Below are 57,671 nucleotides of genomic sequence, written 5' to 3' on the forward strand. Positions count from 1 at the left end.
CGGCGTTGACGATTGCCAAGTCTATTACACTAGGCGGAACCTACATGGAAGTGGGCGACGTGGTTGAATACAGCTACGTGATCACCAACAGTGGCAATGTGGAATTGGCCGGACCGTTCACGGTGGTTGACGACAAGATTGCGGACATCGATCCGGTAGACGGACCGTTGGCAGTTGGCGCAAGCGTGACTGTGACGGCTACTTATACAATCACGGCCGAAGACATCGAAGCAGGCGAAGTGACCAACACGGCGTATGCGACGACCGAATACGGCGACGACACGGTGACCTCGAACGAGGACAGCGCAACGGCAGTACTGCAACTTGATGAGCCATCGATCACGATCACCAATGATGCGGATAGAGCAACCTTCGGCAATGTGGGTGAGGTAATCACTTACAGCTACGTGGTGACCAACAATGGCGACGTGACCTTGACCAATGTGATTGTAATCGATCCATTGACAGGTACAGAAACTAACATTGGAACTTTGGAGCCAGGAGAGAGCAAGACGGTGACCGGAACCTACACAGTGACTTCTGAAGATTTTGTCAGAGGATTCATTGAGAATACAGCAACGGCAACTGGTACTGCACCAGACAACAGTACGGTGACAGCCAGTGACGACGAGCGTGTTGAGGCTGTTGTTTCTGAAATAGTGGCTAATGACGATCGAATCACAGGAATCAAAGGTGCTGATGGTGGAATCGCTGTGGTGAACGTATTTAAAAATGATAGTTTGAACGGTCGTCCGATTAGTCCTGAAGAGGTAATTCTGACCTTGTTAGAAGGCAATGAGTATCTGGTGCTCAATCCAGACGGAAGTGTAGATGTGAAGCCAGGTACCCCTGAAGGAGAGTATGAGCTAGTTTATCAAATCTGTGAAGTCGGCAACCCTGGAAACTGTTCTACAGCTACAGTGATAATTTCAGTGAATCCTCCAACCATAGACGCGGTAGATGATGATTTTGGAACGCATAAGGTTAGTTATAGAGGTCAACTTGGTAATATCTTGGACAATGATCTTCTGAATGGAGAGAAGATGGATGCAAACCTTGTTAATTATCAAATTATTGATGCGGCAGGCTTACAAGGACTGATAATTTACCAAAATGGTGACTTTGAGGTGATTGGTGGGCTAAATGCACCGGGAACCTATATACTACAATACAGAGTATGTGAGATTCTAAATCCTACAAACTGTGATACAGCTTTTGTAATCGTGATAATTGAAGCCGATGAAGTCGATCTTTCAGTTACGAAGACAAGCTTTGGTGTTGAGCTGTTTGAAGGTGACGAATTCGAATACGAGATCGTAGTCAGCAACCTAGGCGATACTGATGCAACCGATGTCAGTGTGGTAGATGATCTTCCTGCAGGTATAACCTACCTCGGATCTTTGATTACACAAAATCCGGATAATTTGACTGTCAATACTTCAGCTTTTAACTCGCAGGTAGTTTGGACCATACCTTCATTCCCTGCTGGCTCATCTATTACCATTCGATTGAGGGTTAGGGCAAATGATGTGGTTGGTGGAGTTGAACAGGTTATTTCTAACCTTGTCACGGTAACTTCAACAGAGGCTGATTCCAATACCGATAATAATTCAGACAGAGACGCGAATGTGGTTAAGCCATTCTTCATACCAAATGTCATCACTCCGAATGGAGATGGTATTAATGATATCTGGAGAATAAAGGGTATTAACAAGTTTGTCAAGAGAAGGATAGTGATATTTAATCGTTGGGGTGATCACCTCTATGAAAAAGACAACTATCAGAATGACTGGTCGGCCAATGGAATCGTCTCCGGAACCTATTACTATATCGTTTGGACAGAAGATAGGTCAGGTAGAACTCATGAGTATAAAGGATGGATTCAAGTAATAAGAGAGGAGAAGCAATGAGAAAATTGATTATAAAAAATTTGGGTATATTGGTTCTGGCAATACTTGGTATTGCCAGCCAAATTCAAGCGCAGCAGTTGCCCCAATACACCCAGTATATCTTTAATGGGCTTCATATTAATCCAGGGTATGCGGGGTACAAAAACGATGGATATTTCCAGAGCACCTACCGTGATCAGTGGGCTGGATTCCCCGGTGCACCTAAAACGTTCACTGTTACTGGTGACTTGAGCGCAAATGAGGGTTCAATGGGATTTGGGTTTTCTTTGCTCAGTGACAGACTCGGTCCGACTCAGACAAATTCGATAACTGCAACCTATGCTTATCGGATACAGACTGGGAGGAAATCGTTTTTGGGACTTGGAGTTACATCTGGAGTTTCAGAGTACTCTTTGGATCCGGACAAATTAAGACCGGAGACTGCTATCGATCCACTTCTTCCCGAAAGCAAGGTCAGACTTTACACGCCAAATTTTAATGCGGGACTCTTTTTCCATACTGATGGATTTTATGCTGGGTTCAGTGCCTATAATATGTTAGGCAAAAAAGCAGTCCTCAGGGAAGATGTAGCTTTAGGCTTTCATGACTTTCACTATTTTGTGACAGCTGGGGGATTGATTTCACTTTCGGAAGATGTGAAGTTTAAGCCAAGTTTCTTACTTAAGCATGTAAAAGGATCACCCCTAAATTATGATCTAAATGCTATGTTTTTGTTCATGGAGACCCTCTGGGTAGGTGCTTCCTATCGATCCAATGTTCAATTATGGAACGAAAATCTACAAAAGGATTTAAGTAGAAGGAATGCGGTTGCTGCTCTGGTTGAAATTTTCATAGCGCCAAGTATAAGAGTAGGATATGCTTACGACCATACTATGAATGCACTCGAGAGTTTTAAACAGTATAATTCTCATGAGCTTTCTGTGGGATATTATTTGTTCAAGAAGAGAAACGTTATGCAGAATCCGAGATGGTTATGAAAAAGTATTGGAAAATAGCTGGTTTTTTCGTTGTGTTCTTCCTTGGGCACCTTTCAGTTGAAGCTCAGAATAAGAGTTTGAGATTCGCAGAGGATAAGTTCAAGTATGAGAGCTATGGATTTGCTATTGATGAATTGGAAAAAGCTTATTCCAAAAAAGAGAAATATTCCACAGCACAATTAATTGCTGAGAGTTATCAAAAAATACAGGACTATGATAAAAGTTTTGAATGGTGGAATATCGTAATCCAGTTTGAAGAATCGACTAAAGAGGATTTCTATCAATATCTAATTTCAGGTATGAAGTCAGGTGAAGGCTATGTGGTAGAAGAGATTTTGGAGGGGAAAAATTATACTAAAAATGATTTTCCTGAAATCGATTTTGAGTTCATGAAACAACTTTATTCCAGACGCTCAAATATTAAGCTCATTCCTTTTGACTCTGTCAATTCAAATGGTTCTGATTATGGAATTGTGAAAGGAATGCAGGGGCAAAAGTTTTTTGCAAGTGACCGTGGAGAGGTGATCCCTTCAGAAAAAAAAGCTATCAGATTGGACGCAAAAAATCAATTTCAGGGTAAGGAGAAATATAATTTTAATGATCGACTGTTTTTTTCTGTCTATCGAAAAGACAGCTTAGGACAAGTCTCTCAACTGTCACGACTTTCTGAAAAAGTATTCCATTTTTCCGATCCTTATTTTGTCAAAGAAAAGAATGTATTATTCTATTCAGTTACTAAAGAGTTAAATAAAGTCAAAAAGGAAAGAGTGATTACGGTTTTTCCCGAATTGTATTTCAGTACACTAGGTGAAAACGGAGAGCTTTTAGATTCTTATGCTTTTCCATTTAATGACTCCCTGCATCATGGAGTTATTTCTCCTTTCGTGGATTTTACTGGCAAAAAACTATACTTTGCTTCCAATATGCAGGGTGGATACGGGGGATATGATCTGTACTATTCTGCCTTCGATGATGATTTCAATTTTGAGGCGCCTGTAAATCTTGGCCCACAGGTTAATACTCCAGGCAATGAAAGAGATCCATTTTTATTTTCCAACAAATTCTACTTCTCTTCGGATGGGCATAAAGGCCTCGGAGGATTTGATATCTTCTCCTCTGAATACAGTGTTGATGTAATAAAAAATGTTCAGAATATGGGAATTCCATTTAATTCCCCTACAGATGATTTCAGTTATAGGCAATTTGATTCGAATCAGATCTTTATCTCATCTGACCGAAAAGGTGGACAAGGGATGGATGATATTTATTCCATTGAGGAACTTTTCAAAAACCTAATGATAGTGGTATCTGATTGTGAAGGAGAGGTTATTACTCAAAGTTTTCTGACAAATATTCTGGATAAAACAAATGGGGGAAATGTACAAAGCCGAAGAGGTACCAATGGAAATGTTTATGCAGAATTAGAGCCAAATAGTGATTTTGATATCACGATCTCGAAGCCTGGCTATTTTTCTCTCACGGATCATTCTGTTACCACTAAAGAAATGGAAGAAGACACTGTAAAGAGAAATTATCAGTTGATTCCAATTCCTTATCAATTGCCAGTATATGTCGACATCATGTACTATGATCTAGATAAGTTTGTCATTAGGCCTGATGCGGTTCCACCTCTTGAAAAGTTGGCAGATCTCATGAAGAGGTATACCTTTTTGGACCTGTTAGTGGCTTCTCATACTGATTCGCGAGCATCAGATGAATACAATATTGTTTTGAGTAACAATCGGGCCAAAGCAGTAATGGATTTCTTGGAAAAAAGAGACATTTCGCCAAGTAGGGTTAGACTTGAATGGTTTGGAGAGCAAGCTCTTACTAATGATTGTGGCGATGGAGTGAATTGTGCGGACCTTGAACATCAATTGAACAGAAGGTCTGAAATGATTCTGGAGGCATTTCCCGACCCAACAAAACAGTATGAAATTCCGGAGGAGCTGAAGGAAATTAACTTCTGTGAACCTGAACTACTTCACGATTGGCTCCAAGATCAGATTAATGAGATTCCTACGATCTATTTTGACTTTGATAAATCGATGCTTAGGTCCGTCCATAAAGAAGAATTAGAAAGGACGGCATTGATGCTGAAGAAGTTGCCTAGACTGAATTTGTCTATTGAAGGACATACTGATCAACGTGGAGATGGCACTTACAATCAACAATTATCCGAACGGAGAGCCGAGGTGGTCAAAACTTATTTGGTGGAAAGAGGAATTGATTCTAATAGACTTGAATCTGCTTGGTTTGGATTTACAAAGCCAGTTCACGACTGTAATTCAGTGACTTGCACACCTGCTATGCACCAATTGAATAGAAGAACTGAACTCAGTGTTGGTTACAGCAAATTTGGTTATACTGGTAGACAAAAGAAGGTGGACACCCTGTAAAACGGTTTAAGTTCGATTTGATATTTATCCAATTAGAAGCTGGATTTAGATCATGACCATTTAATAACAAATCATTATAAACAATTTCTTCTAGGGTTATCTCAGAGTCTATAAATATTTGTATTTTCTTATGTTAAAAATTGTACCCCAAAAAGCACTATTATGATTGATGTAAGCTATCGTTTTGACAGTAATCCCTCTATTTATTATTATATAATTGAGAAAGATTTCAAAAATGTAAGGCTGATATCTGAGAAATTAAATTCTGAAAAATTTATATATCTTGGTGTTTCCCATAACACCAAAGATTTTTCGAAAATACTTAGTGAAATGTTGATTAAACCATCTTTATTATTTATAGGGTTTCAAAATATTACAATGGGAGTACTCGATCAAATCGAATATTTGTCCAAGGCTCAATCTTTTAAAATCATTTTATTTAATGACAATATTTCTGAATACAGTGACTCATACGGCATGAATCATGCTGTTATTGAAGTTTGATTAAATAGTACTACTTTTTGAACAAAAAGTAAGTGAGAGTCATGCAGATGAGGTAAAAGACTAAGCATGATCCAGTGTTCGCGCCCTTATTTGTCATTCGGTTTCCTCTGGTACAAATGAAATTAATAGCAAATAATAGGAATGTCCGAAATTTTGCCAGCATAGGAAATTAGAATGACGAATGGCACGTAAATTAGTTCAATGGCCACAGACGAAAGTCAACATAAAAATTAGACTGAAAAGCATTTTTCATTTAAATAGTGGTAAGAAGTCGGAAAATTAGATAAAATAAAATGACTATTCGCAATGTTGCACGTAAGGGTAAACTGAGGCGATAATTAGTCTGTTGAACAGTTTTTCGCCAAAATATCTACGATTGAGCTTGTAGGTAAACTCGTTTAGGTAATTCTGTAGGTACTTTTCACTGACCATGTGGTAGATCCCCAACAGGTTCTTTTTCAAGTTGCTGATAGCTGTGTGCACCCAGTTTAATGCGCCGTTGGTGGATTCTGAGGTAGATTTTACTTTGATGTGTTGTTCCACCATCTTTTCCAGGTTTACATAAGCTGCGTTTTTATCAGTAAACAGGGCCGATTTGGAATCAATGGACTCTTTTACAAACTCCTCCACCGATTCTCTGGTCACATCGCCCAGCGCTTTCATTTTTAAAAAGCCGCAATGGCTGCTCATTTTTCCTGACAGCGGATCTTCCAGAGGGGTTGATTCTGAGGCAACGGCTACTATCGCCTGTTTCTGACTTCCTTTTCCTCGCTTCAACCGCTCCTGAACCACTTTTTTGGTGGCTTTCTCCACATACGCTTCATCGTATTCCACCATGCCTTTGAGTAGGTACAGATCGTCTCTTTTGCCCATTATCGCTCTGATCTTGTGCATCAAATTGAATGCGGTCTCATATCTTTTCAACCCTAACTGTCTCTGAAATTCAAGGCAGGAAAAGCCCTTTTTGGTGGCAGACATCAACAAAAACGCAGTAAACCAGATGTGTAGAGACAAATTGCTTGCCTCCACCACTGTCCCCGCCTTGAGAGAAGTCCTTCGCCTGCATTTACTGCACTCAAAAAACTTGCTTCCGCTATACCAATACTGTTTAGGAAAACATTTACAGGTTTTGCAGTAAATACCGCTGTTTTCACGGTAGGTTTTCAGGAAGATCTCACAGCTTTCCTCGTCTGGAAAATATGTTATAAATTCAATGATATTCATGGCTTTATGTATTTTTATCCAAGAAACACCACTTCAATAAACTACGAAAACAATTGACATGGGCTGTCAAAGAAAATTTGGCAACGTGCACGATTCCGTAGAGTCATATAAAATAATGCGATAAGTCTACTCGATCAACTTCCTAGTATTACAGCTGGTCAATTTTCAAATCCCCGCCTTAAGCTGTGTTAGAACGGATTACTCATCTGAAATTAATTATTGGAAAAATGAATTCCCTCCATAGTATCAACCTTTGAATATTATGGAAATGCCTGCCAGCTACTTTTCAAAGAGACCCTATTGTAGAATCTTTTTTAGGATATTAACAGAAATATTTAAATTTTCTTATTACTGGACTATCAAATATGCCGGAAGTCTGCAATGTAAAAGTCAAAATAAATCAATAGAGATTTTTAAGATTGATAGTTGTCTGTACAAGTAATAAATAGGAATAAAGATTCCGAAATAAGATAGAAAATTTTCAAAAAGTTAGATCATAAGTTCATCAAACACTTTTTGGTAGGTTTAACAATAAAACTCATTCAAGGCATCTAATTATAATGGCTTTATCTTTGGGAGATGGATATAAGAATTCCTGCTATTTGTGGTGAAATAAATACAGGTAAGTTTTGTATTTAAAGTAATTTAAGTTATCCAACAAATATTTTAATAGCATTTTATTTAATACGAAATACAGTTATTTGTACTTTTAATTTTTGTATATAAATAATGTTATTAATTTTCTTATTAGATAAATATCTCATTTGTTATTAAAAATTAAATATTTCCAATTTTGTGATTTTTTTTATTAAAATACTTTGAAATTTGAAAAATAATTTGATTATTAATGGAACAACTCAACGATTTACAATTGACATAAACATCATTACAAAATACAAAAAACAGTACTGTAAATAATGAGATTCAAAAAATATCACACAAACAACAAAAAATTAAATTCAATATTCGTAATTAAAACTGGGCAAACATGAAAACAAGAATAATTTTCAGTTTATTTCTATTTTTCTTTGTTGGGTTTTTTATTCAAATAAAGGCAGGGGAGATTTTAGAAGAAAAAACCACTAAGGATTCTAATAATGATGAGGAGTTGGCTCTTACTGTCAATATCATTGGTAAATTGAATCTTTGTAGTATCGAAGAGAAAGGATATGTTTTTCTAGATATCAAAGGCGGTAATCCTCCCTATTCAGTTTCGTGGGAAAATCAGGAAGGCGGCCAATTTTTATACGATCTAAATCCTGGATCATATACTGTATTAATAAAAGATAACTCGGGGAACCAGGTGACGGAAAAGTTTATGATTCAACTTCCAATTCCCGTCAAAGTCGACCTAAATGAAGTCAATCATGCAAATGTAGATTCAGGAATCTTGGGGAGCGCTTCTCTAAATATAAAATCATACGGAAATCAAACAGTTAAAATTGAATGGTGTAATGGATTAAAAGATACTTTGAAGGCAAAAAATCTGACTCCAGGAACTTATACTGTGAGGGTATTTGTCGAATTTGGGTGTGACTCTACCATTGCATTTGAGATTAAAAATCAAGAGATCTTTGGATCAGATCCAGTTAATCAGAATTCTTTTGAATCATCTTCTACATTAGCTACCCCAAATTTGAATCAACAAGATAAGAATTCAAACTATAGAAATTATTCAAAAATGGAATTGATGAAAATAGCAGAAGAGATTCAAAGCAATCGTGCATTAGCAGCAAAAAAATGAAATTTGAAATGTTTGATATGTCCTTAAATAGATTGACAGGTTTAAGATTGTAAAATTGGCCGATGGAGGTTTTCTTCCTCGGTTTTTTGATGCATTTGATTTAGGTTTTCATATTCAGACTTAGGTGTGATCTTTCCTTGTTGAAGATTTGTATGGATTCCTGGATCAGATTCAGTAATTCATTTCTATTGGCGCAATTATCTAACACAAATTCCTGTTTGAGGATCCCGTTTACTCGTTCGGCTAATGCATTTTTAACAATCATATCCATCTGTCATAGACGTTTGTATTTGAGCAAAGCGTAATTGAGTTTGATATAATCCTGAACAATATTGAATCCCCCTATCGGAGTGATGAATCAGTGGCAAGTCTGATTTTTTTTTAATGGCCATCTGGAGGAACTTGGCAACATTTTCCGCACTCATGTCATCATTCAGCCCATAGCCCATAATCTTCCTGCTGAAGGCATCAGTAACCAGACTCAGGTAATGCGTCCTTTCTTTGCTCCTTACATAGGGCCTGCTTAATAACTCAAGATTTCTTATTCTCAAAACCAGTCCAGAATTTAATCTGAACTGGTTTTTTGTTTCTAAACTCTTGTAAACCGCATCTAAAACGGCAATCAATGCATAGTTGAATGTTGCCCATGCTGAAAAACTCAGGCACCTCAGTGCTTCCCCGGCTAATTTGACCAGGTTGATTATGGTGAAACATAGAAATTCCTTCAAAATTAAAATTTTGAGAATTGCCTTAAAAAGTCAATTACGATCTGAATTGAAAGCCGATGAAAACTTTTAATTCAACAAAAAGAAAAAGGCGGGGAGCCTAACTCGTAAGTCTCGTACGTCTCGCACACTTCGTACCGTACGAATTGTCCGAGGATTGAATTTCGAAACGATTCAAATGAATTTAAAATTCCAAAGCTGAGAATTGCCTACAACTCGGGAAAATTTGAGGAAAAAAAAATGCCAGAAAACATGTCTATAGGCATTTTTGAGTTTATTGTATTGATCGTTTAGAATGACCTCTTGTCCAATTCAAATATTTTATACCAATAGAAAAATGCTTCTGGATTTGATTTTTTTAATCTGTTTAATCTTGGCCAAAGCGGTTCTCCAATTGACCAATCGTTCATGATTTTTGGATCGTCGTATTTTTCGATTGTTACATTTTTGGATCGTAGAAGGACTGCCATGTAGGCTGCTTTTGAAGCAGCGGTAATTGCTTTGTCGATATATGAAATGTTTCGGAGAAAATGAATCTAGAAACCCGTTGAATTCCTGTTTGTAATTCCTCAAAATTACCTTCTCCTTCAATTCCTCGACTGACTATGCATAAGGCGGTTTGGTAAATATCTTCTAGAACCCCATCTACACTTACTTCACATTCTCGGTACTTAAGTTCAACTGCTGCAAATAGCTCGAAGGTGGTTTTCACCAACGTACAGTCTTCTGCAACATCGATTAGATTTCCCACATCATAGAGCTGCTTTAGTATTTCCATACTCATGCTCGTTTTTCCTTTGAAGTAGGGGATACCCGTGGTATTAGGGGCGAAAGCGGTCAGTTTGTCTCCGAGTATATCCTCTACTGATGGTACTCGCACGATGATTGGATCTCCCTGAGAGAGTATGAATTTTGAATCAATTGGGATTTCTTCAATTTTTTGATACCCTACTTTTTCAAAAAGGATATCAAGTAAGATACTTTCTTCTTCTGCCAGTGTTTGGTGACTAGGCGTGTAAAAAATTTGTAATGAGCTTTTTGGATGTTAGTTCCAGCTTTTCTTTCCTGAAGTTCGAATTTTGTAAATCCTTGATCTTCTATTAAATTTTCAAAAAGTCTTTCGAAATCTTAGGGTTCTTTTTCTACGATAATATCGACATCAATGGAAAGCCGTTTGGATGATTCCAGGATCAACATCAAAGCAGTCCCTCCTTTAAAGACAAAATCTAATTTTTGTGTTGCCAGTCCCTCAAGTAGAAGTAGTGCTCGGATAACTTTCTCTACCAATATCTTATCAGCCTTTCTGTTTGCTGTAGACACCTTGGTTATCCAGTCAATATGTAATGAATCTTTACTTATCATTTTACTATTTATTGGCAATAAATTAAAATTGCTGCCGATATATTGAAATTTCTTTTAAATAGATTTCCAATTCTTGTTTTTTTCTCCTTCTGCTAGCATATCTCAGCATCTTACTTTCACTGATTGCATACTTTTCAAAAGCTTCTTTAAAAATCTGGTCCATTTCTGATCCTTGTTGCGCATCAAATAGAAATGCTTCACAAAAAATGTCAACCAATATTTTCTCCAGTGTTACTGTAGTTATTCCATTAATTTCCTGAGTAGGTGACTCGGTGACAAGCAGCTTCACAATCCAAGGATCTTTCACATCGTTAACATATCTTCTGATCAGTTCTGGAGTTGGATCCAAATATACTGGAATGTTTTTGTCCTTTAGAAAGTAGAATAAACTCTCCATTCCTTCTTTTTCAACTTCTACCAAGTTGTAAAATCTCCCAGGTTGATGTAGCATGAATTCATTAATAACTGAGGTATTCCAGATGCAGATAGAAAGAAACGGAAATTCAGTTTTCAATTTTCGATAAAGGGAAATTTGTTGGTTTGATAGCCCAGGAGAATAGCTTTTTCCAAAGCCGAGCTTGAATTCGCCGCGCGAAACTCTGGTTATAATGCCTTCTTGAACAAGTTTATAAATTCTCCAATTCACCGTTGTTGCTTTGACTTCCTGATCTTTTGAGCAAAAGAAGTCCATTAATTCTGACTTGGAGAATTTTGGTTGATTTTGGAAATGATTCCTTAAGTCTTCAATATGTAGCGTTTCCTTTGAGATATCGTAGAGTTTTGTACAAATGTAGAGAACTATATTTTGGCAACAAATTTAAAATGCTGCCGAAAAGAAGTTAGCTGAAACTTTCATTTTGGATTCCTTTTAAAAGGAATTGAGCAATGACTTCTAAGGATGGTAAGAGTCTTAATTCGTACGGTTCGTATGCCTCGCACACTTCGTACCGTACGAATTGTTCGAGGTTGAAAAGAGATTTAAAACCATTCAAATGAATTCGATTTCAAACCATTTAAAAACCTTCAAATTGGTAGAAAATTCAGTGGTTCATTTGAAAATTTTAACCTGACTGAAAATAGAAAAGTTATCTGATTTCACATCAAAAAGAAAAAAATCATTCAAAATCCGAAAACAAAAAAAGGAGCTTATAAGGCGATTGAAGCCTCATTTGAAGATATTTAAAATGATTCAATTCAAATGTATTTAAAATTGTAAAAGCAAAATGAACCTGTCCCCTAAATTATCCTCGATGTAGTGTAAGTAACTAAAAAACAGTAGGTTATGATAGCGCTGTTCCTGATACTAAACAAATAGTTGATCATTTTACGATCAACTTTTTGTTTTTTATACCCTTTCTTAGACTGTTTGTAAATTCAAATCAATTCCGATTGATTCAAATTGTCCCAAAATTTGTCCACCGATTTGTCCTACTTTTCTTTTTTTCGAGCTTATAGCATTATGAAAAAAATGATTTAGCGTTTTGGAATGAGAATTTATATGAGTTGTGATTTCAATTTGACCGTCTTTTTTAAGAATCCCATTTCGTTTTCCAAGAAGAAAACTCAGAAGGTTTGATTCGATAGCGTACAAAATTTCCTTCATGAAGTCCAAGGAGTTCTGTTTCTACTACTTCAGCGAACCTGGATTGGTCTGGTTCTGGTAATTTTTTGACTTCAGATTTTATTGCTTGGGATGCAGCTTCTTTTTCCATTGCATTGCTGACGATTAGGCTGACGATACCACGTATTTCTTCTCGGTATTTCATTCGGAAAGGATCTGGCTCCCCAAGGGATTGTCGAATCGCCGCATACCTTAAGGCTGACCGCTCATAGGCCCACAAAAAAACATCTTTGAATAATTCGATGCGGTTTAATTCATAAATGCCTAGCATTCCTTTGATATAGCTTTCTTCCGGTACATCTATAAATGAAAGAGGAGCAAGGTTGTGTCGGTTTAACGGGATATTGGCAGCCAATCTTGATACTCGCTTATTAACGTCATCAAAAGGTTGCAAGTAGGGAAGTTGAACCAATACAAAAAAAGCCTGCTCAAACGGATTTTCTATTTGGCTTGCCTTTGCCAGTATTTGGTCAAAAGATTCTTCGATGAGTTGCGGAATTCCCAACGGAGTAAATACGGAATTGGTGATTCCTACGCCAAATGTTCTAAGTCTACCGGATGCAGCGGGATTAGTCAACAGGTTGTTTGAAAGTAGAGCATGGAGATTGAGAAAAGTATAGCGATTGAAGCCTACCTCTTCAGACGATTCTACCAAAAACTCGATTGCCTCCTTGTGGTTGAGAATCATCTGAGTTTCCATCGGAGACTTGTTCGAGGCGGTTTTTCCGTTATGGATTAACAGCTCCGTATCCAAGAGGGAATAGGTGTTGCCTTCTAGTCTACTTGAATTCCAGGAAAGGTCGATCAATAAGCGATTCAATACTTCTCTGACATATGTGCCAGCTGGCTGTTCATCGTTCCTTGTTTTCCCCCATTGCGCCAGCTTTTGCTTTTCTTCCTTATTTAGATAGCTGTCAATATTTGGGCGATAATTTTCTAAAAAGCTGCGGTCATATCCAATTGGTATTCTTTGAGTTTCAGCACGAGAGATTAGTGCTAAAACGTCCTTTCCATCTTGTGAAATAGGGATTGATCTTAGGGGTTCATCCTTATTTTGAATCTCAGTAAAAGATTCGGGATTTTCTATGACATTGGAAAAATACCTCGTGGATCTGGCATCTCCTACCACTTTAATGAGGCTGTTTTCTTTAAGATGTTTAAGACGTCTCTGAAGAGCTCTCTTTTGAATTGAAAATGGCAGTAGTAGGAGAAGCTGTTCTATTGATAAGCCATCAGGAAATGAGGCTAATGTTTTCCTAATTATATCAAGCTCATTTTTGACTGCCATGCAACATATTTAAGTATCGCGACAATATTATTACAAAAATGACGCAATAACAAGAATTGCGTCATTATAAATGACGTGATGCGATAAATCGCGTCAAGAAAGTGTCGGGATTAGTCACAAAAACCTTAAAATTGAGGGTTTATACTTTGCATGAGTCAAGACACTCAAATGAAAAAGCCCTTTCTTTCCAGAATGGGCTTTACGCTTGTTAGCTTAGGTTCGTTTTGTTTCTTTCTGTTGGGGACTTTTGCGTCATTAAAGTTTCTTTTTGGATTCTTGAGCTTACCTAGGATTTCCCGGATTAGCCGCTCTAAGTCCAGTTCCTTTTTTCTTTTTGACCGTAGGCTCTAAATATAAATGATCCAAATACCACAAGCGACCCCAAAAAGCGGGAATGGGTTTTCAGCTCCCAATGCTCCAATCATGGCGAAGAAGCTGATAAAGACGGTTCCTAAAAATTTTATTGTCTGCCACATAGTCAGTCTCTTTTGATACTCAACATACCACTTTACGGCTTTGAATCAAAGTGGTTTGGGTTTTGGTGTAAATAAGTAAAGATGGTTTTATATAAATACATCAATAAGTCTTTTTTCAGTTTACAGCACTTGGTTTGGAGGAATATCAATTTTCCGACTGTGTAGGAGGTAGGGTTGAATGAGTTAATTACTTGTAATGGGTCAATTTTTGTAGATTGCACAATGCATAGCCACATAATCTTTTGATTAAATGCTGGAACCACTCGTAATTGTCACCCTATTTATCGGAACTGGATTTGTACTTTCCTTGGTTCAAGATTCACATTTGAAAAAGCCATTTCTTTCGAAGAGGGGATTTAGACTGGTTAGCCTTGGTTCATTCTGCTTTTTTCTGCTGGGGTCCTTCGCTTCTTTGAAGTTTCTTTTTGGCTTCTAAAGCCATTCGCGATTCGTACCAATCGTACACTTCGTACCCCTCGTACCGTACGAATTGTTCGAGCCTGTTGAAAATGGGAGCGATAGGATGCAGAGTAAATAACTGGAGTGATCTAAATCCAAAAAAACGACAAATTCTGATCTAGATCAGATTTATAAGACCCTTAAAAGATCCCTGTTTCTAAAAACAAAACCCTAACTATCAATATTTCAGATAGTTAAGGTTTTGACTTGCAGAGAGTGGGGGATTCGAACCCCCGGTACGGATTGACCCGTACGACAGTTTAGCAAACTGCTGGTTTAAGCCACTCACCCAACTCTCTCTATTTTTTTTACTTTATAGGACTCGTACGACAGTTTATCCGCCGTGGCGGATGGTTTAAGCCACTCACCCAACTCTCTCTATTTTTTTTACTTTATAGGACTCGTACGACAGTTTATCCGCCGTGGCGGATGGTTTAAGCCACTCACCCAACTCTCTCTATTTTTTTTTACTTTATAGGACTCGTACGACAGTTTATCCGCCGCGGCGGATGGTTTAAGCCACTCACCCAACTCTCTAAAGCGATGCAAATATAAAGGAATTGATCAGATTTTACCAAGGTCTGAACTACTCGATTCCAGCTCTTTTTTTTGGGAAAGGTAAACGATTGACTATCAATGTCAATTTATGTCGGGAAATATCCCGGTTTTTTTAAAAATACCCAGTACAGGGTATTTTTTCATCCAATACAAATTCTAAATTTGAAATTCAATTTCTTCATTTATGATTATTCAAACAAATACGGGGACATTTCTTATAGAAAACTGCCTAAATAAAAATGATAGAATAGCTATTAAATCTGACTCAGAGGTGGAAATCCTTCGATTCTTTGGTTCTACTCCGGTTTTTAAAACAGGAGATTATAATTTTCCTTACCAAGTCAGTGTCTGCAAACAGGTGTTTTCTGATGCACTTATTTTGATGGTAAAAGAGATCGATTACACCGATTTTCACAATAACTCTGACCTCATTCAATAATTTTTAAAAAAAATTTAAAAATTATTAAAAAGAGTTTTTAGGACGAAAAGCATTTTTTGTTTTAAGTTTTACTTTTTATTGTGCTTAAAAAATAATATTCTGAATAATGCCTGAATATCACCTGTTTAGCCATCTATTCTACATTTTTTTTACCAATTTTTTTAATAATCTTTGGGTTTAAAAGGTATAAAATACTCCTGTTTGTAGAGCCAATTTATGATCAAAGTCCAAAACTCAGAACAATTGTTACCAGACTTCCTCATGGAATCAGCGCATTTCTATTTTGCACTGCTTGATGTGGAGGGTCTGCTTTTGGACGCAAATGATCTGCTGCTTGGTAAAAGTGGTCTAAAATTAAACGAGAATTTTTTCCAAGCTCTAGACGAGGAATCTTCAAAGGAATTTGCAGAGATGCTGGATCAAATGATTTCCAGACCCCAAGATTCCAAAAATATTTTGCTCAATTTTCCTCAACTCAATCAAAAGTATTCTCATTCTATTTGGTGGGAGTTTTCTATGGTGCTCAATGATGAAATGGACATCGTAGGCTTGGTAGGATTGGGAGTGAGTTTGAAGTTTCTGGAGCAGGAACTTCCATGGGAAAAAATGGCTGAAATCTTACATTTTGGAAAAGTAGAGATCAACTCTGAATTTAAAATCACACACTTGGATGACAAGGTAGCACAATGGCTCAGCGCTTCGTCTGAGACTTTATCTAATCAGTCTATTCTGAATTCCGACACATTTGATTTTTCTTCTGCGGTACAAGAAAAAATAAAAAATTTGGATGCGAATGCCCAGCCGCTATTTCTAAAAATTCCGGCGCAATTTCCCAATCGGATGGCATTGGCTGGATTGCTAAGTAGACATTCACATGGCTTTACTTTTCTTTTGGCACCTTCCATAAGAATCCACAAACCTCAAGCTTCAATACAGCCTTTTTCTTCAAGTCAATTGGCTGCGATTCAAGGCGCAGTTTGGGTCCTGGATCGCCATTTTACTATCGTTCAGCAGAATCAATCTGCAGTCGAGTTTTCGAAAAGAGTCGGTTTGGATGAGTTGAAATCAGGTGCTCAGTTTTCTAGCCAATGGGCCGGAAAACGCCGCGACCAGGTCAATAAAGCGATCGCACAATCTTTTGATGGCAATGAACGAACAGTGGATGTGAGGATTGATGCCGAAAAGGATTCCAGTTTTTGGAATGTAAGGACCAGTCCAATTTTGGATGCTTATGGACATAGTGAGGGTATTTTGATTCAGGCAATTGATGTCACGAAATTTTATAGTCGAATCAGACAGTTGGAGGTCGAAAACCATGAACTGAAAGATCTCGCACTTAAGCCTTCGCATATTTTGCGTTCCCCATTGTCTTCTATGTTGGGTTTGTTGGACTTGATCGACCATCAAAAACTGGATGAGGAAAACAAAAAGTACTTCTCTTACTTGAAGCCTTTGGCACAAGAACTCGACGAGGTAATCCGTAGTAATGCCAAGAAAATGTCGGCTTTGGATTAAAATAATCCCTCCAAGCCCACTACTCCGATTAGCGGCGGGATATCATAAACACCCTCTAGGACAAAGCGCTCAGAACTAATCCAAATATTGCCTTTTTCCCAAAAGGCCAATCCCTCTGGAAATCCCCTTGCTGGGATGCCTCCTATTTTGCTTTGTTGGAATCTCCCCTGGACTTTATTTTCTGCTATTCCCTCGAAAAACCAAAGCCACTGCTCCAAAGGATTGCTACCCAAACGACGAAAACCCATTAAAATCAGTCGGCCGGACTCTGGATCGATGTCTGCTGCGGTAACTAAACCATCCAAATCTATATTTTCCAGTAATTCAGCATCATAGCTTCCCGCATCTGAGGGCAAAATATAGTGATCGCTGCTCTCGGAAACCCAATTTTTAGTAAAGAGATGAAGACTTCCATCAAGGTAAACCATCGCTTCACAGTCAAACTCATGGTTCATTGAATTATTACCAAAATCTGTCTGATTTGGGTAGTTGAATTCAATTTTTTCCGCCTCTAAAACTGCTTGATTCAGCAAGTCTGAAATCGCTACTTTATAGATGACTAGATCCCTGCGATTTCCAATATTGTTTCCAAAATCCCCTATAAAAAGATGGTTTTCACTTTGGGCCAAATCTTCCCAATCTACATTTGCCGCATTAGTCACTTCAATACTTCGTACAACCGCTCCCGAAAAAGGATCGATCTCGTGGATTTCATTGGAATTGTCGCCATCATTGATCGAAAAAAGCCTCCCCTCAATCCAGGCAAGTCCCGAGGTTTCATCCTGGGATTCATCCAACCTGTTCAGAGTAGTGGGAATCAGTGTGACCGGCCATTCATTCTCATCCAATTTTATAGAATTTTCATAAAAATCATTGTTTTCTGGCCATTCTACTCGATAAGTTGTCGAAAGGGAAGTAGAATTAGCTGCATGAAACTGAGTCAGAAATCGCTCGGATTCTGGAAATGGTATTCTGATTTTCAATAAATCCGAGGTATTATAATAAAGATAGAAATCACCCTCCTGCGGATAGAAATCCATTATCTGTGGTTGCTCAAGCTTAGGTGTTGATGACTCATAGTTCATCTGGAAAAATACTCGTTTGCTTTTCGCTACCCCGTTTAAATCCACCGGTTGATCGGGGTTTTCAGCATCAAATTCTCCAGATATTTTCACAGGGAGAAAATCCGAAAATGTAGGAGTGGACTCGGATTCATAGCTATATGAATAACTGCCTTTTTCCAACTCAATTTTTTCCTGTATCGGAGAATTGTTGGGGTGGAAAGAGAAGGAAATCGGCGAATTATCCCCGGATTTTTGAATACTCAGATTCCATTCATTTTCATAGACTTTTTTGGGGCCATCAGTCCAGTCTTGGAGTTGGATGGAGTTGATGCGAATTTCGCTTTTGCCCTCATCAGGGGGATTGGGAATAGGATCATTTTTTTTGTCACAGGACAGTAGCGCAAAAAGCCCAAAAATAAAAGTAAGAGTCACTGTTCGCATGGTCTCTAAAATTACAAAAAAGATCAGCTTTGGTTTTTATTATTTTACTTTTCTGAACAATGACTTTCTACATCGAGTTGATTCGCAAAGGGGTTTACTAATGAATGAATTAATTGAAAGTGCTCGAAGAAATGGCAATGGCATGGCAGAAAAACCGATAAGTCTTCAAAAGCCTTCAGATTTGTTGATACGGGATTCCATCTTTGTACGTCATGATGGTTCCCTGGTCAAAGTGAAGTATCAGGAGATTCTCTGGCTGAAAGGAAATGGGAACTATACAACTTTAGTGACTAAGGATTTTGAACTTTCGATCCGAAATATTCTGAAGGAATTTGAAGAAGCCCTGCCCAATCATGAATTTATGCGAATTCATAAAAGCTATATTGTGCGGTTGGAAGAAATCCTTGCGATCAACACCCGGGAATTGCGGGTAGGTGATGAGTTTATTCCAATTGGTCGAACTTACTACCAAAAACTCATCGAAGGAATTCAAAAACTTGGAGGGGATTAAATTAGATCCAAAGCAAACTACTGTCTCCATAGCTCAGAAACCGGTAGCCATTACCTAGGGCTTCCTCATAAACTTTTTTCCAATCCTCTCCCAAAATTGCCGCAATCAAAAGAATCAAAGTGGATCCCGGTTGATGGAAGTTGGTGATCAAACCTTCAATCATTTGAAACTGATATCCCGGGAAAATGAAAATTTCGGTCGAGCCCATTATTTCTGTACTTTTTTCCTGATCCATCCTATCAAGTACGGCCTGCAAAGCTTGTTTTTTGGTGGGCAATTGCGTTCGCTTTTTATAAGGAAACAACTTCTCAATGAAAAATTCGGGCGTATTTTCCTCCAGAATTTTCACCCCAAACCAATAGAGACTCTCCAAACTCCGAACTGACGTCGTCCCGACGGCGATAGTTTTTCCTTCTTGATCGAGAAGCTGCTCGATTGTCTCCCGCTGAATGTGAATCTGCTCACTGTGCATCGCATGTTCGGTAACGTTCGCTACCTTGATCGGTTGAAAAGTGCCTGCACTGACATGCAAAGTAAGCTCTGCTTCTTTAATTCCCTTTTTTCGGAGACTTTCAAAAACTTCATCTGTAAAATGCAATCCCGCCGTGGGTGCAGCTACAGCTCCTTCTTTTTTTGAATAGACGGTCTGATATCGAGATTTATCTTCAGCCACTGGTTTTCTATTCAGGTAGGGAGGAAGTGGAACCTCTCCGCTAGCTTCTACAATAGATACAAAGGGAATTTCATCACTTTCCCAGTGAAAGGAAACAAGTTGCTTTTCCCGGTTTTCTAATCTGGCTTCCAGCACCAAGAGCTCGCCTTGATAATTGACTTGGCCTTTTAAAACCTCACCATCTTTCCATTTTTTGGCATTTCCTATCATGACTTCCCATGCAACATCCTTTGTCGAAAGCATGATTTCAGGAATAACCGTACTTGGAGCGATCGGCTGTAAAAGAAAGATCTCGATCCGAGCTCCTGTTTCCCGCTGAAAAATCAATCGGGCAGGAATTACCTTGGTATTATTATAGACTAGGAGTGAATTTGATTCCAAAAAATCAGGTAAATCATAAAAGTGATGATGACTGATTTTTCCCTCCCGATAATGGAGTAAATTGGAATGATCCCGCTTTTCCAAAGGAAACTTCGCTATGCGATCTTCAGGAAGGATGTATTCGTAATCTTTAAGTTCTATTTTTGGATCAAACATTTTCAAGGGCTTTTGCTTTGCAAATATAGATGCAATCGCTGCTAAGCTCCAATTTTGTCTTCAAACCCATGAAAAGCACCCGACTTAAATTTGATTTTTTTTCACGAACGCTAAACTTCCGCTTCGAAGCGGGGACCTCACGCGGAGTGTTGAAGTCCCGCAAAGTTTGGTGGATTAGCGCTATCAATCCAGAGAGTGCGGCGATAGGATGGGGAGAGGCCGCACCACTGGTCAAACTGAGTATTGATGATCGGCCTGATTTTGAGGAAAAGCTTAAAAATATCCTTACTAAAGCGGAAGATTTGGACTGGTCTCTTGAGGAAAACGAGGTGCTCGATCAAGTAGAAAAACTAGTTTCCTGGGACCTCCCTTCCATTCGCTTTGGCTTGGAAATGGCTGTTTTGGACTGGATTTCGGGAGGAAAGAAACGTTTTTTTGAGAATGATTTTCGAGATGAGTTTAAACCCATCCCTATCAATGGCTTGATTTGGATGGGAGACCGGCAGTTTATGTTGGACCAAATCGAGCAAAAACTCTCAGAAGGTTTTGACTGCATCAAGATGAAAATTGGAGCGATTGATTTCGAGCAGGAGCTGGAATTACTTTCAACCATCAGAAGTAACTTTTCAGCTGAGCAAATTATGCTGCGGGTAGATGCCAATGGAGCTTTTCAGCCTGATGAGGCCCTGGAAAAATTACAAAAATTGGCCGATCTGAAAATCCACAGCATCGAGCAACCCATCCGTGCGGGTCAATGGGATGAAATGGCAAGGCTATGCGAAATCACTCCCATTCCCATCGCTCTCGATGAGGAACTGATTGGAGTTCGGGAAAAAGAACTGCTGCTAGATAGGATAAATCCCCAGCATATTATTTTAAAACCAACGCTTTTGGGAGGTTTTCGGGAGACCACAGAATGGATTCGATTAGCCGAAAATCGGAAAATCGGCTGGTGGGTGACTTCTACGCTGGAAAGTAATATCGGATTAAATGCTATTGCTCAATTGGCGAGTTTTCATCAGTCCAAAATTCATCAGGGATTAGGGACAGGAAAGCTGTACCACAACAACCTTCAGTCTCCGCTTAGCATAGAAAAAGGCCATATTCGATATCAAGATTCGGTCAAATGGGAAAATCCCTATTGAGTATCCAAGGCGAATAAATAAACCGGTTTGTTTGCTTTGGTTGACCAAGGGGTGGAACTTAGTCCTCCGGTTTTTTGATCCCGCTCAAATACGACAATGTCATGGCTTCCTTGATGAGCTGCGATGAGGTATTTTCCATCGGGTGTGAGATTGAAATTCCGAGGCATAATTCCTCCTGATGGGAGATGCTCTTCAAGGGTAAATTCCCCATTTTCCTGCTTTGAAAAAATCGACAGCGTATTGGCATCTCCACGATTGGAAGCATAGAGATGATTTCCATCAGTTGAAACCCGGATTTCAGCAGCCCCCACATTTCCTTCAAAATCTGGACTGGTCAAAGGTAATCGCTGTTTCGAGTTTAAATTCCCTTCCGAAAAATCAAATACCTCTAAAATTGCCGTCAATTCCTGGATCACAAAAACCTGCTTACCATCAGGCGAAAAAGCCAAATGTCTGGGACCATCACCAGGTGACATAAGATTGTCGATTAAATGCTGGACGGGTTGATCCGAACTAGCATCTACACTATAAGTCGCGACAACATCCCTTCCTAAATCCGCAATCATCAAATATTTTCCTGTCGGATCAAAGGTAGCGCTATGCACATGGGGGCCTTCTTGACGATCTGTATTGACACTGCTTCCCTCATGTTGGATGACCTGCTTTTGTTCCAACTGTCCGTTTTCGAGAGCCTTGAATACCGTGAAGTTGCCTCCGCTATAATTACTCACGATCAGGAATTTTTCATCGGGAGAAAGCGCCAAATGGCAAGGGTGATTTCCTTGAGAATTGGTAGAATAAATTGGATTTAGATTTTCGTTATTTTCTTTTCGCTCAAAAACCAACACCTTTCCTCCTTCTTCCCCTGCTGTTTCTTCTACGGCATAGACCAAATCCCCATTTTTATTAGCAATGACGAAAGAGGGATTTTCCACTCCCGCCGCTATAGTTTGGATATCAAGTTGATTTTTGGCTGGGTTAAATTCCAAAAGTTCGATTCCTTGATTTGCTGAATCGGTATAGCTGCCCATTAAAAAGCGATAGGTCATGTCATTTTGTTTTTGATCGGGATGAGTACAGGCCATTGCAAGACAAAGGAAAAGAAGGTAAATTGAATTTTTCATAGCGAAAAGATAGTGAATTTAGGAACTTGATGACTAAAGAAAGTCAAGATTTGGTCTTCTTTGGTTTTCTGCTAAAAATTGAAAAAAACATTCTTTTTATTAATGAATTTGCAGATCATTCGCTTAAAACTAACAAATTTATTAATTTGCTATGCTTAAATATCTAATTTGAAATGTATAAAACCTACGATACGGAAGTTGCGAAGCGCTTCACGATTTACAACTCATTATTTTTAGATCTCCCCTTTGACCATATTTTCAGGACGGGAACCATGCTCCCGCTTTTGTCCACAGCTTGTCAAAAGGGCTTTGAATCAAAAAAAACTCCGCGGGAAATAATTGAAGGCTTTTTTGAAGAAATGCTTCCTGATAACCCAGAAAAAGAGCGAACAGATTTACTTTTTCAAATGATCCAATATGTAGAGCGTCAGGTGGTTTTGTTTGATTCTATTGAGGACGCTGCTTACGAAAAAATCAATGATTTGGGAGGGAAGGGTTCGATTCGTGCCATGATCAATCGGGCAGAAAGTGATCATAAAAAACAGGAATTGATCGATAAGCTGAAGACTTTCTCAGTAAGATTAACACTGACGGCTCACCCGACTCAATTTTATCCCGGCAATGTACTTGGAATCATTACCGACCTTGAGGATGCCATTCGCAAGGACGACATTGGCCGGATCAATTTATTGCTTCAGCAACTGGGTAAAACCGGATTTATCAATCGGGAAAAGCCCAGTCCCTATGAAGAAGCGGTGAGCTTGATCTGGTACTTGGAAAATGTATTCTACCAAAGCATCTCCGATATTACCATTCGCCTGCTTTCGAGCTTGAATATCCCATTAAATGAATGGGAAAATCCAGGTCTGCTCAAGGTAGGATTTTGGCCGGGAGGCGACCGAGATGGCAATCCTTTTGTCACCCATCAGACGACTCTTCAAGTAGCTGAGCGACTCAAAAAATGGGTGTTGAGGTGTTATTACAGAGATTTGCGTAAGCTAAGACGTCGACTCACGTTCAAACATGTAGTGGAGGTGATTGCTAAAGTTGAAAGAGGAATTTATTCCACACTATTTGAAGAATTACCAGTTTATGAAAATCTGGATCAGCTGCTAGCCGATTTAAATGAGGCCCGCGCGGCATTGATCAATCATCATGAAGGTTTGTTTTTGGAGCTGTTGGATGAATTTATTCTCAAAGTTAGGATTTTCGGATTCCATTTTGCCTACATGGACATGCGTCAGGACAGTCGCAAGCATGATGCGCTTTGGGAGGAAATCTTCAAGCTGAAGGGAATTGAATTTGCGGAAACCGAAAAAGAACAGGTTGATCAAATTTTGAGTTGTTCCAATCTTCCAGATCTCGCTTATTTCAAAGAAGAATTTCACCGGGAAATGCTGCAATCTTTTGGAGCGATTGAAACCATTCAGCAGAAAAATGGGGAAGCAGCGCTGCACCGTTACATCATTTCCAATTGCCAATCGGCCAAGCATCTACTCGAAGTCTATCAATTGGCAAAATTGACCCTAGGTGAAGGAAAGGAGCAACTTCCGCTGGATATTGTACCTTTATTTGAAACCATCGATGATTTGGCCGAAGCTCCGGAGATTATGGATTGGCTCTACAAGCTTCCCGAATACAAGAAACACCTTGCTTCTCGGGGAAATAAGCAAACCATTATGCTGGGATTTTCCGATGGCACCAAGGATGGGGGCTATCTGAAAGCCAACTGGTCCATTCTACGCGCCAAAGAGGAGATGACTCGAGTTTCCCGCGAAAATGGAATCGAAGTCGTCTTTTTCGACGGTCGAGGTGGACCTCCTGCACGCGGAGGGGGAAATATGCATAATTTCTACGCCTCCTTGGGAGAGATAGTGGAAAATGCGGAGATTCAGGTGACAATTCAAGGACAAACTATTTCGGCCAATTATGGTAAACAAGCTTCCTGTACCTATAACTTCGAACAGTTACTCAGTGCCGGTCTGGAAAATCATCTCTATTCAGATGCAGAGCGAAACCTGAATCAAGCCCAGCGGGATTTGATCGAAGAGCTGGCTGATATGGGTTATGAGGCCTATAAGGAATTTAAAAATCACCCCATGTTTGTGCCTTATTTAGAGCATGTGACTCCGCTTAAATACTTCGGCATGACTAATATTGGGTCTAGACCGCTGAAAAGAGGAAAAGGGGAAGGGTTGAAATTTGAAGACCTAAGAGCAATTCCATTTGTGGGCTCTTGGGCTCAGATGAAACAAAACATTCCCGGATTTTATGGAGTGGGATCGGCGATTTCACAAATGGAAAAAAAGAAAAGGCTAAAGGAATTGAAAAACCTGTATCAGGAGAGTTTATTCTTCCGAACCCTTTTGGGCAATTCCATGCAGTCGCTGAACAAATGTTTTTATCCCGCAACTTCTTATCTCAAAAACAATGAGACTTACGGTGATTTCTGGCAATTGATGTTTGATGAATATCAGCAATCAGTCGAGCAGCTCAAAAAAGTCTCGCAACTTGAGGAGTTGATGGGGGATAATTTGGTGAGCAAAGCCTCGATATCGATCCGGGAGCGCATTGTATTGCCTTTGATTACCATACAGCAATATGCCATTCAGAAAATGCTGGAAGATGGGAAACCGTCGGAAGTGCTGCAGCGATTAGTGCTGAGAAGTATGTTTGGAATCATCAATGCAGCCAGGAACGCTGCATAATATTCAATACAAAATTGATGTAAAAGCCTTCGGAAAAACGGAGGCTTTTATTTTTTTGATCTGATTTCAATTGTACTTCTTTTTCAAGAAGTCGGTTACCTTCAGTTCAAAGTTGTGATAGGAAGGGAATACTGTGCTTACAAAACCAATTAGGGCTGAAATGAATAGGTTTGGGCAACAGGCATCTACTAAAATCTCACGATCATTGAGGGTTATTTGAGCCCCAAGTGTACCGGTTTTTTTAACAATTATACTTTTTCGAGGTAAGGAATTTGAAGGGTAAACCTCGTAATTGGAAAATTGACTTTTCAACACCAAAAGTAACTCGTTGAAGTCCGGTAACTGTTTTGATTGTACGATCATAGTTTTTAATTCCTTTGAAATTCAATTAACGAATAATGGCGGAGTCTGTTGTCTTCGTGAAGGACTCAACAAAATACCCTAGGATTTAACTTAATATCTTTTTCAGCAATTCCCGCTTGACAACTACCACAAAAAACCAAGAAAACCATGCCGCCAAGGTTCCGATTCCAGCACCAATCAGAATATCCGCGGGATAATGTACTCCTAAATAAATCCGGGTATAACTCACCAAAAAAGCGTAAAGGAACAACCAGCCAAGATAGGGGAGTTTGCCTTTCAATTTCAGATTGAGAAATACGGCTAGGCCAAAGGTATTGGCCGCATGCGAGGAAGCAAATCCATACAATCCCCCGCATCTCCCGTAGTTGTGAATGGCCTCATCCCATCGCTCGTCATGACAGGGGCGAAGTCGCTCGAAAAAAGGCTTCATAAATCCCGATGTGGTCTGATCGGCAATCAAAATAGTCAAGGCCACTCCACCGAAAACCCACCAGCTATTTTTGGGATCAATTTTGTAAATCAGATAAATAAGCAAAAGGTACAAAGGGATCCAAGTGCTCGTTTCAGTCGCTCGATAAACCACCGGATCAAGCCAGTCCCAATGAAACCCGTTTAACCAGAGAAAAAGGGATTCATCCCATTCTTTTATCCGCTCAATCATGACTTGAAATTTAGCCAATCAATCCCCTTTTTTAGATGCTTGAGCGTAAAGTCCTCCGGGCTATCCGGTTTTGCCTGATACATGTAGGTCCAATTCGCCTGAGGGGGCATACTCATCAAAATACTTTCCGTTCGCCCATTGGTGTCCAATCCGAATTTGGTGCCCGCATCCCAGACCAAATTGAATTCCACATATCTTCCCCGCCGGTAATTCTGCCAAAGCTCCTCTTGCTCTCCAAAAGGAATATCAGCGTTCTTTTGCATAAAATAGCCATACACCTCTGGAAAGAGCTTACCCAAGGCCAAACTGAAATCTAAAATTTGCTCGAAATGGGCATCATCATTGGCACTTAATCGATCGTAAAAAATCCCACCAACTCCACGAGTTTCATTTCGGTGTTTGAGAAAAAAGTAATCATCAGCCCAAGCCTTAAACTTGGGATAGTAGCTAGAATCAAAACGATCACAGGTTTTCTTCACTTCTCGGTGAAAATACGCGGCATCTTCAGGTACAATGTAATGAGGCGTCAGGTCAATTCCTCCACCAAACCAATGAGTCCCGTTATCCATTTCAAAATAGCGGATATTCATATGAATGATGGGAACCATGGGACTTTTCGGATGAATGACAATGGACACTCCGGTGGCAAAAAAGTCCGCTTGCTCCAGGTTTAATTTTTGAAGAATTTTCTTTGGTGTAGATCCATGCACGGCAGAGAAAGCAACCCCACCTTTTTCAATAATTTTTCCATTCTGGAAAATTCTAGTTCGTCCTCCGCCGCCATCTTCGCGATCCCAAAGGTCTTCGTGAAATTTCCCCAAGCCATCATGTCTCTCCAGTTCCATGCAGATATGATCTTGCATGTTTTGGTAGATCAAGGCGATTTCTTCTTTTCTTTTTCTACTCATTATTTTAAAATGGATACCCTATTCCGAAGTTGAGAACAGTCTGTCCTCTAACTCCGAAGGGATTTTTAAATGAAACATTGTCTAAAATCCATCGCTCGCCCTCGGGCTGAGCCGGATCGATGGCCTTAGTAGCAAGGTCAAGCCGGATGATCAAAAACTCAAAGTCCATCCGTAGACCGATTCCGGATCCCACAGCCAGCTCCTTGTAAAAGCGATCAAACCTGAAATCCCCTCCGGGACGCGAAGGGTCCGCTCCAATATCCCAAGAGTTGCCCACGTCAATAAATAAAGCCATGTCAAAATAGCCATATATTTTTCTGCGATACTCCAGCATGGTTTCAAAGATCATTTCGGCAGGCTGTTCAAAAGTGTAATCAAATACGCCATCAGGTCCCCGGTCCGGAGTGAAGCTTCCGGGCCCCAATCGTCTAGCCTGCCATGCCCGGATACTTGTTCCGCCTCCGGCAAAAAAGTACTTTTCGTAAGGCAAGATCCCCGCACTGACTCCATAAGGTTGCGCAATTCCGAAATTAGCGCGATAAGCTAGGGTCTGTTTGCTGTCAAGCGGATAGTAGCGTCTAAAATCAGCCTGTAATTTTAGCCATTGAAAGTTGGCAAATTCTCGACCCTCCTCGGCATTATTGGGAACATCGATGAAGTTTAGGGTTGTTCCACCACTTTCCAAATACAATCGGAGCAAAGAAGCTTGACTGCTTCGCCAATTTCCATATTGATTGAAATTGATGGTGGATTGGACGGAAACAGAACTCACAAAAGACGGCAAAAAGGAAAATATCAAATTGTTTCCCTGATCCGCCAAATCCGTCAGCACGTCAAAGAAATCATCGGTAATGTTTGGCGTCCGAACATAACTGATATCGGTCAAATTGACGGTAAATTGCTGTCGCTGATTTCGGGTGGCCCAGGTGTAAGCCAATTGTCCGTTTAAACTGTTTCGGGTATATTCCGGCCGGTTGGTGTGATTAAAACTCAGCTGAGTTCGGGTGTTGGGATTATACCTTCCAAATTTGTCCAATGTTCCCGGTGCAAAAGGAATCAAAAATCTTGGAAAAATCACCGCAGCCGATGCACCCACCTCTCGGCTTTGATAAACTCCCTGATCGGTAGCCGAGGCGACCCCTTCCAATCCAGCTCGAAAGCTAAATTCCAATATTTCTCCAGCTCTGAAAAAATTCCTATTCCTTAGCGAAGTACTAAAAAACGGCCCTGGCAACTGTTCGGTGACACTCAAACCCACTTGGTTGGTCAGCTGGTATTTTTGATTGGGTTGGGTGTAAATGTTGGCAGTAAGGCTCGTGCCCAACGTATCAAATGTCATATTTACAAATCGGAATAAATCCAAGTTGCTGATTTGGCGTTGACTTTCGATGACGTCTGTTCTATTGTAAGGACTGCCTTTTTCTAGAAAAACCCGAGAGGCAAGAATTTTTTCTGAATAGCGATCCCGATAAAATCTAAAATGAATGTCCTTGTAATTCTGCTCAGTTTGGCGGTCCGAAAACTCATCTGAGGGTGGGTTAATCCGAAAATTGATGGAATCAATGGTATAGATCTCATGCTCTTCGGCAAAAGTCGGTTTCCGAATTAATTGCTCAATCCGAACATTTTTTGCAGCCGTATCCTGGTACACATTGTACTCCAAGTAGGATTTGGAAAACATATAAAAGCCACTGTTTTTGAGCAGATCTTCTACACGATCCCGTTCAGAAACAAGATTACTCTGCTCATAGAGGTCACCTTTTTTTAGATTCGAATTCCTCGTATTCTGATTTAGAATCTCATAGATTTCTTCATTTTGACTTCGAGTGAAAATCGAATCAATCACATAAGGTTCCTTTTCATTGATCTTATAAGTTAAATAAGCCTTCTGCTTTTCTGTTTCAACCTCATAGGTAACTTCCGAATCAAAAAATCCATGGTTTTTTAAATAGCCCAACATGTTTTTTTGAGAGCTTTCGATTTTTGAGGTATCCAATTTTGTCACGGGATTTCCAGTGCGCATTAGAGAATTTCCAAACTCCTCCTTTTCTTCAAGATTTTCGATCTGAGTTCGAAGCTTATCGGCCCGGTTCAGGAGTTTTCGATCATTGCCAACCGTGTCCAAGGCAGCATTGATGTCATCGAGTTCATCCTGTTTTTCTTTCAGTTTCTCTTTGACTTGGGTGCTATCATAAAATAACTGACCGATTCGATAGACCGAAACTCCCGGGGAACGGTTGATGATAGGGATTCTCAGATTGGGTTCGAGCTGATTGAGTGCGCTGAGTTCCTCTTCATTGGCATTTTCGATACCTTCATATTCGACCTCAAATACGGCATATTCGTTTTCCTGAAGCTTTTTGGTCAGGGAACAGCTCATGGAGAGCCCGAGTAGCGAAAGAAAAAGTATATATTTGGTGAATTTCAAAATGGAAGATCAAGTCCTAATGCTTAGCAAAAATACAGTTAAGTTTATAAAATCCTTACATCAAAAGAAATACCGCTTAGAAAGCGGGATGTTCTTTGTAGAAGGTGAAAAAAGTGTGCTAGAGGTATTGAATTCTGACTTTAAGACAGAATCACTCTTTGCCACCGCTACATTTTTAGATCAATATGATTCGCAGCTGCAAACTCAGGGAATTACAGCTGAAGAAGTGAGTCAAAAACAGTTGGAGTCCCTCGGGCAGTATCAAAGTAATAATTCGGCTTTGGCATTGGTGAAAATGAAGGAAAACAATCCTTTTGAGGTGAAGGGGGAACATTTGATTTTGGCATTGGATGATGTCAGGGATCCGGGGAATCTCGGTACGATTATACGGATTGCTGATTGGTATGGGATACGAAAATTGGTTTTTTCACCACAAACGGCTGATTTCTATAATCCGAAAGTAATCCAGTCTAGCATGGGGTCATTTACCCGAGTGACTTTTTACTATGCAGAACTTTCACAGATTTTCAGTCAATGGAATCTTCCGATTTATGGAGCTTTTCTAGGCGGGGAATCCATTCACGAACTCACTGAAGTTCAGCCCGGAGTATTGGTGATGGGGAATGAGTCCAAAGGAATTTCACCTGAAATCGAAAAACTCGTTGATCGGAAATTAACGATTCCATCCTTTGGTGAAGCCGAATCCCTCAATGTGGCTATTGCTACCGCTGTCCTTTGTGATAATTTTAAGCGTCTGATGAATTCATGAGCAAACTGCTAAATCTAGCTCAAAAAGTAGGACTCAACGGGTTTTTAGCGGGGCTCTTGTTGGCTATATTTCTTGCTTGGCTTTTTCCGGCTTTTGGTGCGGTGAATTCCCCAATTCCCTGGAAACCCATCATCAACGTAGGTATCGCTCTGGTGTTTTTTCTTTACGGAGTAAAGCTAGATCCTGCTCAAATCATTTCTGGACTTTCCAATTGGAGACTTCATGTATTGATTCAGAGTTTTACGTTCTTAATTTTTCCTGTCTTGGTTTATGTGGTTTTGCAGTGGATGCCTTGGATTGCTCCTGATTTTAAACTGGGGGTCACGTATTTATCGGCTTTGCCCTCTACGGTAAGTGCATCTATCGTGATGGTATCCATAGCCGGAGGAAATATCCCTGCGGCGATTTTCAATGCAAGTATATCGAGTTTGTTGGGAGTGATCCTTACGCCAGCTTGGATGGGGATTTTGGGTGGAACTAGTGAGGAGTTCACTATTGATTTTTTACCTACTTTACTGGAATTGACCTATAAGGTGATCTTGCCGGTGATTTTTGGAGTTTTTATGCATCGGTATCTGTTTCCGATTCTTCAGCCTTTTTTAAAAAAATTAAAATACATCGATCAGTCCGTAATCATGATCATCGTATTTACTGCCTTTGCCCAATCATTTGAGGAACAGGTTTTTTCTCCATACTCCATTTCCACGATGATTACTTTGGCGGCGAGTATGTTGGGTTTATTTCTTTTGATTTGGGGAGTGATCAGTTTTTCTGCCTCATTTCTCAAATTCAATTTAAAAGATAAAATCACTGCACTTTTTTGCGGGTCCAAAAAATCCTTGGTGCATGGCGTGGTGATTGGGAAGGTGATTTTTCCCGATCCGGCGATGTTGGGTTTGGTGCTTCTACCGGTGATGCTGTATCATATCCAACAATTGATCATCGGTTCAGCGATAGCTTCTTGGTTTGCTACAAAAAACAAAACCTGAGAATGTTCCCAGGTCTGTCCGTTAATTAATAGTTGGTTATTGTTTATTTTCTTAAATGTGGGTATTTGCCAGTTGCTCCACCAATGCGATGTACATGGCTTCGGCCTCTTCTTTAGATTTTCCTTTGAAGTTTAGCCAGCTGTTATGTTTTGCAGCGGCTTTGAAATCAAATCCGCCCGGTCGTTCTTCATTATTGTCTCCTTCTGTAGCTTGCTTGTAAAGCCCATAGAGCTTCAGAAGTTCTTCATTACTTGGTCTACTGGTAAATTTTTTAGTAAGCTCAACGGCTTCCTCTAGACTTGTTGGTTTCATTGCAATCGTTTAGTTGGAAAATCATTTTTTCAAATATCAAACCAAAAGCTCCAATTTGAATTTTTTCTCACAAAAAAAGCCGACTGGGAGGTCGGCTTTTGATTTTTCTCAAATATAAGATTAACGCTTGTTCATCGAAACGTAATCCCGCTCATTGGCACCTACATACACTTGGCGTGGGCGGCCAATCGGTTCACCATTTTCTCTCATTTCTTTCCACTGGGCGATCCAGCCTGGAAGACGACCAAGAGCAAACATCACCGTAAACATGTCGGTAGGAATACCCAAGGCTCTATAAATAATACCAGAATAGAAATCGACGTTAGGATAAAGCTTACGGTCCACAAAATACTGATCATTCAGTGCAGCATATTCCAGTTCTTTGGCAATTTCCAAAACGGGATCTTTTACACCTAGTTTTTCCAAAACATCGTCAGCCGCTTTCTTGATGATTTTAGCTCTCGGATCAAAGTTTTTGTACACCCGGTGTCCAAATCCCATCAATCGAAATGAATCATTTTTGTCCTTAGCTTTGTCCAGGTATTTTTTAGCATCTCCACCGTCGGCTTTGATGGCCTCGAGCATCTCAATTACCGATTGGTTTGCACCTCCGTGAAGGGGTCCCCAAAGGGCATTGATTCCTGCTGAAATGGATGCATAAATGGACGCTTGGGACGATCCTACTATTCTCACAGTGGAAGTAGAGCAGTTTTGCTCATGATCTGCGTGAAGAATCAATAAGGAATCCAAGGCTTTGGAAACTACCGGATCGACATCATATCGCTCAGCAGGCAAAGCAAACATCATCTTGAGGAAATTGGAACAGTAATCCAGGGTATTATCAGGATAGTTTACCGGATGTCCCATTTCATTTTTATAAGCCCAAGCTGCGAAAGTAGGCATTTTGGCAATTAGCCTGATAATGCTTAGATTAATCTCTTCTTCGCTTCTGTTGGGATTAAGAGATTCTGGATAAAATGCCGATAAGGAACAGATTAGTGATGAAAGCACGCCCATTGGGTGGGCATTGGATGGGAAACCATCGAGGATTTTTTTGATGTCCTCGTGAACCAGAGTGTGATGGGTGATTTCACTGGTAAATGACTCATATTCAGCCTGAGTCGGTAATTCTCCGTAAATCAACAGATAGGCAACTTCCAGAAACGTCGACTTTTCGGCAAGGTCTTCGATTCGATATCCTCTGTATCGAAGGATTCCTTCTTCGCCGTCCAGAAAGGTAATACCACTAGTGGTAGATCCTGTGTTTTTATAACCGGGATCTATCGTGATAAGACCAGTTGCGCTTCTGAGTTTGGCTATATCAATTGCTGCTTCTTGCTCGGTTCCCGTAATTACCGGAAACTCAAAATCTTGCCCTTTGTAGGACAACTTGACGGATTCAGACATATAGTTATTTTTTGTATTGCTTTGTAAAAAACCTTAAAAGATGGCCTCAAGTTAATAAAAACCCTGCTTTTTTACCGATTTTTTGTACAATGGGTGATATATTATTTCAAATAGTGAAGAATGAGATTTGATTTTGACCCAAACTTGTTTAATCCCTTATTTTAGAAAGAGATATGGTTAAAGAAAAATTCGGTGGAAAGAACCTTTAACACAATTTTATAAAAAAAGCCCCGTAGGGCTTATTTTACTAGCAGAAATGCTCAAATACTTCAACCAGATGTTCTCCGATCATTTTGGCACTTCTTCCTTCGATGTGGTGACGCTCAATAAAATGAACCAATTCTCCGTCTTTGAACAGGGCCATCGCAGGGGAGGATGGGGGATAAGGAAGTACAATCTCCCGGATTTTTTCGACGGCCTCCCGATCATTTCCTGCAAAAACTGTAGCCAAGGTAGTCGGTTTTTTGGAAGCATTTTCCAGGGCAAAACGGACGCCTGGTCGGGCTGCGCCAGCGGCACAACCGCAAACCGAATTTACGACTACAAAGGTGGTTCCTTTGTGATTGGGTCCTAGATGTTCACTTACTTGCTCGGCAGTCTTAAATTCTTGAAAGCCTACATCTGAAAGTTCTGCTCGCATGGGAGCAATCAGTTCTTCGGGATACATATCTATAGTAATTTTTAATTTTTATAAGAAACCTAATTCAAGTTTTGCTGCTTCAGACATCATGTCCTGTGAATAGGGCGGGTCAAAAGTGACCTCCACTTCTACATTGTTAATGCCTTGGACTTGCTGGATTTTGTCCCGCACTTCGGTTGGGATATATTCTGCTGAAGGGCAGTTGGGTGAGGTCAAGGTCATCAGGACAAAGACATTATTCACCGGGTAAACGGTGATTTCATAGATCAAGCCCAATTCGTAAACGTCCACGGGAATCTCCGGATCGTAAACTTGTTTAATGGCTTGAACCACCTTCTCTTTTAAATTGGCAATTTGACCTGTTGAGGTACTGTTTTCAGTTTCCATGATCAGGCGTTTAGTTTGGTTTGAAAGGCAATGGCATAGAGCTTCATTTGCTTGATCATCGATGCCAGCCCGTTGGATCGCTGACTACCGATAATGTTTCCCATGCCGATTCGATCGATGAAATTTAATTCAGCATGAATGATTTCCTCGGGTTTTCGATGGTTTAGGACTCGGATCAATAATGAAATCAGTCCTTTGGTGATGTCGGTATTTGAGTCTGCTAGGTAGTGGATTTTCCCATCATTTTCTTCAGCAGTGAGCCAAACCTTGGACTGACAGCCTTTGATGATGTTTTCGTCTTTTCGCTCGCTTTCTGGAAACTCTTCCAGATTTCCTCCCAACTCCATGATGTAGAAGATCGTGGATTCCCGATCGTCTCCTAGAATTTCAAATTCACCTACTATTTCTTCCTGAACTCCTTCTATGCTCATTTATTCTTGATTTTGGCTATGCGGGCTACCCCTTCGGCCAAGTTTTCGATTTCCGATTTGGAATTGTAAACAGAAAAAGAGGCTCTTACAGTTCCTTCAATACCGAATCTTTTCATCAATGGCTGCGTGCAGTGATGTCCCGTCCTGACGGCAATTCCGCGTGCATCAAGCATCTGCCCGACATCAAACGGATGCATACCTGTAATATTAAAAGAAAGTACACTGACTTTTTCCTTTGCTGTGCCTATGGGCTCAAAACCCTTGATCGGTAAGAGCAATTCATTGGCATAGGAAAGCAACTCATCTTCGTGTGCTTTGATGGAGGGTTTGCCCAGATCTGTAATAAAATCCAAAGCAGGTTTGAAGGCAATCACATCCGCAATATTTGGCGTGCCGGCTTCAAACTTAAAAGGGATGTCATTGTAGGTGGTTTTTTCAAAACTCACTTCCTTGATCATCTCTCCACCACCTAAGAAAGGAGGCATTTCTTCCAGAATTTCTCTTTTCCCGTACAAAATCCCCAAACCTGTTGGCCCGTAAAGTTTGTGTGCGGAAAAAGCCATGAAGTCGCAGTCCAAATCCAATACATCAATATCCAAATGAGAGGTAGACTGAGCACCGTCTAGTAAAACTTTTGCACCGAAGGCATGAGCAGCGTCTATGATTTTTTTAACTGGATTGATGGTGCCCAAGGCATTGGATGCATGAATTATACTGACCAGTTTAGTCTTACTGGATAATAATTGCTCAAACTCCTCAAAAATTATCTCTCCTGATTCTGTGATTGGGATAATTTTCAAAACAGCACCTTTTTCCTCGCAGAGCATTTGCCAAGGAACGATGTTGGAATGATGCTCTAGGGTAGAAATGATAATTTCATCCCCTTTTCCGATGAACTTTCTGCCAAAGGTTTGGGCCACGAGATTGATACCTTCGGTGGTGCCTTTGGTAAAAATAACCTCAGCAGACTCTCTCGCACCGATAAACTCCCGGACAGTTTCTCTTACCAATTCGTATTCCCGAGTGGCTCGATCCGCTAGGGTATGAGCACCCCGGTGAATATTGGAATTATCCATCTCATAGTAGGAGCGGAGTTTATCCAAAACTGCCTTTGGCTTCTGCGTAGTGGCAGCATTGTCAAAATAAACTAAGGGCTTGCCGTGTACCTCTTGATGAAGTACAGGAAACAAGCCCCTGATTTGGTCGATAGTTAATTTCATGGGGTTCAGAATTTACTTCCCAAGCGATCACCTACCAATGCTATGCAATATTCTCTAAAACTTTCGTCTCCAATATGCTCCAGGACTTCTCCTGCAAAAGCATATAGCAACAATCCTTTTGCCTGGGTTTTGTCAATTCCCCGGGCGCGCAAATAAAATAGGGCTTCTTCATCCAATTGGCCCGTGGTACAGCCGTGTGAACATTTCACATCATCTGCCCAAATCTCCAATTGAGGTTTGGTATTGACAATCGCATCTTCTGACAGCAGGATGTTATTGTTTTGCTGGAATGCATTGGTTTTCTGAGCGTCCTGACGGACGAAAATCTTCCCATTGAATACGCCTCGAGACTGATCGGCTAAAATACCTTTATACAATTCGTTGGATTCAGCATGGGGAATGGTATGGTCCACATTGGTGTGATTATCCACATGGGTTTTGCCATTGAGTAGGTACAATCCGTACATATTTCCCTCCGAGTTGCTTCCGATCAAATTGAGGTTGAGGTTGTTTCTCACCATATCGCCAGAAAGCGAAACATTCACTGAGGTAAATCGGCTATGCTCTCGAATATCAGTTTCAGTGTTGCTGACTTCTATCACATGCTTACCTTCGTTTTGCAAGCGGTAGTAATTCAGCTGGGAATTAACCCCGCCTTTGATCTCGACTACCTTATTTACAAAATAAGGAGAATCGTCCATGCTGACCGAAAGATCTATAAAACTCGCTTCGGCAAAATCTCCAGCCTCTATCCAGATGCGGGGTTGAATGACCTGACCCTCATTGGATTTATAAAAGGATAAAAGTAAAACCGGCTTTTCGATTTTCGATTTTTTGGGCAAGGAAATGGCAATTCCGTCTTGAAAACCTGCCTGATTAAGTCCTACAAAAGGATCTTTTTCTGCTTTGGCAATGCTTCCCAAAGGCAAATCTGGCTGATCCGTGATTTCATTCACGGTCAAAGTCGTATCATAACTGGAAAGCTCAGGAATGAATTTTCCATTGGTAAACACCAAGACTGAACCTTCAAAACCTGCGAAAATAGCAGCTTTGACATCAAGGGCATTTACTTCAAAGGATTTGGCAAGTTCAAACCTAGAAATCGTTTGCTCGATTTTTTTCCGAATCGGAGTAAATTTATATTCTTCATCCTTCAGCGCAGGCAAGCCTTGAGAAAGGTATTGGGCCTTCCCTTTGGACCTCAACTCAGTGAAGTTTTTTGGTGCGGATTCTAGAATGCTATTAAATGTATCTTGGGTAGTCAAGGTACTCATGCTTCTGTTTTAAGGGTTCAGACTGTGGCTTTGGACTCAACTTCTTCTTTGATCCAATCGTAGCCTTTTTCTTCAAGCTCCAGTGCCAAATCTTTGGTTCCGGATTTTACGATTTGACCTTTGTAAAGTACGTGGACAAAATCGGGTACGATGTAGTCCAACAGTCGCTGATAGTGAGTCACAACGATAGTCGCGTTTTCGGGTGATTTTAGCTGGTTGACACCATTTGATACCACTTTCAACGCATCAATATCCAAACCTGAGTCAGTTTCATCAAGAATTGAAAGCTTTGGCTCTAACATGGCCATTTGAAAAATTTCATTCCGCTTTTTCTCTCCTCCTGAAAACCCTTCATTCAAGGCTCTGCTCAACAATTTCTGGTCGATTTCGACCAGTTTCATTTTCTCTTTCATCAGTGAAAGAAATTTCACCGCATCCAAAGGCTCCAAGCCACGATGCTCGCGAACTTGATTTACAGCCGTTCTCAGAAAGTTGGTAGAAGATACTCCCGGTATTTCCACCGGATATTGGAATGCCAAAAAGACTCCTTCTCTAGCTCGTTCTTCGGGTGCCAATTCCAGTAAATCCTTTCCCTGAAAAAGTACTTCTCCTTCGGTAACTTCGTATTCTTCTCTACCAGCCAAAACAGAGGCTAAAGTAGATTTACCCGAACCGTTGGGCCCCATGATCGCGTGAACTTCTCCGGCTTTGATTTCCAAATTAATTCCTCTCAATATAGGAGTGCCTTCGATAGAGGCATGAAGATTTTTTATTGATAGCATAGTATGATTTGATATTTCAAATTTTACAATTAAGATAATTTCCGGTCATTTTTTGCCATTTGGCCTTATCGTTTTTTATCTCATTATTTCGAGACCCTTTTGCCGGATTAATCCCAAATTTCCAACCTTTTTAACCCACAGAGCCTTCAAGAGTCAAGGCAAGGAGTTTTTGAGCTTCCACTGCGAATTCCATGGGTAATTGATTCAACACTTCTTTTGCGTATCCATTGACAATCAAGGCTACAGCATCCTCTGTCGCGATACCTCGCTGATTGCAGTAGAAAATCTGGTCTTCTCCGATTTTTGAGGTAGTGGCCTCGTGTTCTACTTTTGCAGTAGGATTGTTGATGTCGATATATGGGAACGTGTGAGCTCCGCAACGATCACCCATTAAGAGGGAGTCGCACTGGGAAAAATTCCGTGCATTTGTCGCGCGCTTCATTACCTGAACCTGACCTCGATAGGAATTTTGAGATTTTCCTGCGGAAATTCCTTTAGAAACGATCCGTGATTTGGTGTTTTTACCAATGTGGATCATTTTGGTTCCAGTATCTGCTTGCTGATAATTATTAGTAACAGCTACAGAGTAAAATTCGCCGATAGAATTGTCCCCTTTCAAAATACAAGAAGGATATTTCCAAGTCACTGCAGATCCCGTTTCTACCTGTGTCCACGAAATTTTGGAATAATCACCCGCACAAATTCCACGCTTGGTCACAAAATTGTAAATTCCGCCTTTTCCGTTTTTATCTCCCGGGAACCAGTTTTGAACTGTTGAATATTTCACCTCGGCATGAGCTCCGGCGTAAATTTCTACTACTGCCGCGTGAAGTTGGTTTTCGTCACGCTGTGGTGCAGTACAACCCTCTAGGTAACTCACGTAGGACTCATCCTCCGCTACGATCAGCGTACGCTCAAACTGTCCCGTATTTGCCGCATTTATTCGGAAATAAGTGGATAATTCCATCGGGCATCTGACGCCTTTGGGAATGTAGCAGAATGAACCATCGGAAAATACTGCCGAGTTCAATGCCGCGTAATAATTATCTGTCATGGGCACGACTGAACCCAGATATTTTTTAACTAGCTCGGGATGCTCTTTAACCGCTTCGCTGAACGAACAAAAAACGATTCCCAATTTGCTGAGGGTATCTTTGAACGTAGTGGCGACTGATACCGAATCAAGTACAGCATCCACTGCTATTCCCTGCAGTCTTTTTTGCTCATTCAAAGAGATACCCAATCGCTCATAAATAGCCAATAATTCGGGATCGAGCTCATTGAGGCTTTTTGGCTTTTTTGATTGCTTGGGAGCAGAATAATATTTCAGGGCTTGTAAATTGATCTTTGGATAGTGAACATTGGCCCACTCCGGCTCGATCATGGACTGCCAGGTTTTAAAAGCCTTCAATCGCCATTCGAGCAACCATTGCGGTTCCTCTTTTTTGACAGAAATCCAGCGTATAATATCTTCGTTTAATCCGGCAGGGGCTTCATCGGCCTCATAATTAACGGACCATCCGTGTTCGTATTCTTTGGAAGTAAACTCTTCTAAAATTTGGTTGTCTTTGCTCATGGGCTGAGTTATTTAGACTAATTACATTTTGCTTGCGAAGGTACAACATATAATCAAAATATTATGTTCGGAATGATCGGAAAAATCTATCAAAGATTCATTCACTCAATAAAAAATGCTTCGAGGAGCAATATTTTCAACATTTTAGGAAAAATGAAAGTGAAGGTTTTCAATTCTCCACTTTCAATGATTTGATCAAAATTGTTTATTTAGATTTAATCCAGATAGACCTTTTATTTCTTTTCTTTATCGAAGAACTGGATCGGGCGATTGATACTTTCCTCAAGTACAATCAAAGTCTCTGTCCGGTCTATGCCATCTACTTTTTGGATTTTGTCCAATACTATTCTGAGATGATTGGTGTCCCGACAAATTATTTTTGCAAAAATGGAGTAATTGCCCGTGGTATAATAGGCGCTGACCACTTCGGGGATTTCCTTTAAGCGCTCGATGACATTATCATATAAAGAACTTTTTTCGAGATAAATTCCCAAGAACGCTGAGATGTCATAGCCCAACTTCGAAAAGTCAATATTCAAAGTGGCACTTTTGACGACTCCCATGTCCTCGAGTTTTTTCATTCTGACATGCACCGTTCCGGAGGAAACAAATACTTTTTTTGCAATTTCGGTGTAAGGAGTCTTCGCATCTTCATTGAGAAGAGAAATGATTTTTAGGTCTATGTTATCGATATCTAAAATTTTATCCATTTTTCTGAGGTGGATTTAGCTGATTTATAATGAAGTGATCGGTAAATTAGAGATTGTTCAAAATATTGCAAAATTATTTTTTCAATTTGTAATTTTTGTCAAAATACATTTACTTTGAGGTCGGCTTGAAAAGCTATACGAATATTTGGTCTATATTTCATTTAGAAAAATTAAAAACCGAAATTTTCGAGATAGCCAAATTTCAGGTCAGTTCACTATTCGAAACTTTTAATCTCTAAAGTTATATTTGGGTTTATATTCTGAAAAGAGTCTTGCTTCTGGCAGGACTTTTTTGTTTTCAGGCCGATCCATTTCTGTTTTTTTCAAAAGGCGATCAAAAAGGAACATTTTTTTCATCTCATGCTCAGGTTCAAAAATCTTCTATTTTTCAAAATTGAGGCGGATAATGAAGCTGTCGGATAAAAATTTAAAATCCAAAGGCGGAATTAATCAATTTAAACTGCAAAATACTTGCTTTGAAATTGTTTTTGATGCATTTTTGAGTGTTGAAATCAGCAATGAAAAAGCATCTTCTACATATCGCAGTTTTAGGATTGGCAATCGTCATGCTTCCTTTGCACACGTTTGCTGCATCGGATAAGGATGAAAAGGCTTCCTTGCGTGCGGTTGTGGCTGAAGAAAAAGCTGAATCTGCTAGCTGGAAATTTGCTGATTTTACTGTTGAAATGATCGACAGCTATTCTCCATTTATTTTTAGAACCAAGAAAAGTCAACAATTGGAAGAAGTGAGAGTGATCTTGGAAGTTAACTCCATGGGAGCCATTAGCGGTTTTGAATTGGAAAATTCAGAAGACAAAGGTCTAAAAGAGCGATTGGATTATGTGATCCGAAAGCTTCCTAAATGCGAGCCTATTCCTGGCAAACAGGACTACGGTCCTCAATCCTTTGAATTAATTATACAAAAATAATCAGTCGGTTTATCCGACTTTTTTTTTGAGCGGTGCAGATGCACTCGGGTGCTGTTTTTATTTTTAAAATCCAAAAAACACCATCCCTATGAAAACCAATTTATTTACGATAGGATTTGTATCCTTGCTCACCTTTTATGGGCAAGCTCAGGTTAAGTCGTTTGAGCAAGAAAAATTATTTTCTGAACAAGACACCACCGCTAAATTTTACACGGTTTCCGGTGAGCGGCACGGTCCTTCATTCTTTAAAAAATTTAAATTCCCTGAAGTAGAATATACTCCTGGGGATCAACTCACTTTTGACAAATACCATACCGTGGAGGTCATGTACCATTGGTATGAACGATGGGCGGAGGAGTATCCGGATATCGTGGATCTTTATGTGGTCGGTCATTCCCTCGAAGGTCGTCCTGTTTATCAGATGACTTTGACCAACAAGTCCACTGGTAAAGACACGGATAAACCCGCTGCCTATTTTGAAGGAGGAAGACATTCTGGCGAAATCACTTCTAGCGAATCCATTCTTTGGATGACAAAGCATTTGATCGAAAACTATGGAAAAGATGAGGAAATCACTCATTTGATCGATACCAAAGCGATTTATCTAAGACCGCAAAATAATCCCGATGGATCAAACTTGTACTTATTTACCGAACAGCGAAACAGAAGCTCGGTCAAACCTCACGATAATGACCGTGATGGTTTGATAGATGAAGATCCTGAGGAAGACCTCGATGGGGATGGTATAATTTATCAAATGAGAAAAAAGGCGGTCACCGAGGAAGAAAAAAAGAAGGCTAATTATATCATCGATCCGGATCATCCATCAGGAAAACTGATGAAGCGTGTTTTTCCGGGCAAAGGCGATTACCTGATATATTCGGAAGGCATCGACAATGATGAGGATGGCAGCTACAACGAAGATGGAATTGGAGGATTGGATCTGCACCGAAACTATCCCGAAAACTGGCGTCCTGATATCGGAGGAGATCTGACCGGTAGGGGATATACCCAATACGGTGCCGGTGAATACCCCATGAGCGAGCCGGAGACGCGAAGCACCGTCCTATGGATGCTTTCCCATCCCAATATCTCTGTGGTTAATTCGATGGATACCCGCGTTCCCATGCACCTCAGACCACCTTCCACTTCCAAAAGTGAGGAAAGAATGTATCCTAGCGATCTGGAGATCTATCGGGAAATGGACGAATTGGGACTTTCCTACACGGCTTATCCCTGGGCAGGGGATGTATACGAAACTTACAGTACCCGATACAAAGTCAACTCCATGACCGGCGATCCGCTGAAGCCTTCTCCCTTGTTTGGACATGGACCAGATTTCGGATATTTCTATTATGGAAGTATTTGGTATGGTGATGAGCTTTGGAATAATGGCGCAATGAAAGACTACAATGGCGACGGAATCTACAATGATTACGATGCGCTCATGTGGGATGAGGAGGAAAATGAAGGCCGAGGATTTAAGGACTGGACCTCATTTGATCATCCACAACTGGGAGAAGTAGAAATAGGCGGATTTCATCCGAAATTTTTTGGACAAAATGGACCTACTTGGCAATTGGAAAACTGGGCAAAAAAGCAAGCTCAATTTAATATGGCCATGGCGATGCGACTTCCGGAGTTGAAAGTGAGTGAGCCTACAGTTGACAAAATTTCTGATAATGAATACGAGATTACCATTTCTTGGGAAAATGTAGGTGGATTGCCGGTGGCTTTAGAACAAGCCAAATTGGTCAAAATCGTTCAGGAAGATCGGGTTTCTTTGGATTTTGAAAAGGAACTACTCGAAGGCTATGAGGATGCCAAGGTCAAAATCACTTCTCCTGAATTGTATGATAAAACCATTTATTCTGGGTATACCGAAAAAGGAGAAAAAAAATCGGCTACTTTCCGGGTTGAGCTCAGCTCTGATGAGGAAGTAAGCGGTAAAATCAAACTTTCCTCCACCCGAGGAGGTCTGTTTGTCAAAGAATTCAAATTAAACTAAACCTAAATATGCTGAAAAGAACAAAACAACTGGTATTGCTTTTAGCCTTTCTGATTTATTCAGGAGCAGATGCGCAGCAAAAGCGATCCCTTACGCATGCAGATTATGATGGCTGGGAAAGCCTGGGCGGTGAGAAAATCACCAAAGATGGAAAATGGGTTGGGTATTCAATTTCTCCACAGGATGGAGATGCCAGAGCTGAGATTTTACCATTCAATGATCCTTCCAAAAAAACGATTATTCATCGGGCTCAAGGCTGGGATTTTACCCCTGATGATTCATTTGCAGTGGGCAAAATAGTTCCTCAGAAAGATTCTGTTCGAGTCTTGAAGTTGAAAGAAACCAAGAAAGACGACATGCCCAGTGACAGTCTTTTTATTTTCAACCTGAAGGCTGGAGAAATTGAAAAAATGGCGAATGTCAAATCCTTTGCTATTCCTCAAGAAGCTGGCAGCTGGGTGGCAATCCATTTTGAAAAGGAAAAGCCTGCGAAAAAAGATGAAGCTGACTCCACCGCCAAAGCTGAGAAGCCTAAAAAAACGGACGGCACCAAACTTCTGGTAAGAACACTCAATGGCGAAAAAAGCTATGAGTTTGACCGGGTAAAAAGTTATAGCTTTTCCAAAGAAGGGGAGTTTCTTCAGTATGTTTTAGCGGAAGAAGATACGCTGGACAATGCTGCAATCCACCTCCTTGACCTCAAAACCGGAGAAAGTCAAACCGTCCATGAAGGAAATACAGATTACACCCGGGTGACATTTTCGCCGAAGGCTACCTATTTGACTTTTATCTCTACCAATGATTCCTCCAAAGCTGAGAAGCCTTATTATCAGCTTTATTTGACAAAAACGGATGAGGTTGCCCTTGAGGAATTGGTCAACAAGGATTCTCAGGGGATTTTGGAAAATGGTCGCTTAAGCAGCGATGCTGGTATTCGTTTTAGTGAAGAGGAAGACCGGATTTTCTTTGGTGTAGCTGAGGACTATGTGGATTATGCATACGAATCTGACACCACCATCCTCGATGAGGAGCGGGTGAGTTTGGATATTTGGGGATGGCAAGATGCCGAAATCCAACCCATGCAGTTGAAAAACAAATCTCGTGAGGAAAATAGATCCTACACGGCTACTATGGATTTGGCGACTAGGAAAATCACTCAGCTCGAGGATCGGGAAGTCAACAATATCATCTTGGAAAACAAGATCGAACGGGATTTTGCTTTGGTCTGGACTGACGCGCCCTATCGGAGAAACTATTCTTGGGATATTCAGATAGGAAGAGATGTGTACATGATTGATTTTGCGACGGGTGAGAAAACCCTGGTAGAAAAATCTTTGCCGGGTTACCCTAGTCTTTCCCCCGAAGGGAAATACATCACTTGGTATGCGAATAAAGACTCCACTTGGGTGGCCTACGATATTGCTCAAAAAAATAAGATTAATCTGACCGAAGGGCTTGATGTGGTGTTTTATGATGAATTACATGATTCACCTTCGCTTCCCGGAAGCTATAGTACAGCAGGATGGTTGGAAAACGATGAGGCGATCTTAATCAATGATCGCTATGACATCTGGAAAATCGATCCCAGAAATCCTAGCCAAGCTGTCAATATCACTCAAGGAGAGGGTAGAGCCAATTCCATTGAATTTAGAAGACTTACCCTTGATCGGGAAGAGGAATTCATTGATCCCAAGGACCCATTATATTTGACAGCCTTCAATGAAGTGACTAAACAGTCGGGTCTGTATCGATCCTCCATTAATGCTCAAAATGCTCCTAAACAGATTTTGATGTCAGATCACCGCTATTTTGGTTTTAACAAAGCCAAAGATTCGGATGAGATTACCGTAAGGAGAAGTACGTATCAGGAAAACCCGGATTTGCATTTGGGTGATTTGACCTTGAAGAATCTTCGAAAAGTTTCCAATCTCAACCCTCAGCAAGCTGACGTAAAGTGGGGTTCGGTTGAGCTCGTAAGCTATTTGGCCAATGATGGTACGCCGCTCCAGGGATTGTTGTTTAAGCCTGAAAACTTCGACGAAAACAAAAAATACCCCATGATGGTGTATTTCTACGAGCGAAACAGTAATGGACTGCATAACTACCGAGCTCCTGCTCCTTCGGCATCTACGATTAATATTCCGTACTTTGTCAGCAATGACTACCTGGTTTTTGTTCCAGACATCAAATATGATCTAGGCCTTCCAGGACCGAGTGCCTACAATTGTATCATTCCTGGAGTGCAGTCTCTCGTGGCAAGAGGATTTGTGGATGCGGACAATATGGCTATTCAAGGTCAAAGCTGGGGAGGATATCAAGTGGCCTATTTGATCACGCAAACCAATATGTTTAAGGCCGCAGGAGCTGGCGCTCCAGTTGTCAATATGACCTCAGCTTATGGTGGGATCCGATGGGGAACAGGCATGAGTCGGATGTTCCAATACGAGCAAACTCAGTCTCGAATCGGAGGAACCCTCTGGGAAAAGCCGGTGTATTATCTGGAGAATTCTCCGCTGTTCTTTATGGATCGGGTGAAAACGCCGGTTTTGATCATGCACAATGATGCAGATGGATCTGTGCCTTGGTACCAGGGAATCGAAATGTTTATGGCCCTGAAAAGATTGAACCAACCCGCTTGGTTGCTTCAGTACAATGGAGAAGATCATAACCTCCGTCAGCGCAAAAACAGAAAAGACCTTTCTGTTCGGCTAAGCCAGTTCTTCGATCACTACCTCAAAGGTGCTCCAGCTCCGCTTTGGATGACTGAAGGACTCCCAGCAGTAGAGAAAGGGAAAACTTTAAAATACGAGTTGGAGGATTGATATGCAGTTTGTTTAATCTCAAATAAGAAAACCCGGCTCATAGAATTGAGCCGGGTTTTCTGTTTCAATGGCAAAATGGCTTTTGGCTTCTTAGAATTAGGAAATTAAAAATCCGTGCTCTTTCCGTCTAGATCCATTTCCTTGATCCAAACATTCCGGTAAAGAACATCATGTCCTTCTGCTTGTAATTTCAGACCTCCAGGTCTATCCGTGATGCCTTTCCCATCATCATTTCCCCCATCAAGCCCGGAGTTAGGTCCGCCCCATACTTGCTGTATGCTGACATCTTCATGGATTTTTTCACCATTGAAATAAATCGTTACCCGAGCTTTTTCTTTTAGTTCTCCATTTTCAAACCGGGCTGCTTTAAACAGAATATCATAAGCATTCCATTTTCCCAGTCCATTATAAGCTTCCACTTTTGGCAAATGCTCATTGATCACAGCGGCCAGACCATGGAGTCCGTAATCTCCATCCAGAATTTGGATTTCATAGCGGTTTTGGAGGTAAACTCCACTGTTTCCTCCCTCGTTTTTAATGAGAAACTCAACGTGTGCTCTGAAGTCCTCGTATTTTTTCTTGGTGACAATATCCGCCGCGCCATACTTTCCGCCAGCTCCGGCAGGGTCATTACTACTGATTGCTTTTCCCCCTGTCACAGGATCTTCGACTTCCGGCCATTTGATCGGGTCTTCTGCCGAAAATCGAGGGCCTTTCCAGTACTCCCAGTTTTTCAACAGCATCTCCTTACTTCCATCAAGCATAAGCTCGGCTCCCTCGATCGGTGCCACTCCCACACCGGTTTGGGAATAACCACATGAGATCATAGAGAAAACAAAGGCAGTGAAGAATAAGGTTTTTAGGTTCATTTTGGAATTCATAGTATTTTTTAATTAGGGTTGATTCGATACTTAGAATTCAATTTGGTTAAATTTAAACTAGCATAAAAAAGATTTTATTCGAATACTCTTTTTATTTTGATTTCTAATCCCCAAACCCCAGCAAAAAATGAAGTGGCAAGGCAGAAAAAAAAGCTCCAATATTGATGACCGGAGAGGTCAGAGTGGATCGGGAGGCGGAGGAATCAATCCTATGCTTTTGGGACCACTGATCAAGATCCTTTTCTCCAAGACAGGCTTGGTGATCGTTGGTATTGTGATCGTTTTCTCGGTGGTCACCGGTACCAATCCGCTGAATTTTATCGGTGGATTTCTGGGTGGGGGAGGACAAGGCTTTACTACCGAGTCATCTTATCAACCCAGTGCAGAAGAGGATGAATTGGCAGAATTCAGTTCGGTAATTCTCGCAGATACCGAACTCATTTGGAATCAGCTTCTAGAGGATTACCGGGAACCCACGCTGGTTTTATTTTCCAGGTCAGTATCTTCCGCTTGTGGCAATGCGAGTGCCGCTACCGGTCCATTTTATTGTCCTGCGGACGAAAAATTATACATTGATTTAAGCTTTTTTGAAGATATGGCGCTAAAACTCAATGCGCCGGGGGATTTTGCACAGGCCTACGTGATCGCTCATGAGGTGGGACACCATATCCAGAATCTCATGGGAATCACCGATGAAGTACAGAGTCTACGAGGACAAGTGAGCCAAAGTGAATACAACCAATATTCGGTTCGATTGGAATTGCAAGCCGATTTTCTAGCGGGTGTTTGGGCACATCACAGTCAAAAAACCAGCGGAATGATGGAGCAGGGCGATTTGCAAGAAGCCTTAAATGCAGCCAATGCAATTGGCGATGATCGATTGCAAAAGCGTTCAGGAGGGGATGTGGTACCCGATTCTTTTACCCATGGTACTTCTGAGCAACGCATGCGATGGTTCAAAAAAGGCTTTGAAACCGGTGAGCTCCGCCAAGGGGATACCTTCAAAGCGGAGGATTTGTAAACTCATTTAATCGGATGAGATTTCTGATTTTAAATTTCTCGCTTCAAAGCTTAGACTTTCCTGAAAACTGCCAGCTGTAACAGCAAACTTTCTTCCGTGTGTCGTCTTCTTTCTCTATTAAATCTCCAATATATAGTCCAAAATTCCCGCATTTTTTCCTTTGGGCCGAGTGACCAAAAGCGGTAAGCTGTCATTGAATTGGATCAATCGCTCAGCCATACTTCCTATGAACAGAGCAGTGGCCGCAGTTCTGCCTTTTGCCCCGATAATGATTCCGTCGGCATCGATTTCCTTTGCCTTGGTGACGATTTCCTGTACGGGATCATCGTCATCATCTTTGGTGTATACCGGTGTGATGGAGATTCCTTTGGTATCTATTTTCCGGATAAACTTTTTGTAATTGATCTCAGCGTGCATAGCCATGATCTGGGTGAATTCCTCGAAGGTTTTTCCTGTAAAATGATAGCCAGAAGGGACCGAATATACATTTTGGCAGACAATCTCTACATTACCGTGCTTTTCAGCAATCATAATGGCTTCCTCAAGCGCATCTTTAGAGTAATCCGAAAAGTCAGAAGGAACCAAAATTTTGTTCACTTTAGGAGTGGAATTTTCAGGGACGATCAGTAGGGAACAACTCGCCCGTCTCGCCAAACGAAGTGACGCAACGCCAGTACCAGGCAAGGTGACTTTTCTACCGATAATGATCATATCGGCAGATTTCTCTTCTGCCAGTTTTAATACCTTTTTTGAAAGCGATCCTTCTTTGACGATATAGTTTAAAGAAATGTCTTTTTTGCCATGGAAGTTTTCTTTTACAGCCAGCTCCATAGCTTGCTGCCGTTCATTGACCATGTTTTCGACCAGATTAGGAAACTCCTCAAGCACTTCCTTTGGTACTGTTAAGTTCTTGATCACATTGACAAAATAGACTTTCTTGGTCTGATTGACATTTGCGATAAATGCCGCATATTGGATCAAGGTCTTGTCCAATGCGGTTTGGTCGAGGCAGACGATGAGCTTTTTGATCAAATACATTGTTAACTGGGTTTTGCGATGCAAATTTAAGGTTAAAAATAGAGATTGAAATAGTTTATTTTTGAAATATTATTTTGACTTTTGGTTATTTACGTTGCTGTATAGGTCCTTTGTTTTGATTTATTTATTTTTTTAGAATATTATTTTAAAATAATTTAATTCGACCATCAGTCCGATTCGGTTTGGCTCCAATCAATTTTTTATCATGGATCAATTACCTGCCTCAAGTGTCAACTGTGCCGATTTTATCCCGTATATTTGTCTAAAGCTCGGGTCGCTGACATGTTCAAACTTCACAATTAACAAAATACCGAGTGAAGCCCTTTCCAAAAACAGGCCTCACCCAGAATTTTCGGGGCCTCGTCCGCAAGGACAGGATAACAGTGGAAGTTTGCGGTCTCAAGGCAGCTCAAATCTTGTCTATAAGGAGGTTTGTAACACTCTAAGATCCGGGCTTTTTTATTTTTTGTCGCACCCACTCTAGCTCCTCTTGACCGTAAATTTTTAGCCTTGCCGCTATCCCGTATACAGCTACAATCAAGATTGATTTTATTCCCATATCTAGCAACGGATTTTCCATCGCTGGTAGATTGGATACTATAATTAGGCTAAATACCCCGATAGAAAGGATTCTCAGCGTGCTTTGATCAAAAGGAACGAAACCCAGTTTTAGCTTTAGATAAAAATACTTCAATAGATTGAATAATAACATCACCAAAGCGGATGCCAATGCCGCCCCCTCAATCCCGTAAATCGGAATTAACAGGTAATTCAGTATAATGATCGATATACTCATCAGAATAGTGGCGGTCAAGTTGAAGCGGTAATACTTGGAGAATACCAAGATTTCTGAGTTGACCGAAAATGCCACATCAAACAGCTTTCCCAACCCAATCAAGAAAACCACCCATTTGCCACTTTCATAGATTTCCCGATTGGGGATAAAATGATAAATGTTGTCAATATTGGTCCAAAGCCCCACAAAAAGCAACAAGCATATGTAGAGTTGTCTTCGACTCACTTGCTTGTAAATCCGATTAATTTCAGAAAATTCATTCCGCGAAAAATGATCCGCAATGACTGGCATGACCACTTGGGAAATTGCCCTCCTCGGCATTTCAATGACCAATGCCATACTGAAGGCGATGGTATAAATGGCATTGGCTTCCAGGCTAATCATCGAACTCACCATGACACTGTCGATTTTCATAATCAGGGTGGAGGCGGCTGTCGCCAAAAAAGTAATCAGACTAAATCGAAGAAAGGAACGTCGAAATTTCGGAGGAAAATTATTCCATCGAAAATCCAATTTAAGCACTCTCAGCCAGGTTAAATAACTCAACATTCCGAGTAGCGGAAGGCCATAAATGGCAATCAATCCCATCATCATCTGATCAAAACTGATCCAAGCCATCAGGAAACAAACAATCCAAAGCCCGGTCAAAATCCGGATAAATACCTCTCTGAAAAATGTCGGGATGGCTACTTTGAGAAAAGATCGGCTATAAGCATCCAAAATCGAATTCATCAGCGCCATAAAAGTGATCAGAAGCACAATCCATAAATAGGGTAGAATGTCAGGAGAATTGGAAGCAAACAGAGAAATGATTTCCTCCTGAAAAATCCAAAAAAGCAAACCCACGACTAGAAACCCAACCAATGACAACAACAAACTGAAGCTCAAAAATGCAGATTGCCCTTGTTCTAATTTTGGAAAATATCGCGTAATCCCATGCCCCAAACCCAGTTGGGCAAAAGGCACAAAAAGAAGCGCAAGGTCTTGAATGGTCCGAAAAGTCCCGAGCTGAGACGCTTCCAGGGCATAGGGATAGAGCCAAAGTACATTGAAGTAGCCAATTACTACACCCAGGTAAGAAAAAATAGTAGTTTGAATGCTTTGATCGGCGACCTTGCCCATGAGTTGAAATTATCAAAAAATCAGGAATCTTTTCCTTTCTTTTTAAAAATCAAGGTTTGGCGCATTTGTCGCAGCCAGCTGCGGTCTTGGATTTGAAGATGTATTTACGGCCTAAATAAACCAAAGCGGCCAATACAACTATGCCCAGAATGATTTCTTGCCACATATTAGGATAAGATTTGATAAGTGATCAATGCAGATACATACGCCAAAATGGTCATGTATACTGTTTGAATCAACGGCCATTTCCAGCCTTTAGTTTCCCGATAGACAATAGCAAGCGTGCTCATGCACTGCATGGCAAAAGCATAAAATACCATGAGAGAGAATGCTGTCGGCAAATTGAAGGTTTTTTCTCCGGTATTGGGATTGATTTGGGAATTCAATTTTTCTCGAATCGTCAAATCATCTTCGGGATCTCCTTCTATACTGTAAATCGTGGCAATAGTCGAAACGAATACCTCCCGGGCTGCAAAAGAAGTAATCAACGCGATTCCGATTTTCCAGTCATAGCCCAAAGGACGAATAGCCGGCTCAATCGCATGTCCCATAATTCCTATGAATGAAGACTCGAGCAATCTGGAAGAAGCTTCCACTTCGATGATTTCGATTTCTTCGGGAGATTGGGCTTGTTCGATCTGCTGATCCCGTTCCGCTCGGATTGCATCCATTTGAGCGGGAGGTCCATAGGATGCCAACACCCAAAGGATAATGGAGATGGCCAAAATTACCTTTCCCGCTTCGGTGACAAAGGTGTAGGATTTGCTGTACATAGTCATCAAAACATCCTTCCACCTTGGTGTGCGATAGCTTGGAAGCTCCACCATCAAATAGCTTTTTTCGGTAGTTTTTAAAATGCTTTTTAGTCCAAATGAGGTGAAAAGCACGCCCACTACTCCTAAAACATAAAGCCCTAAAAGCGCCAAAGCTTGTAAATTAAAGAAACCAAAAAGCATCTCATCCGGAACCACCAACCCGATCAAAATAATATAAACGGGTAATCTCGCAGAGCAACTCATCAATGGAGTTACCATAATGGTAATGATCTTTTCTTTCCAATTTCCAATATTTCGCGCGGCCATGACTCCCGGAATCGCGCAAGCTACTCCGGAAACTAAGGGAACGATACTTTTTCCGTGAAGGCCAAATGGCTTCATCCATCGGTCCATCATAAAAACCACCCGAGACATGTAGCCGGTATCTTCGAGAATCGCCAAGAAACCAAAAAGCATAGCAATTTGCGGGATGAATATCACCACGCCTCCTATACCCGGAATGATCCCTTCTGCAATCAAACTGGTGAGGACTCCCTCTGGTAAATTACTGCTGGCCCAGCCTGCCATTTGGGCAAAAAAACCATCGATCATATCCATGGGAACAGAGGCCCAAGCAAAAATCGCCTGAAAAATCAATAATAGAATCGCACCAAAGATCACATAGCCAAATACAGGATGAAGAAATGCTTTATCCAATTTGTTGGTAGTGGGAGGGATAGCATCTTTTTTGATCACTACCTTTTCGATGATCTCGGTGATTTTGCGGTAGCGGAGTTTAGTCTCTTCGAGCTGTGCCGCTTCAAGATTGACCGAAATGGATGCCAGTTTATCCGCAATCCAGGTCCGCTTTTCGGGTGAAAGTCCCCGATCTTTTAGACCAAAGCGAAGCAATTGATAAGCCTGATAATCTGTGGCAAGTCCAAATTTTTCTTTGACATCTATCAGCAGTGCAGGATCCAAATATTCACTGACTTTTAAAAATTCCATCGGCTTGGCAAAATTCCGCTGATGAATCAAATCCTTGATTTGGTCCAGACCTTTGGATGCCCGTGCATCGGTATGGAGAATCGGCACCCCCAGAGCCTTGAATAATTCAAACCCTTTGATGTCAATTTTCTTTTTCTCTGCCAGATCGGACATATTCAGAACCAGAGCCAGATTCAAGCCCAAGTCGATCAATTGAGAGGCTAAAAACAAACCTCTCGAAAGCTGAAGCGAATCGATCACCATCAAAACATACTCCGGTTTTTCGATTTCACTCTGCTGATTGAGTACTCGATGAGCAATGATTTCATCCTCTGAGTTAGGATACAGAGAATAGGTCCCCGGCAAATCAATCAGCTGATAAGTGCTCCCTTCATGATTCATTACCCCGGTTTTCTTATCTACAGTCACACCGGGATAATTCCCGATTTTTTGATTCAGTCCTGTCAGTTGGTTGAAAATAGTGGACTTGCCCACATTGGGATTTCCAATGATGGCGACTTTTGGGGACTTGATAGCAGTAGATTTGATAGGATCAGACATGAATGATCAGAGAAGTTGTACTTCCAATAGAGAAGCTTCATTTTTTCGTAGGGCCAAAATGGTTTCCTCAAGCAAAAATGCCATCGGACCACTGGCTGGTGCGACATGATGCAGACAAATGATTTTTCCAGGTAAAAAGCCCAATTCCATCAAGTTAATCCGTAAAGGAGAGTCTTTCACCTCTCTGATTATGGCTTGTTTGAGTAGGGGCAATTGGTCTGCGGTCATGAATTTGTGTGCGAGTTCGGGAATCAATGGGCAAAAATAACTTATCTGGAATGAATCTAAAGAAAAATAAATAAGATTTTTATCATATTTTACATGACTAGCGAATGCTGAGGATTTCATTAGGCAAAACAAAAGCCCGTCCCCCTTCTAATTCAATCTGCAAATCGAACTCAATGACCATTTCCTTTCCTGGATCTTTTTGCCAAACCAACTTAAATAAATCATCACTAAATAAGGTCAGTCCCCCCTCCAAAAAATCTGAAATCGGACTGGTTTGAGAAGCAAAGAAATAATTTATTTCGACATAAGGATTGAGCTGATCTCCGATTTGCAGAATAGTGCCATCGCCAAGAACCTGTTCTTTTTTATTGATCAAGATAAGGTTCGTCATCCGCTCAATGGACTTGGGGGGAATGGGACTACAAGCCATGGCTATTCCAGGAAATGAGGGTTCTGAATTTCGTGCAAGAGCAATGGTTTCAAATTGGGCAATCCGAAAGGACTTGGTGGTTTGGGCAAAAGGTAAAACCGTACTGGGATCGATTCGCTGTCCATCCGCAGCCAAAGTCAAGGTTTCAAAAGCGGTAATTCTAAAATCTTTCACCTCAAACTGTGGTCCGCATCCACAGGAATCATTGCAGAAAACCTCACAGCCCATGGGGAGGATTCCCAGACCGATCAATAAAAAAAAGGTGCTAAAGAGCTTTTTTCTGTAATTTTTCATCTCAATTTCTGATCTTTATTTCAACTCTTGTAGAATCTTAAAAGTTGTCAAAATCCTCTCTAAATTCAGTAATTTTCAGACAATGACATTTAGTTCAGATCTTTTTATTCAAAAAAATCACCTAGCCTTTTCTGGATTTTGAAGTTAAAAAAGCCCGATGAAAATCACCGGGCTTCGTTTCGCATTCTCAAGCTTTTCCTCTCAGCATCAGATTCCAATACATAAATGGAAGCCCGTACTTTTTAAGTAGCCACATACTCCATTGTTCCTTAGAGGTATCGACAAATTTGGATATCACTGGATCACTGTCTCGGACATTGTCGTATTTGAATTCTGCCAGAACCATTTTTCCATAGCCGGTGACCAAAGGACAGGACGAATATCCTTCGTAAGAGGCCTTCCCGACATTTTGGGTTTGGATGAGCTTTAATAAATTTTCCACGACTACCGGAGCCTGTTTTCGAATTGCCGCTCCGGTTTTTGCGGTGGGAAGATGAGCCACATCCCCCAAGGCAAAGATATTTCCAAATCGCTTATGCTGAAGGGTATGAATGTCCACGTCCACCCATCCTTTTCCCGGACCTTCTTGAATCGAAATCTCGGATTCCTGAATAAATTTTGGAGCCATCTGCGGTGGTGCGAGGTGCAGCATGTCAAAATGCAGTTTGATTTCCGTATCTCCGGTCAACTCTTCCCCGATTGGATTTCCTGAAGTGACTCCACAATTGCTACTTTCTCCGGGTTTGATGTAAGTGAAGTAAATTTCCTGTTTTTCTGCATCGATTTTTGTGGGTGCATAAAATGGCTTAAAAATAATATCTCTTTCATGGATGATCTTATTCAAGGTTTTTGCAAAATCCGGAACGCCAAAAATCACGGTTCCCGGAGTGGCAAAAATCACATTGGTCTTATTGCGAACGCCACTTTTCCGAAAGTATTCCTCGGCCAAATACATGATTTTTTGTGGAGCTCCTCCGCATTTGATCGGGGTGGTCGGTTGTGTAAATACGGCATTTCCCCCTTTGAAATTTTTTAAGACCTCCCAAGTATGCTCAGGATCGGTGTAATTGCTGCAAACCACACCTTTATCCATGGCCTCTTTCAGTCCCGGAAGTAATTCAGGAGCCATCACTAACCCAGGGGCCACGATCAGAAAGTCATAGCTGACTTCTCCACTTTTAGCCGTTTTAACCCGATTTGTTTTGGGTGTGATATCCGTTGCTTTATCCTTAATCCAATCTACTCCTTTGGGAATATAATCAGCTTCCTCGCGCTCGGTATCCTTATAATCAAAAGTGCCTGCACCGACCAGCGTCCATGCGGGCTGATAGTAATGCTTTTCAGATGGCTCGATAATGGCAATTTTCAACTCCTTATCTTTTCGCTTGAGTTGAGCTGCAACTGTAATTCCGGCAGTTCCCCCGCCGATGATTAAAATTTGATAATGGTTCATAGCTAGATCATTTTGGTAATGAAAAGGTAAGAACTGTCACTAAGTAATTTGGTGACTTTCATCACCTTTCTTATTTATTTACTGCGGATTGCATTTGCATACTCTTAATTGATGAGAGTTTGGAATTCCCTCACCCAACATCGGACCTTCATCATTTCAGATTTACGAGTTAAGATTTACGAGGTGCAGAGCATAATTAGGCCTATAATTTATCCAAATCATGCATTTTAAAATATTCAAACCGCTTGTTTTTTGACCTACCAACCGCGACTTCCTCCTTCGGTCTTCCGTCTTCGGTCTCCCGTCTTCCATTCTCCAACACCGGACACCGGACACCTGGCATCAATCCCTTTCAGATTCCTCACTTTACAAATCAGACTTTCAGGGAACTACCTCTTGCCTTAGATCTCCTGACATAGATTTTAGGAATCGAAATTCTCAGTTTGTGATATTTATCACTATTTTCACATCCGTTGAACCATAGATTCGTAGTTTTTTAAAAACAAGATGACAATCGAAGAACTTAAAGCCGCATTACCCAATTTCACTGATCCCAAACTACTGGAGGCCATTTTGGAAAAAGGCCAAATTTTAAAACTTGAGCCTGGAAAAGTCCTGATGGAGCCCGGCAAGTTTATCAAAATGGTACCTATCGTATTGGAGGGGTCTATCAAAATCCTCCGAATGGATGAAGATGGAAAAGAATTATTTTTGTATTACCTGGATGCTGGAGAGACTTGTGCGCTTTCCCTGACTTGCTGTACTGCATCTAAACCATCAGAAATCAAGGCAATTGTGGAGGATCCGACTACCTTGATTGCCATACCTGTGGCTATTCATGAGCAGCTTTCGGATGAGTTTAAGCAGTGGAAGGATTTTGTGTCCTCCACTTATCAAAATAGATTTCAGGAAATGCTTATTGCCCTTGATGCAGTAGCTTTTAAGCGAATGGACGAACGCCTGATGCGCTACATCGTCACCAAAATGAAGCAACATAAAACCAACGAGCTTCACACTACCCATCAAGAAATTGCCAATGAACTTGGTACTTCCCGGGAGGTAATTTCTCGTCTACTAAAGCAGCTTGAAAAGAAAAAATGGATCGAACTCGGAAGAAATGTGATCTACATCCGCGACGACTTTGAGGAGTTGATTAGTAAGTAAACCCGGAGGTAGTTTTTTAGGGAAAAACATAATTGGTTTTCCTTAATTAAGCTTTAACGCAGTGATTTTCTCCTCTCTTTAAAAGGATCAATCTCGGTGGCCGACCCCGGTCACTGAGCTTGTCGAAGTGTCGAGGGCATTTTGAATTACTGGCAAAGAAGCGGATAATCAGATTATTTTTTTATTAAACTTTCTCCATGTGATTCTTATCCTAATTATTTTCCAGAATTAGCTGTATTTTAGGATTATTAAGCGATAGAAAAAATGAAAATTTTAATTCCTGTTGATTTTTCGAAAAACTCCGAAAAAGCCCTTCAATTTGCGCTAAAATTATTTCCAGAAAATGAACTGGATATTGTTCTGGTTCATGTGGTCGAGTTGGTTTATGATTTCGCCTCTCAGGCAGCTTTGGCTTTGGATAGCATGCACAAGGATGCCGAAAAGCTTATCAAAAATCTCAAAGCCAAATATCAAGATGATCGAATTCATATCGAAGGTAAAGTGAAGGAGGGAACTCCATCCATTACACTAGCCCGGCTGGCAGAGGAAGAAGAGGCAAGTCTGATCGTCATGGGAACCAAAGGAGCTAGTGGGGTGAAAAAAGTTTTGGTCGGATCCACGGCTACTAACCTGATTAAAGAATCTACTATTCCCGTTTTACTCGTTCCGGAGGAAGCAAAATCTGAAGGTGTAAATCGACTGATTTTAGCCTTGGAGTTTGCTGATCATGAGGAGAATTTAGTTGATTGGGTTTACCATTTTTCTAATACTTGGACAGTAAAGCCAGAGATTCTACATGTTCAGACTGCCCTTGGATTTAGAGAACAGATACTTGCTTTGGGATTTGAGCAATATATTCAGGAAAAATTCCCTTCTCAGCCTACCAAAATCCATCTCATTGAATCAAGTAAAGTCAATGAG

Annotated in this window: 46 protein-coding genes, 1 tRNA gene and 1 pseudogene (1 of these 48 running past the window's edge); 18 read left to right on the forward strand and 30 right to left on the reverse strand. The window is 40.7% G+C overall.

Going from position 1 to position 57,671, the window contains the following annotated elements:
• The 4 genes from BM043_RS17915 to BM043_RS17930 all read left to right on the forward strand — a co-directional run.
• A partial coding sequence (locus tag BM043_RS17915) for a DUF7507 domain-containing protein (RefSeq protein WP_092794226.1) occupies window positions 1–1,910 on the forward strand: 1,910 nt, incomplete at its 5' end.
• Window positions 1,877–2,887: a PorP/SprF family type IX secretion system membrane protein gene (locus BM043_RS17920; protein ID WP_245753075.1), complete on the forward strand. Its 1,011-nt coding sequence runs from the start codon at window positions 1,877–1,879 to the stop codon at window positions 2,885–2,887. The genes BM043_RS17915 and BM043_RS17920, both read left to right, overlap by 34 nt.
• Window positions 2,884–5,286: an OmpA family protein gene (locus tag BM043_RS17925; protein ID WP_177188518.1), complete on the forward strand. Its 2,403-nt coding sequence runs from the start codon at window positions 2,884–2,886 to the stop codon at window positions 5,284–5,286. The genes BM043_RS17920 and BM043_RS17925 overlap by 4 nt, the downstream gene beginning before the upstream one ends.
• Window positions 5,287–5,448: 162 nt before the next feature.
• Window positions 5,449–5,790: a hypothetical protein gene (locus BM043_RS17930; protein ID WP_092794233.1), complete on the forward strand. Its 342-nt coding sequence runs from the start codon at window positions 5,449–5,451 to the stop codon at window positions 5,788–5,790.
• Window positions 5,791–6,087: 297 nt separating this feature from the next.
• Here BM043_RS17930 and BM043_RS17935 read toward each other — a convergent pair whose 3' ends face one another.
• Window positions 6,088–7,014 carry an IS1595-like element ISAhi1 family transposase gene (locus BM043_RS17935; protein WP_086558051.1) on the reverse strand — a complete coding sequence of 309 codons (927 nt, stop codon included), beginning with the start codon at window positions 7,012–7,014 and terminating at the stop codon, window positions 6,088–6,090.
• 988 nt (window positions 7,015–8,002) lie between these two features.
• Between BM043_RS17935 and BM043_RS17940 the strand changes: the two genes are divergently transcribed.
• Window positions 8,003–8,758 carry a hypothetical protein gene (locus tag BM043_RS17940; RefSeq protein ID WP_092794235.1) on the forward strand — a complete coding sequence of 252 codons (756 nt, stop codon included), beginning with the start codon at window positions 8,003–8,005 and terminating at the stop codon, window positions 8,756–8,758.
• A gap of 41 nt (window positions 8,759–8,799) precedes the next feature.
• Here the strand turns inward: BM043_RS17940 and BM043_RS19745 are convergent.
• The 6 genes and pseudogenes from BM043_RS19745 to BM043_RS17975 all read right to left on the reverse strand — a co-directional run.
• A pseudogene (locus BM043_RS19745) lies at window positions 8,800–9,273 on the reverse strand (transposase); the annotation flags it as partial.
• Between the two features lie 649 nt (window positions 9,274–9,922).
• Entirely contained in the window at window positions 9,923–10,507 is a 585-nt protein-coding gene (locus BM043_RS19650; protein ID WP_218144169.1) for a nucleotidyl transferase AbiEii/AbiGii toxin family protein, read from the reverse strand.
• Between the two features lie 104 nt (window positions 10,508–10,611).
• The gene (locus BM043_RS19805) at window positions 10,612–10,803 is read right to left on the reverse strand and encodes a nucleotidyl transferase AbiEii/AbiGii toxin family protein (protein WP_218144168.1); all 192 of its coding nucleotides are present in this window, start codon (window positions 10,801–10,803) and stop codon (window positions 10,612–10,614) included.
• Window positions 10,804–10,867: 64 nt separating this feature from the next.
• The gene (locus BM043_RS17960; RefSeq protein ID WP_092794242.1) at window positions 10,868–11,536 is read right to left on the reverse strand and encodes a DUF6577 family protein; all 669 of its coding nucleotides are present in this window, start codon (window positions 11,534–11,536) and stop codon (window positions 10,868–10,870) included.
• Window positions 11,537–12,374: 838 nt separating this feature from the next.
• Window positions 12,375–13,754 (reverse strand): Fic family protein, encoded by a 1,380-nt coding sequence (locus tag BM043_RS17965; protein WP_092794245.1) that lies wholly within the window; start codon window positions 13,752–13,754, stop codon window positions 12,375–12,377.
• 1,145 nt (window positions 13,755–14,899) lie between these two features.
• Window positions 14,900–14,988: transfer RNA gene (locus tag BM043_RS17975), tRNA-Ser, on the reverse strand.
• Between the two features lie 443 nt (window positions 14,989–15,431).
• On the opposite strand from BM043_RS17975, the gene BM043_RS17980 reads away from it, so the two are divergent.
• Both BM043_RS17980 and BM043_RS17985 read left to right on the forward strand, forming a co-directional pair.
• Window positions 15,432–15,686, forward strand: coding sequence for a hypothetical protein (locus BM043_RS17980; RefSeq protein ID WP_092794251.1), 255 nt, complete (start codon window positions 15,432–15,434; stop codon window positions 15,684–15,686).
• A gap of 216 nt (window positions 15,687–15,902) precedes the next feature.
• Window positions 15,903–17,201 carry a nitrogen regulation protein NR(II) gene (locus BM043_RS17985; protein ID WP_092794254.1) on the forward strand — a complete coding sequence of 433 codons (1,299 nt, stop codon included), beginning with the start codon at window positions 15,903–15,905 and terminating at the stop codon, window positions 17,199–17,201.
• Here BM043_RS17985 and BM043_RS17990 read toward each other — a convergent pair.
• Window positions 17,198–18,706, reverse strand: a complete 1,509-nt coding sequence (locus BM043_RS17990) for a hypothetical protein (RefSeq protein WP_092794257.1) — start codon at window positions 18,704–18,706, stop codon at window positions 17,198–17,200. The two genes, BM043_RS17985 and BM043_RS17990, sit on opposite strands and share 4 nt — an antisense overlap.
• A gap of 100 nt (window positions 18,707–18,806) precedes the next feature.
• Here BM043_RS17990 and BM043_RS17995 point away from each other — a divergent pair, with 100 nt between their 5' ends.
• On the forward strand, window positions 18,807–19,217 hold the full coding sequence (locus BM043_RS17995; RefSeq protein ID WP_245753076.1) for a LytR/AlgR family response regulator transcription factor: 411 nt from the start codon (window positions 18,807–18,809) through the stop codon (window positions 19,215–19,217).
• Window position 19,218: 1 nt separating this feature from the next.
• Here the strand turns inward: BM043_RS17995 and BM043_RS18000 are convergent, their stop codons facing one another.
• Window positions 19,219–20,427, reverse strand: a complete 1,209-nt coding sequence (locus BM043_RS18000) for an S-adenosylmethionine:tRNA ribosyltransferase-isomerase (protein WP_092794260.1) — start codon at window positions 20,425–20,427, stop codon at window positions 19,219–19,221.
• Window positions 20,428–20,495: 68 nt separating this feature from the next.
• Here BM043_RS18000 and BM043_RS18005 point away from each other — a divergent pair, with 68 nt between their 5' ends.
• A complete protein-coding gene (locus BM043_RS18005) occupies window positions 20,496–21,572 on the forward strand; it encodes an o-succinylbenzoate synthase (RefSeq protein WP_092794386.1) in 1,077 nt (358 codons plus the stop codon).
• On the opposite strand, the gene BM043_RS18010 is transcribed toward BM043_RS18005, so the two are convergent.
• On the reverse strand, window positions 21,566–22,696 hold the full coding sequence (locus tag BM043_RS18010) for a lactonase family protein (RefSeq protein WP_092794262.1): 1,131 nt from the start codon (window positions 22,694–22,696) through the stop codon (window positions 21,566–21,568). The two genes, BM043_RS18005 and BM043_RS18010, sit on opposite strands and share 7 nt — an antisense overlap.
• Window positions 22,697–22,869: 173 nt before the next feature.
• Here BM043_RS18010 and BM043_RS18015 point away from each other — a divergent pair, with 173 nt between their 5' ends.
• Window positions 22,870–25,404: a phosphoenolpyruvate carboxylase gene (locus BM043_RS18015; RefSeq protein WP_092794265.1), complete on the forward strand. Its 2,535-nt coding sequence runs from the start codon at window positions 22,870–22,872 to the stop codon at window positions 25,402–25,404.
• 448 nt (window positions 25,405–25,852) lie between these two features.
• Here the strand turns inward: BM043_RS18015 and BM043_RS18025 are convergent, their stop codons facing one another.
• The 3 genes from BM043_RS18025 to tamL are packed head-to-tail and all read right to left on the reverse strand — an operon-like array spanning window position 25,853 to window position 29,764.
• The gene (locus BM043_RS18025) at window positions 25,853–26,428 is read right to left on the reverse strand and encodes a phosphatase PAP2 family protein (protein WP_092794271.1); all 576 of its coding nucleotides are present in this window, start codon (window positions 26,426–26,428) and stop codon (window positions 25,853–25,855) included.
• Complete coding sequence (hemF, locus tag BM043_RS18030) at window positions 26,425–27,336, reverse strand: oxygen-dependent coproporphyrinogen oxidase (protein WP_092794274.1); 912 nt, start codon at window positions 27,334–27,336, stop codon at window positions 26,425–26,427. The genes BM043_RS18025 and hemF overlap by 4 nt, the downstream gene beginning before the upstream one ends.
• A gap of 4 nt (window positions 27,337–27,340) precedes the next feature.
• The gene (tamL, locus tag BM043_RS18035) at window positions 27,341–29,764 is read right to left on the reverse strand and encodes a translocation and assembly module lipoprotein TamL (protein WP_092794278.1); all 2,424 of its coding nucleotides are present in this window, start codon (window positions 29,762–29,764) and stop codon (window positions 27,341–27,343) included.
• Window positions 29,765–29,783: 19 nt separating this feature from the next.
• Here tamL and BM043_RS18040 point away from each other — a divergent pair, with 19 nt between their 5' ends.
• A complete protein-coding gene (locus tag BM043_RS18040) occupies window positions 29,784–30,533 on the forward strand; it encodes a TrmH family RNA methyltransferase (protein WP_092794388.1) in 750 nt (249 codons plus the stop codon).
• Window positions 30,530–31,522 (forward strand): bile acid:sodium symporter family protein, encoded by a 993-nt coding sequence (locus BM043_RS18045; protein WP_092794281.1) that lies wholly within the window; start codon window positions 30,530–30,532, stop codon window positions 31,520–31,522. The genes BM043_RS18040 and BM043_RS18045 overlap by 4 nt, the downstream gene beginning before the upstream one ends.
• Window positions 31,523–31,573: 51 nt before the next feature.
• Here the strand turns inward: BM043_RS18045 and BM043_RS18050 are convergent, their stop codons facing one another.
• The 10 genes from BM043_RS18050 to BM043_RS18095 form a co-directional block, all read right to left on the reverse strand.
• Window positions 31,574–31,834, reverse strand: coding sequence for an acyl-CoA-binding protein (locus BM043_RS18050; protein WP_092794283.1), 261 nt, complete (start codon window positions 31,832–31,834; stop codon window positions 31,574–31,576).
• Between the two features lie 120 nt (window positions 31,835–31,954).
• Complete coding sequence (locus tag BM043_RS18055; protein ID WP_092794285.1) at window positions 31,955–33,241, reverse strand: citrate synthase; 1,287 nt, start codon at window positions 33,239–33,241, stop codon at window positions 31,955–31,957.
• Between the two features lie 247 nt (window positions 33,242–33,488).
• Window positions 33,489–33,908 (reverse strand): BrxA/BrxB family bacilliredoxin, encoded by a 420-nt coding sequence (locus BM043_RS18060; RefSeq protein WP_092794288.1) that lies wholly within the window; start codon window positions 33,906–33,908, stop codon window positions 33,489–33,491.
• Window positions 33,909–33,929: 21 nt separating this feature from the next.
• Window positions 33,930–34,268: a DUF59 domain-containing protein gene (locus tag BM043_RS18065; protein WP_092794291.1), complete on the reverse strand. Its 339-nt coding sequence runs from the start codon at window positions 34,266–34,268 to the stop codon at window positions 33,930–33,932.
• A gap of 2 nt (window positions 34,269–34,270) precedes the next feature.
• The gene (locus BM043_RS18070) at window positions 34,271–34,699 is read right to left on the reverse strand and encodes a SufE family protein (protein WP_092794294.1); all 429 of its coding nucleotides are present in this window, start codon (window positions 34,697–34,699) and stop codon (window positions 34,271–34,273) included.
• Complete coding sequence (locus BM043_RS18075) at window positions 34,696–35,919, reverse strand: cysteine desulfurase (RefSeq protein ID WP_092794297.1); 1,224 nt, start codon at window positions 35,917–35,919, stop codon at window positions 34,696–34,698. The genes BM043_RS18070 and BM043_RS18075 overlap by 4 nt, the downstream gene beginning before the upstream one ends.
• 5 nt (window positions 35,920–35,924) lie before the next feature.
• Entirely contained in the window at window positions 35,925–37,193 is a 1,269-nt protein-coding gene (sufD, locus tag BM043_RS18080; protein ID WP_092794303.1) for a Fe-S cluster assembly protein SufD, read from the reverse strand.
• 17 nt (window positions 37,194–37,210) lie between these two features.
• The gene (sufC, locus tag BM043_RS18085; RefSeq protein ID WP_092794306.1) at window positions 37,211–37,975 is read right to left on the reverse strand and encodes a Fe-S cluster assembly ATPase SufC; all 765 of its coding nucleotides are present in this window, start codon (window positions 37,973–37,975) and stop codon (window positions 37,211–37,213) included.
• A 130-nt stretch (window positions 37,976–38,105) separates the two neighbouring features.
• A complete protein-coding gene (sufB, locus tag BM043_RS18090) occupies window positions 38,106–39,551 on the reverse strand; it encodes a Fe-S cluster assembly protein SufB (protein ID WP_092794309.1) in 1,446 nt (481 codons plus the stop codon).
• A gap of 233 nt (window positions 39,552–39,784) precedes the next feature.
• Window positions 39,785–40,261 carry an Lrp/AsnC ligand binding domain-containing protein gene (locus BM043_RS18095; RefSeq protein WP_092794311.1) on the reverse strand — a complete coding sequence of 159 codons (477 nt, stop codon included), beginning with the start codon at window positions 40,259–40,261 and terminating at the stop codon, window positions 39,785–39,787.
• Window positions 40,262–40,779: 518 nt separating this feature from the next.
• Between BM043_RS18095 and BM043_RS18100 the strand changes: the two genes are divergently transcribed.
• The 3 genes from BM043_RS18100 to BM043_RS18110 all read left to right on the forward strand — a co-directional run bounded on the left by BM043_RS18100 (window position 40,780) and on the right by BM043_RS18110 (window position 46,020).
• Window positions 40,780–41,190 (forward strand): hypothetical protein, encoded by a 411-nt coding sequence (locus BM043_RS18100; RefSeq protein ID WP_092794314.1) that lies wholly within the window; start codon window positions 40,780–40,782, stop codon window positions 41,188–41,190.
• A gap of 88 nt (window positions 41,191–41,278) precedes the next feature.
• On the forward strand, window positions 41,279–43,198 hold the full coding sequence (locus BM043_RS18105; protein ID WP_092794317.1) for a M14 family metallopeptidase: 1,920 nt from the start codon (window positions 41,279–41,281) through the stop codon (window positions 43,196–43,198).
• 8 nt (window positions 43,199–43,206) lie between these two features.
• Window positions 43,207–46,020 (forward strand): S9 family peptidase, encoded by a 2,814-nt coding sequence (locus BM043_RS18110; RefSeq protein WP_092794320.1) that lies wholly within the window; start codon window positions 43,207–43,209, stop codon window positions 46,018–46,020.
• Window positions 46,021–46,124: 104 nt separating this feature from the next.
• On the opposite strand, the gene BM043_RS18115 is transcribed toward BM043_RS18110, so the two are convergent.
• Complete coding sequence (locus BM043_RS18115) at window positions 46,125–46,847, reverse strand: 3-keto-disaccharide hydrolase (RefSeq protein WP_245753078.1); 723 nt, start codon at window positions 46,845–46,847, stop codon at window positions 46,125–46,127.
• 181 nt (window positions 46,848–47,028) lie between these two features.
• Here BM043_RS18115 and ypfJ point away from each other — a divergent pair, with 181 nt between their 5' ends.
• Entirely contained in the window at window positions 47,029–47,922 is an 894-nt protein-coding gene (ypfJ, locus tag BM043_RS18120) for a KPN_02809 family neutral zinc metallopeptidase (protein ID WP_092794325.1), read from the forward strand.
• A gap of 117 nt (window positions 47,923–48,039) precedes the next feature.
• Here ypfJ and BM043_RS18125 read toward each other — a convergent pair whose 3' ends face one another.
• The 6 genes from BM043_RS18125 to BM043_RS18150 form a co-directional block, all read right to left on the reverse strand.
• A complete protein-coding gene (locus BM043_RS18125; RefSeq protein ID WP_092794328.1) occupies window positions 48,040–48,960 on the reverse strand; it encodes a universal stress protein in 921 nt (306 codons plus the stop codon).
• 442 nt (window positions 48,961–49,402) lie between these two features.
• Window positions 49,403–50,878, reverse strand: a complete 1,476-nt coding sequence (locus BM043_RS18130; protein WP_092794330.1) for a lipopolysaccharide biosynthesis protein — start codon at window positions 50,876–50,878, stop codon at window positions 49,403–49,405.
• 167 nt (window positions 50,879–51,045) lie between these two features.
• A complete protein-coding gene (feoB, locus tag BM043_RS18135) occupies window positions 51,046–53,181 on the reverse strand; it encodes a ferrous iron transport protein B (protein WP_092794333.1) in 2,136 nt (711 codons plus the stop codon).
• A gap of 6 nt (window positions 53,182–53,187) precedes the next feature.
• Window positions 53,188–53,409: a FeoA family protein gene (locus tag BM043_RS18140; RefSeq protein WP_092794391.1), complete on the reverse strand. Its 222-nt coding sequence runs from the start codon at window positions 53,407–53,409 to the stop codon at window positions 53,188–53,190.
• Between the two features lie 97 nt (window positions 53,410–53,506).
• On the reverse strand, window positions 53,507–54,133 hold the full coding sequence (locus BM043_RS18145) for a hypothetical protein (RefSeq protein ID WP_092794335.1): 627 nt from the start codon (window positions 54,131–54,133) through the stop codon (window positions 53,507–53,509).
• A gap of 187 nt (window positions 54,134–54,320) precedes the next feature.
• Window positions 54,321–55,586, reverse strand: coding sequence for an NAD(P)/FAD-dependent oxidoreductase (locus BM043_RS18150; RefSeq protein ID WP_092794337.1), 1,266 nt, complete (start codon window positions 55,584–55,586; stop codon window positions 54,321–54,323).
• A 507-nt stretch (window positions 55,587–56,093) separates the two neighbouring features.
• Here BM043_RS18150 and BM043_RS18155 point away from each other — a divergent pair.
• Complete coding sequence (locus BM043_RS18155) at window positions 56,094–56,750, forward strand: Crp/Fnr family transcriptional regulator (RefSeq protein ID WP_092794340.1); 657 nt, start codon at window positions 56,094–56,096, stop codon at window positions 56,748–56,750.
• 264 nt (window positions 56,751–57,014) lie between these two features.
• Window positions 57,015–57,671, forward strand: partial view of a universal stress protein gene (locus BM043_RS18160; RefSeq protein WP_092794343.1) — the 5' portion only. It continues 147 nt past the right edge of the window; 657 of the gene's 804 nt are visible here — the first part of the coding sequence; the start codon lies at window positions 57,015–57,017; its stop codon lies off the right edge, out of view.

The sequence above is a fragment of the Algoriphagus hitonicola genome (assembly GCF_900113375.1).
Taxonomy (GTDB): Bacteria; Bacteroidota; Bacteroidia; order Cytophagales; family Cyclobacteriaceae; genus Algoriphagus; species Algoriphagus hitonicola.

Coding starts and splice junctions, on each gene's coding strand:
- BM043_RS17980 (WP_092794251.1), top strand. CDS start 15,432: ATGATTATTCAAACAAATACGGGGACATTTCTTATAGAAAACTGCCTA.
- BM043_RS18005 (WP_092794386.1), top strand. CDS start 20,496: ATGAAAAGCACCCGACTTAAATTTGATTTTTTTTCACGAACGCTAAAC.
- BM043_RS17940 (WP_092794235.1), top strand. CDS start 8,003: ATGAAAACAAGAATAATTTTCAGTTTATTTCTATTTTTCTTTGTTGGG.
- feoB (WP_092794333.1), bottom strand. CDS start 53,181: ATGTCTGATCCTATCAAATCTACTGCTATCAAGTCCCCAAAAGTCGCC.
- BM043_RS18125 (WP_092794328.1), bottom strand. CDS start 48,960: ATGTATTTGATCAAAAAGCTCATCGTCTGCCTCGACCAAACCGCATTG.
- BM043_RS17925 (WP_177188518.1), top strand. CDS start 2,884: ATGAAAAAGTATTGGAAAATAGCTGGTTTTTTCGTTGTGTTCTTCCTT.
- hemF (WP_092794274.1), bottom strand. CDS start 27,336: ATGAGTAGAAAAAGAAAAGAAGAAATCGCCTTGATCTACCAAAACATG.
- BM043_RS17920 (WP_245753075.1), top strand. CDS start 1,877: ATGGATTCAAGTAATAAGAGAGGAGAAGCAATGAGAAAATTGATTATA.
- BM043_RS18000 (WP_092794260.1), bottom strand. CDS start 20,427: ATGTTTGATCCAAAAATAGAACTTAAAGATTACGAATACATCCTTCCT.
- BM043_RS18015 (WP_092794265.1), top strand. CDS start 22,870: ATGTATAAAACCTACGATACGGAAGTTGCGAAGCGCTTCACGATTTAC.
- BM043_RS18130 (WP_092794330.1), bottom strand. CDS start 50,878: ATGGGCAAGGTCGCCGATCAAAGCATTCAAACTACTATTTTTTCTTAC.
- BM043_RS18055 (WP_092794285.1), bottom strand. CDS start 33,241: ATGTCTGAATCCGTCAAGTTGTCCTACAAAGGGCAAGATTTTGAGTTT.
- BM043_RS17995 (WP_245753076.1), top strand. CDS start 18,807: ATGAATGAATTAATTGAAAGTGCTCGAAGAAATGGCAATGGCATGGCA.
- BM043_RS17990 (WP_092794257.1), bottom strand. CDS start 18,706: ATGCGAACAGTGACTCTTACTTTTATTTTTGGGCTTTTTGCGCTACTG.
- BM043_RS18145 (WP_092794335.1), bottom strand. CDS start 54,133: ATGAAAAATTACAGAAAAAAGCTCTTTAGCACCTTTTTTTTATTGATC.
- BM043_RS17985 (WP_092794254.1), top strand. CDS start 15,903: ATGATCAAAGTCCAAAACTCAGAACAATTGTTACCAGACTTCCTCATG.
- BM043_RS18070 (WP_092794294.1), bottom strand. CDS start 34,699: ATGAGCATAGAAGGAGTTCAGGAAGAAATAGTAGGTGAATTTGAAATT.
- ypfJ (WP_092794325.1), top strand. CDS start 47,029: ATGAAGTGGCAAGGCAGAAAAAAAAGCTCCAATATTGATGACCGGAGA.
- sufB (WP_092794309.1), bottom strand. CDS start 39,551: ATGAGCAAAGACAACCAAATTTTAGAAGAGTTTACTTCCAAAGAATAC.
- BM043_RS18025 (WP_092794271.1), bottom strand. CDS start 26,428: ATGATTGAGCGGATAAAAGAATGGGATGAATCCCTTTTTCTCTGGTTA.
- BM043_RS18105 (WP_092794317.1), top strand. CDS start 41,279: ATGAAAACCAATTTATTTACGATAGGATTTGTATCCTTGCTCACCTTT.
- BM043_RS17935 (WP_086558051.1), bottom strand. CDS start 7,014: ATGAATATCATTGAATTTATAACATATTTTCCAGACGAGGAAAGCTGT.
- BM043_RS18140 (WP_092794391.1), bottom strand. CDS start 53,409: ATGACCGCAGACCAATTGCCCCTACTCAAACAAGCCATAATCAGAGAG.
- BM043_RS18010 (WP_092794262.1), bottom strand. CDS start 22,696: ATGAAAAATTCAATTTACCTTCTTTTCCTTTGTCTTGCAATGGCCTGT.
- BM043_RS18060 (WP_092794288.1), bottom strand. CDS start 33,908: ATGTATCCCGAAGAACTGATTGCTCCCATGCGAGCAGAACTTTCAGAT.
- sufC (WP_092794306.1), bottom strand. CDS start 37,975: ATGCTATCAATAAAAAATCTTCATGCCTCTATCGAAGGCACTCCTATA.
- BM043_RS18115 (WP_245753078.1), bottom strand. CDS start 46,847: ATGATCTCATGTGGTTATTCCCAAACCGGTGTGGGAGTGGCACCGATC.
- BM043_RS18110 (WP_092794320.1), top strand. CDS start 43,207: ATGCTGAAAAGAACAAAACAACTGGTATTGCTTTTAGCCTTTCTGATT.
- BM043_RS17960 (WP_092794242.1), bottom strand. CDS start 11,536: ATGGACTTCTTTTGCTCAAAAGATCAGGAAGTCAAAGCAACAACGGTG.
- BM043_RS18075 (WP_092794297.1), bottom strand. CDS start 35,919: ATGAAATTAACTATCGACCAAATCAGGGGCTTGTTTCCTGTACTTCAT.
- BM043_RS17965 (WP_092794245.1), bottom strand. CDS start 13,754: ATGGCAGTCAAAAATGAGCTTGATATAATTAGGAAAACATTAGCCTCA.
- BM043_RS18040 (WP_092794388.1), top strand. CDS start 29,784: ATGCTTAGCAAAAATACAGTTAAGTTTATAAAATCCTTACATCAAAAG.
- BM043_RS18095 (WP_092794311.1), bottom strand. CDS start 40,261: ATGGATAAAATTTTAGATATCGATAACATAGACCTAAAAATCATTTCT.
- BM043_RS18045 (WP_092794281.1), top strand. CDS start 30,530: ATGAGCAAACTGCTAAATCTAGCTCAAAAAGTAGGACTCAACGGGTTT.
- sufD (WP_092794303.1), bottom strand. CDS start 37,193: ATGAGTACCTTGACTACCCAAGATACATTTAATAGCATTCTAGAATCC.
- BM043_RS18155 (WP_092794340.1), top strand. CDS start 56,094: ATGACAATCGAAGAACTTAAAGCCGCATTACCCAATTTCACTGATCCC.
- BM043_RS18100 (WP_092794314.1), top strand. CDS start 40,780: ATGAAAAAGCATCTTCTACATATCGCAGTTTTAGGATTGGCAATCGTC.
- BM043_RS18065 (WP_092794291.1), bottom strand. CDS start 34,268: ATGGAAACTGAAAACAGTACCTCAACAGGTCAAATTGCCAATTTAAAA.
- BM043_RS18150 (WP_092794337.1), bottom strand. CDS start 55,586: ATGAACCATTATCAAATTTTAATCATCGGCGGGGGAACTGCCGGAATT.
- BM043_RS17930 (WP_092794233.1), top strand. CDS start 5,449: ATGATTGATGTAAGCTATCGTTTTGACAGTAATCCCTCTATTTATTAT.
- BM043_RS18050 (WP_092794283.1), bottom strand. CDS start 31,834: ATGAAACCAACAAGTCTAGAGGAAGCCGTTGAGCTTACTAAAAAATTT.